This is a genomic window from Actinomadura mexicana (assembly GCF_900188105.1).
In the GTDB taxonomy this organism is placed as follows: Bacteria; Actinomycetota; Actinomycetes; order Streptosporangiales; family Streptosporangiaceae; genus Spirillospora; species Spirillospora mexicana.
Genome location: NZ_FZNP01000009.1, coordinates 224182 through 281852, shown reverse-complemented (window position 1 = coordinate 281852; position 57671 = coordinate 224182). Strand labels below are relative to the sequence as shown.

Here is a 57671-nt window from a genome sequence, read left to right as displayed (position 1 = left end):
CGGTCCCCCACGCGTTCACCCGTCCGCCTCCTCGGCGATCGAGTCGATGGTGCGCGCGGCACTGATCAACGCCAGGTGGCTCAGTCCCTGGGGCAGGTTCCCCAGGAAGGCGCCGGTGGCCGGGTCGATTTCCTCGCCGTACAGGCCGACGTCGTTGGCCAGCCCGACCAGGTCGTCCATCAGCGCCGTGGCCTGGTCGAGGCGCCCGGTACGGGCGAGGCACTCGGCCAGCCAGAAGGAGCAGGCCAGGAACGCGCCTTCGGTGCCGCTCACCCCGTCCTCGCCCGAGTACCGGTCGACGAAGGGGCCGTGCCGCAGCTCCCGTGCCACCGCATCGACCGTGGCGCGCATGCGGGGATCACCGGGAGGCGCGTAGCCGTGCAGAAGGCCGAGCAGTACGGCGGCGTCCAGCTCCGAGCTGTCGGCGGAGCGCGTGTAGCAGTGGTGGAGTGAGGAGAAGCAGCGCGTCTCCACGAAGTCGCGCACCTGCGCGCGAGCCAGCCGCCAGCGGGCCGAACCGCGGCTTCGGATCAGGCCGCGCTCGCAGAGGTCGATGGCCCGGTCGAGCGCGACCCAGCACATCATCTTCGACTGCGTGAAGTGCAGGGGAGCGCTGCGCACCTCCCAGATTCCCGAGTCCGGTTCCTGCCAGGCGGCGCAGACGAAGTCGGCCAGTTCCGCCAGGCGCCGGGCGATGTCGGTGTCCAGCCGTCCGGCGGCGCCCGCGTACAGCCAGCCGGTCTGCAGCAGCTCGCCATAGGTGTCCAGCTGGGTCTGCGCGCCCGCCGCGTTGCCGATCCGCACCGGTCTGGACCCGCGGTATCCGTCGAGGGGGAGCGTCCGTTCCGGGGCGCGGCCGCCGCCGTTCAGCCGGTAGAGCACCCGCAGCCGGGGATGGGTGAGCTGGGAGGCGTGCATGAGCCACCAGAAGTAGGCGTCCGCCTCGGCGGGGCATCCCAGCCTCAGGAACGCGTCGAGGGTGAAAGCCGAGTCGCGAACCCAGGAGAAGCGGTAGTCCCAGTTCCGTTCGCCTCCGACCTGCTCCGGCAGCGAGGAGGTCACCGCGGCGGCGATCGCACCCGAGGGCGCGAAGATCAGGAGCTTGAGCGCCAGCGCGCTGCGCAGCACGGCGTCCCGCCACCTGCCCTCGGTCGAGCGTTCACGAGCCCAGCCGCGCCAGGCCGCGACGGTGTGGTCCATGCGGGCATCGCATTCGGAACGGGTCGGCAGGACGAGCGGTTCCTGGTGGGCGAGCGGAACCGCCAGCAGGGCCCGCCCTCCCCGTCCCAGATCGAGACGGCCATCGATCGCCTGGTCGGTGCACTGCGGTTCACCCGCGTCCCAGGCGCAGACGGCGAGCGCGTCCGCTCCGGCCACCGCCACCGGTGTACCGGCGCGCATGGTGATCCGCGGACGGTGGGCGCCGTAACCGAACCGCGGCTGCACGCTCCAGCGCAGCGGCACCGTCCCGGCGACGCCGTCGAGGCGCCGCTGCAGTTCCCGCGTCGGCCCCAGAGCCCCACCGGCCTCCAGGGTCAGCGCATCGGTGACCCGCAGGCTGCCGCGGTCGGTGGTGAACGTGGTCTCCAGCACGTTCGTGCCGGGGAGATACCGGCGCGCGACCGTGTAGGGCTCCTCCGGCTCCAGCAGGAAGCGGCCGCCTCGGGCCGGGTCCAGGACGGCGGCGAACACCGTGGGGGAGTCCAGATCCGGCATGCCCAGCCAGTCCACGGACCCGTCGGCGGCGATCAGCGCCGCCGTCCGTCCGTCTCCGATCACCGCGTAGTCGCGCAGCCGGGCGTAGCCGTCGCTCCGGAGGGCCGCGGGGCGCCCGGGGCCGGACGGGGGGTCAACGGGAGGACCGCTGACTCTCATGGCCCCATGCTCTCATCCGGTTTCGGCCTGTTCAGTCCTTGCTGTCCCTATGCGTCGCCAAGGATTCCCCCAGTTCGCGTGCCGGGCCAGGGCGGTGCCGGGCGATCGGCGTTGAAGGGCGTCCCTGTGCGCCGCCGGCTCCGCGGTTCGGACGGGGCGTCCGAGACGGATTGGCGTGACGGTCACCTATCGCGGACGGTTCGTCCAGGAGGCGGGCGGTTCCGGGACGATGCGTTCAGGCGCGATTGCGCGAGCCGCGGAACCCGGCACGATGGCAGCGTGAACGAGAATGATCTTTTCAATCTGGACGGTCGGCGGTTCGCGATGGTCAGCTCCACCGCGAGCCGCGTGGACCCCGCCGCGCCCACACGGTTCGCCTACACGGAGGCCGACGGCGTGATCTGGGGCAGTTACGAAGGCGACACCGTGGTCCACGGCCGGTTCGTGGGGGCCAGGCGCGGGGCCGAGGTCCGGCTGAACTACGTGCATCTGACCAGGCGGGGAGCGGATCCGGTCGCCGGGTCCAGCACGAACCGGATCGAACTGCTGCAGGACGGCCGGATCCGGCTGGTGGAGGAGTTCCGGTTCGACGGGGACGACACCCCCCAGGTCAGCATCTGCGAGGAGATCGTCAGGTGAGGTCCTTGAGCTCGGCCCGCCCCGCGTCCGCGCGGATGAAGCGCATCCGCCCCAGGGCGACCGGGCCGGGGCCGGGCTCGGCCTCCACCTTCGCCGGGGCGCAGTCGGACGTCAGCACGAACGGACGGCGGATCACCTCGTCGAGGATGAGCACCGTCTCGGTGGCCTTCACGGCCGGGATGCCGGCCAGGCGTTCGGAGACCAGTCGGTGCACGGCGGCGACGTCGGTGGCCCGGACCTGGATCATCGCGTCGTGCTGGCCGGTGGTGATCGCGCAGTACTCGACCTCGGGCATCAGCGACAGCTGGGCACGGAACTGCGGCCACATCTGCTGCCGGACGGTGACGAAGATCAGCGCGCAGATGCCGAGGCCGGTGCGGACGGGGTCGACCTGCACGGTGAACCGGCTGATCACGCCGCTGGTGCGGAGTGCCTCGAAGCGCAGGTAGGCGTTGGCCCGGGAGATCCCGACCCGCTCGGCGAGGGCCGCGATGGAGATCCGGCCGTCCTGGCGCAGGACCTCCAGCATCTTGAGGTTGATCGAGTCCAGCTCGGTGCGGATCTGTCCAGCTTCGGGCCCCCTATTGGGCGGCCCGTGCGACGGTCTGGCCATAGATCCGTGTCCTTCTTCCGCTTTATCTTGACTTTCGCTGGTTGCGTAGACGTTCAGCCGGAAGTCTCGCACTATCGGACTTCGTCGTCCAGATGCAGAGAACCGACCCGACGGAGCCCCGGAGGCCGCGATGCCGATCACGAGCGCAACCACACGGCGGGCGGCGTTGCCCGTCCTCGTGGCCGCAGCACTCAGCCTGACCGCCTGCTCGGGCGGGGGCGAGACGTCGTCGTCGTCCGGGGGCGGCAAGGCCCTGGTCATCGACACCTCGTTCAACCTCAAGACCGTCGACCCCGGACGGATGTACGAGCAGACCGGCCTGCTCATCGACCGGGCCCTCTACGACACGCTGCTCGGCTTCAAGGGCTCCGACGTCAGCAAGCCGGTGCCGGCGCTGGCGGAATCGTACGAGCTGTCCAAGGACGGCAAGAAGCTCACCCTCAAGCTGCGCCAGGACGCGGTCTTCTCCGACGGCAGCCCCGTCACCGCCGACGACGTGGTGTTCTCGCTCGACCGGGTCCGCGACCTCAAGGGCAACCCGTCGTTCCTGCTCGAAGGCGTGACGGTCGAGAAGACCGACGACAAGACCGTCACCCTGGTGTCGGCCAAGCCCAACCCGTCGCTGCCCTTCATCCTGCCGAACCCGGCGCTCGGCATCGTCAACTCCAAGGTCGTCAAGGCTAACGGCGGCGCCGCGAGCCCCGCCGACAAGGCGGAGAAGTACCTGAACGGCCAGTCGGCCGGATCCGGCCCGTACTTGCTGGAATCCTTCAACGCCGCCACCCAGGTCGTGCTCAAGGCCAACCCCAAGTACTGGGGCGCCACCAAGCCGGTCTACAAGCGGGTCGTGCTGCGCAACGTCCAGTCGCAGACCCAGAAGCTGAACGTGCAGCGCGGGGACAGCCAGATCGCGGTGGACATGACGGCCGACCAGGCCCAGGGCATCGGCGGCGGCACGCAGGTCGTCAAGGGCGCGTCCGCCAACGTGTTCTTCCTGCTGACCAACCGGGACGCGTCCGTCAGCAAGATCACGTCCAACCCCCGGTTCGCCGAGGCCGTCAGCAAGGGCGTGGACTACGCGGGGCTGCTGGAACTCGCCGGCGAGGGCTCGGTGCAGGCGGCCGGCATCGTGCCGTCCATGATCAACGGCTCGCTGCCCGCGGCGCAGGCACCCAAGCGCGACGTCGCCGGCGCCAAGGCGGCGCTCGCCGCCGGCGGGATCACCAACCCCAGGATCAAGCTGGAGTTCCCCAGCGACTTCACGCTCAACGGCCTGTCCTTCCAGCCGCTGGCCGAGCGCATCCAGGCCAACCTGAAGGAGGTCGGCATCACCGTCGACCTCGCCCCCGCGCCGATCGCGACCGCGCTGGAGAACTACCGCGACGGCAAGGAGGAGATGGGCCTGTGGTGGTGGAGCCCGGACTACCCGGACGCCGGCAACTACCTCGCCTTCCTGCCCGGCGGGCTGATCGGCGAGCGCGCGGGCTGGAAGAAGGGCGCGGACAAGGCACTGGAGGACGCCGGCGCGAAGGCCGCGAGCACCATCGGCGATGACCGGTTCGACCAGTACCACCAGATCCAGGCCCAGCTGAACGCGCGCGGCCCGATCGTGCCGCTCATCCAGCCGAGCCAGCGCCTGGTCACCGCCGGATCGCTGACCGGCCTGGAGGTCAACCCGGTGTGGACCTTCGAGATCGCGGCGCTCGGCAGCAAATGAAGGCCCGTCACCCGTCGGACGAGCGGACGCTCAAGGGCCGCCGGCGACCCGGCGCCCGGTGGTGGTCGCGGCATCCGCTGATGCGATTCCTGGCCCGGCGGCTGGCGGTCTCCGTGCTGCTCGCCGTCGGAGTCACCCTGGTCACCTTCATCCTGACCAACATGGTGCCCGGTGACCCGGCGACCGCGAACCTCGGCCAGCAGGCGCTCGCCAACCCGGCGATCGTCCAGCAGTTCCGGGAGGAGCACGGCCTCGACAAGCCGTTGCCCGTGCAGTACGCGACCTACATGGGGGACCTCGTCCGCGGGGACCTCGGCGAGTCGCAGCAGAGCCACCGGCCGGTCGCCGACGACCTGCGGGAGTTCGTCCCCGCGACGTTCGAGCTGGCCGGCACGGCGCTGCTGGTGTCGCTGCTGGTCGGCGTCGCCTTCGGAGTGATCGCGGCGTTGCGCCGGGACCGGTTCGTGGACCAGTTCCTGCGGGTGACCAGCCTGGCCGGCGTCTCGGTGCCGACGTTCTGGCTGGCGCTGCTGGCCTTCTACCTCTTCTTCTACAAGTTCGGGCTGGCGCCGGGCTCCGGCCGGCTCTCCCCGGCCATGTCGCCTCCCCCGCACACCACCGGCCTGTACACGGTGGACGCGGCGCTCGCCGGCCAGTGGGACGTCTTCGCCAGCGCCGCGGGCCACCTCGTGCTGCCCGCGCTGGTGCTCGCCGCGTACACGATCGGCCTGCTCACCAGGTTCACGCGGTCGGCCGTGCTGGAGGTGCTCGGCCAGGACTACGTGCGGGCGGCCAGGGCCAAGGGGCTGCCCGGCCGCACCGTCCTCCTCCGGTACACGCTGCGCGCCGCGCTGGTGCCGGTCATCACGGTGGCGGGGCTGGCCTTCGGCAGCCTGCTGTCCGGCACCGTGCTCGTCGAGGCGATCTACGCCTGGCCCGGCATCGGCGAGTACGCGTACAAGAGCGCGACCACCCTCGACCTGCCCGCGGTGATGGGCGTCGGTCTCGTCGTGGGCGTGATCTACGTGGTGGTCAACCTGGTGGTGGACCTGCTGTACGGCGTCATCGACCCAAGAGTGAGGCACACGTGAGCCGCAGGGTGCCGGAGGCATGGCGCAAGCCGCTCGCCGTCGTCGGCCTCGTCATCGCGGCGGGATGGCTGGTCGTGGTGCTCGCCGCGCCGCTGCTCGCGCCGCACGACCCGCTGAGCCAGGCGTTCCCGCGGCTCCAGGCGCCGAGCGGAGCGCACTGGTTCGGCACCGACGAACTCGGCCGCGACGTCCTCAGCCGGGTGCTGTACGGCGCCCGCCTGTCCATCCCGCTCACCCTGCTGCTGGTCGTGATGTCCGTCGTCATCGGCGGGCTGCTCGGCGCGTGCGCCGGCTACTTCGGCCGCTGGCTGGACGAGACGATCATGCGGGTGGCGGACCTGGTGTTCGCGTTCCCCACCGTCATCCTCGCGATGGCCGTGGCCGCCTCGCTCGGCGCCAGTCTGCGCAACGCGGTGCTGGCCGTGCTCGTCGTGTCCTGGCCCGCGTACGCCCGGGTCACCCGCGGCCTGGTGCTCGGCGTCCGGTCCCGCGAATTCGTGATCAGCGGGCGGCTGCTCGGGTTCTCCTCGTGGCGCTCGCTGCGCACCGACGTGCTGCCGAACGTGACCGGCCCGGTCCTGGTGCTGGCCACCCTCGACATCGGCACCCAGCTCCTGCTGCTGTCGGGACTGTCGTTCCTGGGGCTCGGCGCCAAGCCGCCCACCGCCGAATGGGGCTCCATGGTGGCGTCGGCCACGCATGTGTTCGACAAGTGGTGGGTCGGCGTGTTCCCCGGCCTGGCCATCCTGACGGTGGTGCTGGCCTTCAACTTCCTCGGTGACACGATGCGCGACGCGCTCGACCCGCGGACCGCACGGGCGATCAAGGAGCGGGCGCTGTGACCCTGCTGAACATCGAGGGGCTCACCGTCGAGCTGGGGGGCCGGCAGATCATCCGGGGGATCGACCTCGCGCTGGAACCGGGCCGGATCCACGGGCTGGCGGGCGAGAGCGGCTCCGGGAAGACCATGACCGGGCTGGGCGTCATGGGACTGCTTCCCCACGGCGCGCGCACCGGCGGGCGGATCCTGTTCGACGGAACCGACCTGCTGACCCTCCCGCCCAAGAAGATGAACGCGCGGCGCGGCAGCGAGATCGGCATGGTCTTCCAGGACCAGTCGACGAGCCTGCACCCCATGCTCTCGATCGGCCGCCAGCTGACCGACCACATGCGTCACCATCTGGAGTTGGACAAGGCCGAGGCGCGCCGCCGCGCGGTCGAACTGCTGACGAGGGTGCGCATCCCGGACGCCGGCGGCGCGCTCCGGCGCTACCCCCACCAGTTCTCCGGCGGCATGCGCCAGCGCATCGCGATCGCGGCCGCGCTGGCCTGCGACCCCAGGGTCCTGATCGCGGACGAGCCGACCACCGCGCTCGACGTGACCGTCCAGGCCGGCGTGCTGCGCCTCCTGCGCGGCCTGTGCGACGAACTCGGACTCGCCGTCCTGCTGGTCACCCACGACCTGGGCGTCATGTCCGCGGTGGCCGACACGATCAGCGTGATGCGGGCGGGCCTGCTGGTCGAGACCGGCGAACGCGCCCAGGTCATGCGTGAGCCCGCCGACGAGTACACCCGAATGCTGCTGGACGCGCTGCCGGAGCGGAGCACCTCATGAAACTGCTGGACGGCGTCGAGCCGGCGCCCGCCGCATCGCTGCTGGCCGTCGAGGACCTGGTGGTCGACCACCGCAGCCCGGACCGGCCCCCGGTGCGGGCGGTGGCGGGCGTCGACCTGACCGTCGCGCCCGGAGAGGTCGTCGGCCTGGTCGGCGAGTCGGGCTGCGGAAAGTCCACGCTGGCCCGCGCCATCTGCGGGATCATCCGCCCGTCCGGCGGTTCCATCGGGTTCGAGGGCCGCCCGGTGACGCCGCTCGGCCTGCGCCGCCGCGATCCCGCGCTGACCCGGATCCAGATGGTGTTCCAGGACCCGTTCGCGTCGCTGAACCCGCGCCGCAGGGTCGGCGGCCAGATCGCCGACGGCCGGCGCGGCGGCCCGACCCCGGGCGAGTTGCTGGAACGGGTCGGGCTGTCGGCCGACATGGCCTCGCGCTACCCGCACGAGTTCTCCGGCGGGCAGCGGCAGCGCATCGCCATCGCCCGCGCCCTGGCCGCCCGGCCCTCCCTCCTGATCGGCGACGAGCCGATCTCCGCCCTGGACGCCTCCGCCCAGGCGCAGGTCGCGGCACTGATGCGGGCACTGACCGTGGAGTCGGGGGCGGGGCTGCTCTTCATCAGCCACGACCTGTCGGTCGTCCGGATGATCGCGGACCGGATCGCGGTCATGTACCTGGGCAAGATCGTCGAGATCGGCCGTACGGCCGAGGTCTGGGCCGACCCGAAACACCCCTACACCCGGGCCCTGCTCGCCGCCATCCCCGCGCCGGACGGGGCGGGGACGCTTCCCGCCGAGTTGCCCGGCGACGTGCCGGACCCGGTGTCGCCGCCGTCCGGCTGCCGGTTCCACCCGCGCTGCCCCCACGCCATGGAGATCTGCTCGAAGCGTGAGCCGGTGCAGGAGCACGGGGTGGCCTGCTGGCTCTACGATTCGGCGCCGGAATGAGCGACGATCGCATGGAGCGGGTGCGGGCCCGCCTGGTCGAGCACGAAGTGGACGTCCTCGTCCTGCGCCCTTCCTCGAACCTGCGGTACCTGGCCGGCTCGGCGCGGCACGGCTTCCTCGTCATCACGCCGGACGGCCCGCCCGCTCACGTTCCCGACGCCTCGCCCCTCATCCCGGTGGGCGCGCGCGTCGCCATCGACCCCCAGATGCCCGCGCACGAACTGCTGTCCATCCAGGAGCGGCTCGGCCCCCAGACCCTGTTCGCCTCGGCCGAGCCGCTTCTCGCACCACTCCGGATGCGCAAGTCCGAAGCGGAGATCGCGGCCATGGAGCGCGCGGCCATCGCCGCCGACCGGGCCGTGGCGATGGCCGCCGAACTGCGCTGGTCCGGCGCCACCGAACGGCAGATGGCGCGGCTGCTGCGGCTGCTGCTGCTGGAGACCGGCCACGACGAGGTCACGCTCGTCACCGTCGCGGCGGGGGAGCACTCCGCGGCCCCCTACCACCGGCCCACCGAACGGGTGATCAACCCGGGCGACGCGGTCCTGGTCAACATCGGCGGACGGCACGAGGGCTACTGCTCCGACATCACCCGGATGTTCGTCGTGGCCGAGCCGCCCGAGGACTTCGAGGCCATGTACTCCGTCGTGCTCGCCGTCCACAGCGCCGCCTGCGAGGCGGTACGCCCCGGCGTCACCGCCGCCGAGATCGACGAGGTCTGCCGCGCCGCCATCGCGGCCAGCGGGTACGGGGTGTTCTTCGTCCATCGGACGGGCCACGGGGTCGGCCTCGACCAGTTCGAACCGCCCTACCTCACCTCGGAGGACCAGACGGTCATCGAGCCCGGCATGACCATGTCCGTCCAGCCCGCCATCTACCTTCCGGGACTGTACGGTGCGCGGATCGAGGACGTCGTCGTCTGCACCGACCTCGGAGCCCGCCGCCTGAACCAGAGCCCGCGCCTGCTCATCGTCACCGACCGCTGAACGAGCGTCCACGGATGCCCGGAGAGCCGGGGCGTGCGAGCCCGCCGGCCGGACGGTCGCTCAGGCAAAGGGCGGCGGACCACTTCCGACCAGCGTGATGACGTCGGACCAGACCGCCGAACCGCCGAGGGTGACCTGTCCCTCGCGGCCGTCTGGAAACCTCAGCGTCCGGTCGGGAGGGCCACTGGCGTCGAAGTCGCCGATGGTCGCGGTCCCGGACCACTCCCGCTGCTTGGCGCGCAGATCGACGTAGACCTCGACCTCGGCTCCGCCGCTGCTGATCAGGGTGGCGGGACCCCGGTAGCGGCTCACGCCTGGATCTTCTCATCAGGGCTGGCGTTGAGTGTGTTCATGAAGACGCACCATAGCCTCCGGCTCGGACGTTCCCGTCCCGTACCGCTCCAAGGCGGGTGAGCTGCGAGCCCGGTGGGCTTCAGGCCGAGGACCTGGGAAGCCGTGAGGTCGAGGCCGCCGAGTGAGCCGAAATACCGGTTCCCAAGGGGTTTTCCCGCGACGGGTGTGGCCACACCTGCGTAGAGTGGCCGCCAAGGGTGTGGCCACACCCCTTGCAGCGAGAGGCACCGGCCCCATGAGGCTCGAACTCACCAACCACGAAGCCCTGCACGGTTGGGGCGTCGTCAACAACAATGCCGATTGGCATGCTCAGCGCAACCGCAAGCCCTCGGCGGCCGAACAGGCGGTCGGAGACATCCTCTTCACGGCCTACCACTGCCGGACCAACACCACGACCACGGTCGATCTCAGCGACGACGAGCGTGCGAGCCTCGCCGAGCTGATCAGCGAGCACATCGCGGCATGGGGGAAGCGCGGCCAGGAGAACGCCGCGACACCTCACCTGCGCTCGCTGGTCGTGAAGCTGGGCGGCTGACATCCCTACACCGGGCAGTCCGCAACGCAAGTTCCGCCTTGCCGACGATGCCCTGTGGGCCGAGTACGACCAGGCGTGCCGTGACGTCAACGGCAGCGCGGACCGCAGTGACGACATCCGCAAGCACGTCGAGGCCGTCGTCGCCGAATGGAAGAAGCGACGCGAGGCAAGCTGATGGGCCGAAGGTCCAGAGCTATGTCATCTCCGCCAGGCGTGCTCGGGTGCGGGCCGGCGCCGACGGCGGGAGGGTGTCAAGGACATCGGCCAGGGTGACGCCGGAGAGGCTGTCCCGCCATGCCTGGTGCGCGTCGGCCATCTTCGCGGCAAGGACACAGGTGTTCCGGCACTCGCCGGGCGGCAGTGCCCCCCGGCCCTGCTGGCGGATCTCGCGGCACTCATACGGTGAGGACGTGCCGTCGACGGCCTCCACGATCTGCAGGAGCGTGATCTCGGAGCCGGGTCGTGCGAGCCGGAATCCTCCTCGCGGGCCCGCGGTCGCGGCGAGCAGGCCGGCCTTGACGAGGGCCTTCAGCTGCTTGGCGAGATAGGGCGCCGGCAGGTCGTAGTACTGCGCCAACTGCGCCGTCGACGCGCTGACTCCTCGATCCAGCTGAGCCAGTGTGGTCGCGCAGTGCAGAACCCATTCGGTGCTTGCGGGAAGCTTCACAGCCGAAGTTTATCGCAGATACCATGGATCTATTTAGTCCGTGATAAGCTCCGGCCCGATCACGAGGACAAGGGAGACCACCATGCGGATCGCCGTTGCCGGTGCGACCGGGAACATCGGAACCCTCACCGTCGCCGCTCTCCGGCGGGACGGCCACGAAGTCGTGCGCATCAGCCGCTCGCTCGGCGTGGACCTGACGACCGGCGAGGGGCTCGACGAGGCGTTGGCCGGCGTAGGGGCGGTCGTCGACGTCACCAACAGCACCGCCGCCGACGCGGCCGAGACGGTGGCCTTCTTCGGTGCCGTCACGCGGAACCTGCTCGCCGCCGAGGAGCGGGCCGGCGTCGGCCACCACGTGCTGCTGTCGATCGCGGGGGTCGACCGCATCGAAGGCAACGCGCACTACGTCGGCAAGCGAGAGCAGGAGCGCCTGGTCTCCGCCGGTCCGGTGCCGTGGACGATCGTCCCGGCCACGCAGTTCCACGACTTCGCCGCGATGGTGACGAGCTGGACCGAGCGGGACGGCGTCGCCACGATCGCGCCGCTGCTGGTGCAGCCGGTCGCGCCCGCGGACGTGGCCGACGTCCTCGCCGAGATCGCGACGGGCCGGCCGCAGGGACGTTACAGCGACGTCGCCGGGCCCGACCCGCAGGACCTGGTCGACATGGCCCGGCGCACCAACGAAGCCCGTGGCCGCACGGTGAAGCTCGTGCCGACGTGGTCGACGATGTTCGGCCTGGAGACGGCCGGCAACGTACTGCTCCCCGGCCCGGACGCCCGCATCACGCCGACCACCTTCGACCAGTGGCTCGCCGACCAGCAGAAGTAAGCCGCACCGGGTGGGGTCGCACACCGCGCCGCCGCGGCGGCGTCTCATCGGCCCTGGTGTGTGAAGGCCGCCCAGGAGTACACGTCGTCCAGCGGGGGTTCCGGGTCGTCCTCGTCCTCTTCCATCGCGCGGCGCAGCTCAGGTCCCATCCCCTCCGGTGCTTCGCGCGTCGGGTCGAGCATCCATAGCTGCGCTGCCCGGAGCGCGTCCCGCGGGGACAGTCCCCGGTGGAGATGGTGGTAGTAGGTGAACATGAGCAGGGACGCCGCCCTGTCCGGGATCTCCCATCGGGAACCCACAGCGGTGACCGGGCCCGCGGTGAGGATGGCCGTCGACAGGGTGAGCGACTCGTCGTAGTCGCTCACGGCGAGGTCGCTGACGCAGGCGACCGCGCTGACCCGGCCGCCCGGGGCGGCTGGGTCACGCCCGTGCGCGGTGCGCAGGATCCGCTCGATCGTCAGTGGCTGCCCGCCCGCCAGGTGGAAGAACGACTTCGCGGGCTCGTCCCCGGCGAAGGCGTGGCAGGCCAGGTGGACGTCCGACGCGCCGGGACGGCCCGGTGCGGGGAAGCCCTCCAGCACCTCGTCCGGAGTGCCGGAACCCGTGGCCCCGGTGAGGCTCCCAGGCCCGAGAAGGCGCGCGCCGGGGAAGAAGCGGAGACGTATCTCCTGACATTCGATGGGCGCGTAGTAGAGGGTTTCGGAGCAGTCGCTCACGATCAGCGGATCGTCTCCCAGCGGCCGGACGTCGCGCTGGGCGACGTCCACCAGCTGGCGCCCGGACACGGCGTAGGAGATGACCGCGTCGGCGCAGGCGTAGCGCGACGGCCCCGCCTCTCTGGGGCGGTGGCGGGCGGCATGCCACGGCACCACGCTGAGCCTTCCCACCGGGACCAGCACCAGCCGCGGCTCCCGGCCGGGCCAGTGCTCCGCGCAAAGCCGGAGCAGCGGCCGCAGCACGGCCATATGGGCCCAGTTGCACAGGGAATCCAGAGCCCGCCGCCAGCGGTTCAACGCGCTGGCATCGCGGGCGCCATCGCGTGCCCCGGTCGCCTCCGTGATGTCCAGCAGCGCCTTGCCCGCGTCGATGTAGTCGTCCAGGATCCCGCTGTACTCGGCCGTGAGCAGCGGCATCGAGAGCGCAAGGAGCCGTCCCGCCGCGGTGACGACGACGCCGGTGCCCGCCTTGCCCGGCGTCGGGGGCAGTAGATAGACCAGCGCGTCGGCGCCGGTGGTCGCCAGCGCCTGCGCGATGTCCGCCACGGACGGCGGGCTGAGCAGGTGGGTCTCCGCGGCGCTGCCGTCCAGCGCGGCCAGCGCCCGGCGTCCCAGTTCGCTCGGCGCGATCAGCCCGCCCTGCGCCGTGAGCAGCTCCGTGAGCAGCTCCGCCGGGTCCCCGCCGCGCTCCCACGGCCGCGTGCCGTACGCGTCGGGAACGGCGCGCCATTCGGCGGCCAGCGGACCGTGTCCCGCGTCCTCCAGCAGGGACGGCAGGTCGGCGGCGGAGGTCGCGGCGTGCAGGACGAGCCCGCGCCCGAGTTCCAGGGCGGACACCGCCCCCTCGAGGTCGCCGTCCCCCACATGCCAGTCGATGATCCGCTCCGCCTCCGGATAGACCGACCGGGCACGGGCGAGCGCCTGGCCGGTGCCGGTCTGCAGCAGGACGGCCTTGCCGTGCGCCCGCAGTGCGCCGAGGCCGGCCTCGCGTGCGGCCTCGTGGTGCCCCTCCTCCCGGCGTGTCACGGCCAGCATCATCCGTATCCCGGCCTCGACGTCGGGGTTGGGCTGCGCGTCCGGGTCCGCCAGCAGCGCTTCCAGCCGGGACGCGGCCTCGGCGTACCAGGCGGGGTCGCGAGTGATCTGCCCGAGCGCGTACCGTGCGGCCGCGGCGAAGAATCTCAGCCGGATCCGGACACCCGGGTCGCCCGCCTCCTCGGCCAGGCCGAGATCGGCGATCCGCATGCCCTCCTCCGCCGCCGCGCGGCCCTGCGTGCCGATCGCGATCAGCAGGTGACCGCCGGCGGCGCGCAGCAGCGTGTGCGGCCTGGCCGGGTGGCCGGGCGGCTGTTCGTCCAGGCCGGCGCTCAGATGGTCGGCCGCCTCCAGGAACGCGGCCGCGCCGCCGCGGCCCGCGATCCCGTGCACGACCAGACCAGTGCCGAGTTCGGTCCGCATGCGCGCGCGGTGCGGATGCGACTCGGGCAGCGAGTCCAGCACGGAACGCATGTCCGCCACACCCCGGTCGACGAGATCGTCCCCCGCGCCGAGGATGCCGCGAACGATGTCGAGGCCGGCCCGGCCGGCCCGGAGCAGCGCGGGCATGTCGGGCGAGAAGTACCCGTCGTCCACGTCGCGCCGGACGTACTCCTCGACGATCGCGCGGTAGTGCAGGGCGGCCTTGGTGTCCTCCCGGTCACGGCTCTCGTTGAAGCGCCGCGTCAGCGCACCCGCGAGGGCATCGGCGACGGTGATCCGGTCCGGACCGTCCGGCGGAAGCTCCGCGTACGCCGCCTCCAGGTGCCAGATCCCTTCCGCCAGGCTCTCGTCACGCTGGCAGAGCACGATGCCGAGCGCGGCGCGGGTCCATCCCCGTTGCTCGCCGTCCGGGACGTCGAGGATCGAGCGCAGCAGGGTGATCGCGGTGGTGGTGTCGGCCGCCGACATGTCGTACGCCGACCGGGTCACCAGCCCCATCGCCGCGTTGCGGACGATCACGTCGTCGGGCGGGGTGCCCGCCGGCAGCTTCCCCAGCGCCCGGACCAGCCATGGCCCGGCGGCCTCCAGATCGGCCCGGTCCGAGGTGAGCTGGCCCCGTGCCGCGAGCAGGAGCCCGATCATGACCGCGATGGGCGAGCACAGCTCCGCGTCGTCCCGGAAGGCGGGCTCCACCTCGGTGAGGACGGCCGTGGCCCTTCTGATGTCGGCGAGGTCGGCGGCGTGCCCGCGGCGTGTGCGGGGCAGCCGGTCGTGCAGGGCGGTCCCGAGCAGGAGGCCGACCAGCGTCCGGCCCTCCTCCGGTTCGAGTAGCTCCCAGGCGGGGCCGGCGTGCTCGATGATTCGGTCGAGGTCGTCGTCGGTCGGCGCACCGCCGGTTCGCTGCCAGAGCGCGTAGGCGAGGAGGCCGGCGAGCGGCCCGCGGGCGTCGTCGCGTGCCGCAGCCTGCGGGCCACGTAGCGCTTCTTCCGCCAGCACAGTTGAGAATGGAGCCGGATGAATCCGGCCTGCATGGTGTAGTGCGACACCCAGATGTGCACGATGGCTCCGACGTCCTCGGCCGGCGCGTAGTTGGTCGAAATGGTCGGACTGTGCAGGCGCATCCGAGGTCGGAAGTTGTCCATTCCGAGCCCATCGGTGCGACTCCAGGCCACGCCGAATGACTCCAGCACGACCTGCCTGGCCTCTTCGAGGGGCAGCGCGGTGGGGACGTCCAGTTGCTGCCGACCCGCCACCTGGGTGAAGACCGCCCAGATGACCAGCAGCATGAAGCCTGTGATGATCAGGAAGCCCGTCATCGGCTCACTTCTTCCAGTGGCCCTCGTGCTCCGGGCAGACCTGGCCGGTGTTCCGGCACTTATTGCAGGTCAGCCGGTCGCCCAAGGGGCTGACGCCGGCGCGGCCGCCATTGCATCCCGGGCAGTCCTGGAGCGTGCGGTAACACTTCTGGCACTGGCTCATTGTGACCTCTCTTTCTTTGGCGGCGGCGAGCTTTGGCTGGGCTCGACAGCAGTCCGAAAACGGACTTGCCATTACTTGTATCAAGGAGGCCAAGGAAAAACCGCAGCACGCCGGCGATCGCCCAGGACGCGGCCGGATAACGACCGGTGGAGTCGTGCGGGCGCCCGAGGGGGCGGTGAGCTGAGGGAGACGGAACACGACCCGTTGGCCGCGAAGGGTGAGACTCGATCTTGTAGTGCGCAGGCACCAGGCCACGTGAGGGGCTGGTCCGGGTGCACCAGAGGAAGGCGGTGACGGGGGACGATGCCCGGCGGGGCGCCGGAGGGAAGTGTGGGAGGCGCGTGAATCCCGCGCATCCCCCTTCCCTAGCGGTGTCTGGAGTGATCAGCAGGTGGCGACTTTTCTCTACCGGATCGGACGGTGGGCCTTCCGGCGGCGCCGGCTCGTGACCGGTCTGTGGCTGGGGGCACTGGTGCTGGCCGTGGCCGCAGCCGCCATGGCGCCGGCCGGGCAGGAGGAGGACCTCTCCATGCCCGGCACCGAGTCGCAGAAGGCGTTCGACCTGCTGGACGAGCGCTTTCCCCAGAGCAACTCCCAAGGGGCCGAGGCCCGCCTGGTGTTCCAGGCCCCGGACGGGCAGCGGGTGACGGCCGGGGAGTACAAGGCGGCCGTCGAGGACACGCTCGGCTCGCTGCACGGCGGCGGTCAGGTCGCGTCGGCCACCGACCCTTTCGAGACCGGCGCTGTCAGCGGGGACGGCACCATCGCCTACTCCACGGTCACCTACACCGCGGACGCCGTCGACCTGACCGGGCCGACGAAGAGCGCCCTGGAGGGCGCCGCGAGCCAGGCCCGGGACGCGGGGCTGACCGTGGAGATCGGCGGCTCGGCCCTGGACTCGGAGGAGGAACCGGGCGGTACGACGGAGATCGTCGGCGTGGCGGTGGCGGCGGTGGTGCTGATCCTCGCCCTCGGGTCGCTGGTCGCGGCCGGGTTGCCGCTGCTGACCGCCTTCGTGGGCGTGGCCATCGCCTTCGGCCTGGTCTCGGCGCTGGCCGTTCCGCTGGGCCTGACGTCCACCGTCGCCATCCTGGCGCTGATGCTGGGGCTGGCGGTCGGCATCGACTACGCCCTCTTCATCACCTCCCGCTTCCGCGACGAGCGCGCCCAGGGCAGCGAGCCGGAGGAGGCCGCCGGCCGTGCGGTGGGCACGGCCGGATCCGCCGTCGTCTTCGCCGGCGCGACCGTCTTCATCGCTCTGGTCGGGCTGGGGGTCGTCGGAATTCCGGAACTCACCAAGATGGGCTTGGGCGGCGCGGGCGCCGTGGCCCTTGCCGTACTCGTCGCACTGACCCTGGTCCCCGCGCTGTTCGGCTTCTTCGGCCGGCGGATACTGTCCCGTGCCGTCCGCAAGGCCACCCGGCCGGGAAACGAGGGCCCGCACCGGGTGCCCACCGCGGACGGCCGGCCTGGGCTCGGGACCCGCTGGGCGCGGTTCGTGCTGCGCCGGCCGGTCACCGTGCTGATGATCGCCGGACTCGGTCTCGGGGCCGTCGCCCTACCGGCGCTGAGCCTCGAACTCGGGCTGCCCGGGGACGAGTCCAAGTCGGTGGAGACCACCCAGCGCCGTGCCTACGACCTGCTGTCAGAAGGCTTCGGACCCGGCTTCAACGGCCCGTTGACCGTGGTCGTGGACACGTCGGAGTCCGGGGACGCCGGAGCCGCCGCGGACCTGGTCGCCAAGACCGTCCGGGGAGTGGACGGGGTCGCGTCGGTCGGTGATCCGGTTCTCAGCCGGAGCAAGGACACGGCCGTCCTCACCGCCGTCCCGCGGACCGCGCCGAACAGCGGCGAGACCAAGGACCTGGTGCACGCGATCCGGGGCGCGGTCTCCGGAGTCGAGGCCGACACGGGCGCCGACATCGCGGTGACCGGCACCACCGCGATGAACATCGACATCTCCGAAGCCATGTCCGACGCCCTCATCCCCTACCTGACCGTGGTCATCGGCCTGGCGGTGCTCCTGCTGACGGTGGTCTTCCGGTCGGTCCTGGTCCCGGTCAAGGCCGCGCTCGGCTTCCTGCTGTCGGTGGCCGCCGCCTTCGGCGTCCTCGTCGCCGTCTTCCAGTGGGGCTGGGCGGCGGACCTGATCGGCATCGAGCAGACCGGACCGGTCATGTCGCTGATGCCGATCCTCATCATCGGAATAGTGTTCGGCCTCGCCATGGACTACGAGGTCTTCCTCTTCACCCGGATGCGGGAGGCCCACGTCCATGGCGCGTCCCCCGGCGAGGCGATCGTCGACGGATTCCGGCACAGCGGACGTGTGGTGGCCGCGGCCGCGATCATCATGATCAGCGTGTTCGCCGGATTCATCGGCATGAGCAGCCCGACCATCCAGACGATGGGCGTCGGCCTGGCCGCCGCCGTCGCCTTCGACGCCTTCGTGGTCCGGATGGCGATCGCACCCGCGGTCCTGGCACTGCTCGGCCGCCGGGCCTGGTGGCTGCCTCGTATCCTGAACCGCGTGCTGCCGAACGTGGACATCGAGGGTGAGAGACTCGGCAGGCAGGTCCCTGCCTCGGTGACCGTGCCGGACGCGGCGGTGCCGCGGTTCGCCGTCGGCCGGGACTGAGCCGGCCATGACGAACACGGGTGGCGGTGCCCCGCGACCACGCGGCGGGTGGTGGCGCCAGGGAGCGATCACGGCGACGGCGTTCGCGCTCTGCCTGCTCGGCGGCATGCTGCAGGACGACGGCAGCACGCTGTCACCGCCGCCCGCCGCCGCCTGCCTCATCGCGGTGGTGTCCTGCGCCGTGCTGCCGCTGCGGCATCGGGCGCCCCTGGCCGCCATGGCGGTCACGACCGCGTGCGGCGTGCTGGTGCCGTTCTCGGGCCTCCTGCTGAGCCCGCTCATCGTGGCCCCGGCAGTGATCGCCGCCTACTCGCTCACCGTGCGCACCGACCAACACGCGGCGAGCGCGGTGTCGCTCACCTCCGTCGCGCTGCTGGTCGCCTCGGCCCCCCTGTTCGGTGCCCTCTCGTGGAAGGACGCGAGCAGGGTGGCAGCGGTGGCGGCGTTCCCGCTGGTGGCCGGCGTACTCGGTCACTCGGCGCGGAACCGGCGGGCCTACCTGGCGGCCATGGAGGAGCGGGCCCGGCGGGCCGAGGAGAGCCGGGACAGCGAGGCGCGCCGGAGAGTGGCCGAGGAACGGGTGCGCATCGCCCGGGAACTGCACGACCTCGTGGCCCATCAGATCACCCTGGCCAACGCGCAGGCCACGGTCGCCGCCCACCTCTTCGACGTCCGACCGGAGCAGACCCGCAAGAGCCTGAAGGAGCTCGTCGAGACCACCGGCGACGCGCTCGACGACCTGCGGGCCACGGTGGGTCTGCTGCGTCAGACCGGGGACGCGGCCGCGCCCGCCGAACCGGCGCCCGGCCTGTCCCGGCTTCCCACGCTTCTCGAGTCCTTCCGCCGCGCGGGTCTGGAGGTGTCGGTGCACCAGGAGGGCACGGCCAGGCCGCTGGCGCCGGGAGTGGACCTGACCGCCTACCGCATCGTCCAGGAGGCGTTGACCAACGTGACCAAGCACGCCGGTACCGGTAGCGCCCGGGTGCGCCTCGCCTGGAACCGCGATCGCGTGACCATCACCGTCGCCGACGACGGAGGGGGCGCCCGGACGGCGCCGACCGCGTCCACGGGAGCGGACCGTCCGCCCGGTTACGGTCTGATCGGGATGCGTGAACGCGCCACCGCAGTCGGGGGACACCTCTCCGCGGGCCGGCGCCCGGAGGGCGGTTTTCTCGTCTCCACCCAGCTGCCCCTCCCTCCCGCCAAGGACAAGACGCGGAGGACTGACGGAGCAGCGACCGTCGAGGGGCGGACGGCCGAGGGAGCGACAGGCGACGGACGGACGGGCGACGGAGCGGCCGGGGATGCGCCGTGACGCTCCGGGTGCTGCTCGCCGACGATCAGGCTCTGCTGCGCGGTGCCTTCCGGACGCTTCTCGAGACCGCCGAAGACATCACCGTGGTCGGCGAGGCCGCCGACGGCGGGGAGGCGGTGAGACTCACCCGGGAGCTGCGCCCGGACGTGGTGATCATGGACATCCGGATGCCCGAGGTGGACGGTCTCACCGCCACGTCGGAGATCTGCGCGGACCCGGAACTGCGGGCCTGCCGCATCCTGATCCTCACCACGTACGAGACCGACGAGTACGTCGCCCAGGCGCTGCGCGCGGGGGCCGGCGGCTTCATCGGCAAGGGCATCGGGGCCGAGGACCTGCTGGACGCCGTGCGTACGATCGCCGGCGGGGACACTCTGCTGTCCCCGGCCGCGACCCGCTCCCTGGTCGCCCGCTTCCTGGCCACACCGGACGACGCCCCGCCGCACCACTCCGAACGGCTCGCCGTGCTCACCCCGCGCGAACGCGAGATGGTGGCGCTGGTCGCGACCGGCCTGTCCAACCAGGAGATCGCCGACCGGATGTTCCTCAGCCCCTTCACCGTCCGCGCCCACGTGCAGCGCGCCATGACGAAGCTGGACGCCCGCGACCGGGCGCAACTCGTCGTCATCGCCTACCGGACGGGCCTGGCCCGCGCCGCCCCCGACGGCGGCCCCGACCGACTGGCGTAGTCCGGTACCGGGCCCTTCGGCCGCTCCACCCGGCTGCGGGCGGCACCGCAGGTCGTGCAGCCGGATCGGCGGCACATCGCCCGGGGCGCTCGACCCGCTGGACGTGGCGGTGGCCGGCCCCTCGTCTCCTGCCGGCCTGCCGGCTTCCTCCGGCGGCGGCGTCACCCGTCGTCCGATTCCGGGTGACTTTTCAGAAGGTCGGCGGCGGGAGTCCGGTAGGGGGCGAGGGTCTGCAGGATGTCCCGGGTGCTCTCGATCCTGTCCTCGTTGATGGTGAAATGGCCCGCGTCGACCATGGCGTCGTCCGCGTCATTTCCGGGAATGACCACACCGACGATGCCGCCCTTGTCGGTGACCAGGGCACGGTCACCGGTCAGGCATTTCTGGTCCAGCGGCGACACCTCCTCCCGGATGACCACGTCCAGCACGATTCCCGCGTCCAGCTGCTCCCGTAGCACCCCGAGCATGACGCCGTCGATCTCGGCATTCGACAGGACCAGGATCCGGTGCAGCGTCAGGCCGCCATCCGTGACCGCGGACCGCTCCGCCGCGAGATAGGTGGTATCGCGGCCGGTCCACCAGTAATCGTTGCCGGTCGCGCTGAGGGCGGTCATCTTCGTCAGCTCGGGCAGGATTCCGGGACGGAACTCCTGGCGGCGCCCGAGCGGCGACTGGCCGTTGGCGAGGTCGCGCATGTCCTCGGTGAACGCTCGCTGCCGTGCCTCGCGCAGTTTCAGCAGGATCGCGCTGTTGCGGTGGTCGATCCGGATCCACTGCTCCGCGATCTCGCGGACGAACGCCTGGCACTCGGAGGGGGCGTCGGCGAGCGATTTGGTGATCGCCAGCGCGGCGGAGATCTCCGCGAGCTGGTTCTGGTCGTGCTGGATGCTCTCCTCGCGACGGAAGAAGGCATCGATGACCAGGGTGAGGATGACCCCGGCGAGAGTGACGAGCAGGGCGAGCCGCCCGGTGGTGCCTCCCGATCCGGCCACAATGGTCAGGGTTCCGAGCCCGACCGAAAGGAGCCCGCCGAAGACGAGTCGCCCGCGCTGCCACGGAACCGCCGGCTTCCGTTCCGCCACGACATCGACTCCTCGCTGCTCAGGCGCTCATGGAAGGCCCGAGTGATCATTTCGGGTGCGTCCATTGCAGAGTGTGAACTGCGCCAACGGGTCGCATGGCAGCATTTCAGGACCTGTGTTCCTGAGTCTGTGCCCTCTGCCACATTGGTCCCGTCGACCGTCACCTCGGTCGCCGGCGGCCGTTGCGCAGCGCCGCGCCAGTGACCGCGGAAGGGCTCACAGAATCCACCAGCTGGAGCACCGGGTGATCTCCGGCGGTCGTTCCCTCGCCACAGGCGAGCGGCCTTTGAGAAGATCTCACCTGTTCGTTCAGACACGAGTGTTCCTGTGAGAGGTATCGCCGTTGGAACCGCTGGGGCAGGACGGCTCGCGACAGGTGGCGGACGCGGACGGGCAGGTGCTGGCGGGACGGTACCGGCTGGTGTCGCTGCTCGGTCAGGGCGGCATGGGAGCGGTCTGGCGGGCCCACGACGAGCAACTGGACCGTGAGGTGGCGGTCAAGGAGCTGCGCCTGCCCGAGCACCTGCACGACGCCGCACGGCAGACCTGGATCGCCCGGCTGGACCGAGAGGCGCGCGCCGCGGCCGGGCTCAGGCATCCCGGGATCGTCACCGTGCACGACCGCGTGACCGGTGATGACGGCCGGCCCTGGATCGTCATGGAACTCGTCAGGGGGCGTTCCCTGGGCGACCTGCTGAGGGCCGAGGGACGGCTGCCGCCCGTCCGGGTCGCGCAGATAGGGTTGCGACTGCTGGACGCTCTGCGCGCGGCTCACCAGGCGGGCATCACCCACCGTGACATCAAGCCCGCCAACGTCCTGCTGGAGAACGACCGCGTCGTCCTGACCGACTTCGGCATCGCGGCCGTCGAAGGCGATGCGACCCTGACCGGAACGGGCGCCGTTCTGGGCACTCCCGCGTACATGTCCCCCGAGCAGGTCCGCGGCCAAGAGGCCACGGCCGCCGCCGACCTGTGGTCACTCGGCGCCACGCTCTACACCGCCGTGGAGGGACGCCCCCCGTTCGAGGGCGCCAGCACCGGGGCCGTCTTCATCGCCATCGCCACTCAGGACCCCACCCCACCCGCGCACGCCGGCCCCCTCGAACCCATCCTCAGGACGCTGCTGCACCGAGACCCCTCCCAACGCCCGACCCTAGATCGCCTGCACGCCCAGCTCACCTGGCTCGTCCAGGGCCGCCCGCCCGCACAACCGACCCTGCTCCAGCCGTCGGCACAACCGCCTGCTCCGCAACTTCCTCAACGCCCCGCCCGCACCCGCAGGAAAAAGGTTGTGCTCATCGCTCTCGTGGCGGCCGCCACCGCCCTGACGCTCGTCCCCACGGCGGGGTGGGCGGTGACGGCGTTCCGGGAGAGGCAGGGAAACCAGCGCTACGAGGCGAACATGAACACCATCGCGGGGATGGGGACGATCCCGGGTGATTCAAGCGAGCTCACCAGGACTCACGAGAACACAGTGGAGGTCGACTCGATCCTGTGCGAGGACACATCCGCCGTCGGGTGCAACCTGGAGGGCCAGGTCACCATCGTCATCAACTGGCTCCGGTCGCGGACCGGCGTGCGGTCCGTGATCCTCAAGCCCCCCACGGAGGAACCCAACACCTACCCCAGCCGTTCGCTGCTGGTTCTCACTCAGAATTCACTGAAGATAACTGAGGTCCTCATCTACGACGATGAGCACAACAACAAAATCATGCTCAGTTTCACCGTGGGCTGACGGCCGGCAGTTATGTCTTTGACGGGATCTGGTGCTCGGGCGTTCTGCACATGTGCTCCACCGGCCTGCCACGGTGACCAGGCCCTCGTGGAAGCCTCGATCCGCCGCGCGATCGTTGCGGGAGAGCGCTGTGCTTGCCGGGAACTACGTCCGCGCAGGTGAGAAGCGTGAGGGCGGCGGGCTCCGACGCGAGGCTTGATCAGTCTCAGTGCCAGAGCCGCCACCGGCGAGCGGAGCGCAGGAATCTCGGGTGGCCGGTCAGGCGGCCGTCCGGGGGGCGAGATGCCGGAGGAAGAACTCGGTCATGAGGGCGAGCGTGTTCTTGAACTCCTGGTCGTAGACGACGAAGTGGCCGCCGGACAGGGTGACGAGCCGCTTGGGGTGCAGGGCCCGTTCGTAGGCGGCGAAGGCCAGGTCGCTGTGAGTGAGGATGTCGTGCTGGGCGACGACGAGCATGAGCGGTGTAGGGGAGATGCGGGCGATGTAGTCGCCCGGCTCGTAGCCGGCGATCGCCTCCACCGACCGGAGCGTGACCTCGTTACGCCACGTCGCCAGGCGCTCCGGCTCGATCGTCTGGTACCACTCGTAGGTTTCCCGGTCGGCCATCGCGGCGGGCTCCCCGGGGGTCGCGGTGACGAGGGGGATCATCGCCGGCGCCTCGCCGTTGAACCGGGCGAGCCGGTCGGCGTCGAAGCTCCTGCGCACCTCGGCGAGCGCCTCGCTGGGGATGAACCGCGACAGGGTCGTCCCGCCGCTGACGACCGGCACCTGCGAGTAGACGGCCTTGACCCGCCGGTCGACGGCCCCGACGACGAGCACGTGCCCGCCCGAGAAGCTCGACCCGAACACCCCGATGCGCTCGGCGTCCACCTCGGGCCGCGTGCACAGGAAGGTGATGGCGTCCCGGTATCCCTGGATCTGTGTCCAGGGGTCGACCTCCTGGCGCGGCTCGCCGTCGCTCGCGCCGAACGAGGCGTGGTCGTAGAGGACGACCGCCAGCCCGGCCGCGGCGAGCGCTTCGGCGATGTCGTCGGTGTACTGCTCCTTGACCGCCCCGAGTCCGTGGGTGACGACCACGGCCGGGTGCGGGCCAGAGGTGCCGTCGGGGGTGTAGAGCCATCCGCGGAGGGTCGTCCCGGCCGAGACGAACTCGATGTCCTGACGCATTTGCGGGTCCTTTCGCTGGTGCGGCGGGTCTACACCGCGGCCTAGGGAGGGCCGGGGGAGTCGCCGGGGGTGAAGACGCCGCCGAGGGCGGCGGCGTGCGCGGCCGCGGCGGCGCTCTCGGCGATCTCGTCGTCCACCGGTCCGCGGGCGACGAGCAGGCGGTAGTAGACGGGGGCGCCGACGGCGCTGATGATCGCGATTCCGTCGGTCCCCGGCGGCAGTTCGCCGCGTCCTACGGCCCGTTCGACGATCCGGGACGCGAGGCGGTTGCGTTCGGCGATCACCGTCGCCCAGGCGGTGGACGCCTCGGGGGACCGGACGGCGGCGGCCACGACGCCCTCGACGAGCGCCCGGGCCCTGGGCTGCCGGTACAGGGCGGCGATCTCCAGCGCGAGCGCCCGGAGGTCGTCCTTCAACGAGCCGGTGTCCGGTATCGGGATCTCGCTCCTGCCCAGTTCGCCCAGCAGGTCGACGACGAGTCCCTCGACCGTCCGCCATCGCCGGTACAGCGTGGCCAGATGCACGCCCGAACGCTCGGCCACCTTCTCCAGGGTGAGGCCGGCGTATCCGCCGGCCTCCAGTTCGTCCCGGACCGCGGCCAACACCGCTGCCCGGGTGCGCGCCGTTCGGCCGCCGGGCCGCACGGCCCCCGTCGCGCGCGGCTTCACGTCCATACGGCGCCCCTCTCCGTGGGTCACGTCACATGGTAACGCGAAATTCTTTGCATTAACAGCCGGGCGGCAGGTGCACTGCGGGGGTGTCCGCCTGGTGGCCCTGCTCGGCCGTGTTCCACAAGGTCGAAGACCGAGTTGACGGCCCAACGCGTGGTTCGGGTTCAACGGCGGCCCCGCCGGCACTCTCATTTGGTGGATCACCGGGGCGACCGGGCCGGGTCTCGCCAGGGAAACGACAGGGTGGTCGAGACGTCTGGGACGGCGTCGTCGGTCTGCATGCAAGAAGGCGAGCTCGTTGACGGGCCGATCTAGGCCGTGTTTAGGAAGTCTGGTCCCAGGTCGGCATGTCGTGTCTGGGGATGAGTGAGGTCTCCGGTAGATGGATCAACGACCAAGAAGACCATCTGCACGGAGACCTCGGTGGCCAGGGTATCGATTGGAGCGCGTAAGGATCTGACCGACCGGCAGTGGCGGGTGCTGGAGCCGCTGCTTCCCCGGCCCAAGCGGCCGGGCCGGCCTCGCAAATGGACGCGCAGGCAGCTGGTGGACGGTGTGCGGTGGCGGGTGCGGGTCGGTGCGCCGTGGCGGGATGTGCCCGAGCGGTACGGCCACTGGCAGTCGGTCTACGGGCTGTTTCGCTGCTGGCAGCGAGCCGGGGTGTGGGCGCTGATCTGGGCGAAGCTGATGGCCTTTGCCGACGCGGCGGGGCTGGTCGGCTGGTGGGTGTCGGTGGACTCCACCATTTGCCGGGCGCACCAGCATGCCGCCGGTGCCCGCCGCGATGGCACCGCCCAGGCCGAGCCACCCGGCGGAACCGGCGGTCTCGAGCCGCCCGATCATGGGCTGGGCCGCTCACGCGGCGGGCTGACCACCAAGATCCACCTTGCCGCAGAGCAAGGCCGCAAGCCGATGGCGGTGCTGCTGACGGGCGGGCAGCGCGGCGACAGCCCGCAGTTCACCGCGGTGCTGGAGCGGGTGCGGGTCGCCAGGCTCGGGCCGGGACGCCCGCGGAACCGGCCAGACCGCGTCCTGGCCGACAAGGCCTACAGCTCCCGAGCCAACCGGGCCTACCTGCGCCATCGCGGCATCCGGGCGACCATCCCGGTCAAGGACGACCAGCAGGCCCACCGCAAGGCCAAGGGCTCGGCCGGAGGACGACCACCGGCATTCGACACCGACGCCTACCGGCAGCGCCACGCCGTGGAATGCGGCATCAACCTGCTCAAGCAACACCGGGCGGTGGCCACCCGCTACGACAAGCTCGCCGTCCGCTACCAAGCCACCATCCAAGTCGCCATGATCGACATCTGGCTGCGAGCCCTGGCCAACACCACTTTTTAAACACGGCCTAGTCCCGGAAAGCCCGCGCAGGACCGTGCGGGTGCTGCCGGGCCCCGATCGCACGAGACGCCGTGCTCCTGACGAGTCGGATGGTGCGCCAGAACTTCGTCAGGTCACCACTGGGTGATGAACGGCGTGTCCGGTTCGTGGTGCCGCCAGGCATGGTTGAGGCGGGCGAGGCTGGTGGGGGCGGCGATGCCGCGCACGGTTGCGATCTTGCCGCCGGTGATGTCGAACGCCACGGCGCCGACGACACGGTCGCCGACCACGAAGAGGGCGGCGGGGCCGCCGTTGACGAGCGCGTAGTGGATGGCGGGCGTGCCGCCGGCGAGCCGTCGTTTCGCGGGTGTGGGGTTGAAGCCGGCCCGTGCGATGGCGGCGATGCGCTGCGCGGTGTCGTACCGCAGCGGTGCCCCGGTGAGGCCGGCGCCGTCGGAGATCGCGGTCGCGTCGTCGGTGAGCAGCGCCACCAGCCGTTCGGTACGGCCCGAGGAGGCGGCGGCGAAGAATTCCTCGACGATCCTGCGGGCGGACGCGGGGTCGGCTTCGCCGCCGGGGCGGCGCGCGGCGGTGATGCGGCGCCGGGCCCGGTGCAGGTGCTGCTGGCTTGCGGACTCGGTGATGTCGAGGATCTCGGCGATCTCGGCGTGGCTGTAGGAGAACGCTTCGCGCAGGAGGTAGACGGCCCGCTCAAGGGGTGAGAGGCGCTCCATGAGAGTCAGCACGGCCAGGGAGACCGATTCGCGCTGCACGAAGGTGTCGGCGGGGCCGAGCATCGGGTCGCCGTCGAGGAGCGGTTCGGGCAGCCGGGCACCCACAGTGCGTTCGCGGCGAACCTGTGCCGATCGGAGCCGGTCGAGGCACAGGTTGCTGACGACCTTCGTCAGCCATGCTTCCGGCACCTTGATGCGCTGCCGGTCGGCGGCCTGCCATTGCAGGAACGCGTCCTGCACGGTGTCTTCGGCGTCGGCGGCCGAGCCCAGCAGCCGGTAGGCCAGCGAGGCCAGCCGGTTCCGGCTGGCCTCGAACCGATCGGTGGCGGTGCTGTCCATCCGGGCGACTCTATGCGGCGGCCGTCTCGGCGGACCGGTCGGACGCCGTGGCCAGGCGGCGCTTGCGCTTGGGCATGCAGAAGGTCGGGTGCGAGGTGGCCCAGAGCGACATCCGGACGATGCTCGCCTTGATCCTCGCGGCCTTCCAGCCGCCGACGTACCTCGGCTTCGCCATCCCTTCGTCGTCGACCATCTGCACGATCGCGTCCCGCCGCCCGAGACTGATGTGGTTGCCGTAGAAGAGCAGCTTGGTGTGGGGGACCTTGCGGCCGGTCAGGCGTCCGACGATCGCTTCGATCGCCTGATTGCTGGTGTAGCCGGCCGAAGCGCAGGACATCGGCAACGGCCGGCCGTTGTCGCCGACGGCGTGGGCGCAGTCGCCGACCGCGTAGACGTTCGGGTGCGAGACCGACCGCATGGTGCGATCGACGACGATCTGACCGTTCCCGGTGACCTCCAGCCCGCCGGCGGCGGCGAGGGGGCTGAGTGCGAACCCGGCCGCCCACACGGTCGCGTCGGACGCCAGGACGGTGCCGCCGGCGCACAGGACCCGCGTCGCTTCGACCGCTTCGACGCTGGTGTGCTCCAGGACGGTGATGCCCAGCCGGTCGCAGGCCCGGCGGAGGTGGTCGCGGGCTCCGACGGAGAGCCGGGCGCCCAGCTCGCCGCGGGCGATCAGCGTCACCGACAGGCCGGGCCGGCGTTCGGCGATCTCGGCGGCGGTCTCGATGCCGGTCCACCCGTCGCCGACGACCAGCACACTCCCGCCTTCGCCCCGCCTGTCCAGGTCGTCCAGGCGCTCGCGCAGGCGGACGGCCGAAGGCCGGCCGGCGACGTCGAAGGCGTGCTCGACCACGCCGGGGACGCCGTGGTCGGCGACGCGGCTGCCGAGCGCGTAGAAAAGCGTGTCGTAGCCGAGTTCGCCGCCACCGTCGGCGTCGGCCACGGCGACGACTCGGCGCTCGGGGTCGACGGCGGTGACACGGGCCACGCGCAGCCGTATTCCCGTGCCCGCGAAGACGTCGGTGAGCTTGGGGGTCTGGATCTCCCGGCCGGCCGCGAACTGGTGCAGCCGCAGCCGCTGGATGAACTCCGGCACAGCGTTGACCACGGTGATCTCGGTGTCCGCTCGGGACAGACGGCGGGCCAGGACCCCGGCCGCGTAGGCCCCGGCATAGCCGGCGCCGAGGACGACGATGCGGTGCTTCATGGGTTGCTCCCGTCGGTTCGCTTGCTCTCGGTGAGTTGAGCGGAACAGCGCCCCGTTTGCTGACAGGAACTGCTTATGGCCTGGGTCACAGAGCGGCGGACGCGCCGCCCGACGATGCCCGCGGCCCCGAGACGCAGCCGCAGACCGAAATGAACAGGGTGATCGATGTCGACCACCGTCGACATCGACATCAAGCTCGCCAAGCGGAAGGTGGCCGTGGGCGAATTTGTCGCGTTCCCGGTTCGTTCGGAGACCGGACGATCCGGACCTGTCGCCACGCATCTGCTGACGGTCCGCCAAGCCACCGCCTGATACCTGAGCAGCCTTGCCTGCTGAGATGCACACCTTCGTCCTGGGGCAGGAGCCGTAGCACCCACGTCTCGCCACGATGCTCTGGTCTACACCCGCCAATTCATCTGGAAATCAACTGATCAGAGCATGCTGTTCTTGTGGCCTTGGTGCCATCGATACCAGCGGCCTGCCGTCCAGTAGAGGTGAACCAGGACGCCTGCGACCGCCAGCATGGCGGCTAGGCCGCTGGTCAGAACGGTCGTAGAGACGAGCACCCACATGATCGTTACGGCTGCCACAGCGAGGCAACAACACCCGCCGGAGGTGTCGCTGATCATCTCGGCGGTGAAATCCAGGGTGGGTCTCAGCCGCCTGGTAATCCCGCGGAGCGCCCACCAGTCCTTGTCATAGTCCGCGCCCAACCGGACGCACAACGCGCCCTCAACCAGGACCTGGATTGACCAGGCGGTGTCGAACATCTCGCTTATGGGTTCAGGAGCGACCGATCGCGAGCCGAAGTGCAGGCCTACGAGAAGGCTGCCGGTCGCACTCCATGCGGCGTGAAGCAACCCGGCTCCGAGGGCCAGCCACAACAACGCAGGCAGCGTTGCGAAACCACGGATGGTGTGCCGTTTCACTTGCCAGGGGTCATCGCCTTGGGCGGTCGGTTTCGAAGGTGGTACTCGCCCGTGCCGCTCAGCATCCTTGCTCGCGACCGGGAACAATTCGCAGAGGATCAGCACACGGACCGGATCGTCGCGGTTCTCCGAGGCAAGACTCTCGAACCAGTCGACGCGTTCAGGTAGCGAAGCGCGACAGGCTTCGCTAACGCGCGTGAGGTGTTCGATGAGCTCGCCATGGTCTGTGGCGAGTTGCAATAGTGCTGCGTTCACCGGCAGCGCGGAGATGGCGGTCTGAGCGGCGGATGGAAGCGTCGCCGTCGCGCTCAACCGATTGAAGGAGGCGTGCAACTCGCTCCACCGGTCATGAATTTGCTGCAATTCACTGCCGTTCGGAAACCGCTCGAACTCGGGCAGCAATCGCTCTCGCCATAGAGCGTCGATCAGGCCGCGCCCGGGGTCACCTTGCGCGCGTGCGGACGTGGCCAGGTCGTGAAGGCGCCTTGGCTTGAGCTCCTCGCCACGGTAGGTCGCAGGTATCCCTGGATCCAGCCAATTGAGCAGGTGGATCAGCTTGGCGTCAACGGAGAACCTGTCCGTCGCCAGACACCGCGCAAGGAGATCGTCCGGTTCTTCCCGATCGCGATCACTCGGAAATTGCCGTAACCAGTCCCAGGCGATCCCGTGGCTGAGAAGATCGGCTGCCTTGTCCCAGTTGCCCGCCAGTGCGGCGGCGAGGCTCGTCCGTTCGGTGTAGGGCTCGCCCAGAAACCACAGTGGCTCGATCGGCTCGGCTGGATGCGACATGTCATCTCCGCCCGCCTGATCCTGTGGTTGCACAGCGACCTATATATCAGGTGACAAGCCGGCCAGGGAGGCGTTCCGACGCCCGCCCTGGCCGGTCAGTAGTGATCAATAGTTCACTGCTGACAGTGCTAATAGAATTCGATTCTATTTCGAAATGATTAAGTTTGAGGCTCTTGTCGGGCTTGTGTCCGCTCCGGGTGGATATCTTCGCGCAGTGGCGGCATTTGATGAGCAAGTTGATCGAATGAAAAGGATCTTTCGCGGCCTGGAGACCTACGGTGACGGATCCCCATCCGAGCAGGCGACGCGTTTTCGCCTCACCGAACTGTTCCCCGAGGTCATAGAGCGTGCGCGCAAGAACTCCAAGGCTTGGGAGAGCCCGCAGGTCGACCTGCTGGTGAGCCTGTCCGGCTTCTCACCGGCCACCACGATCCTGGCCTTCGAGCTGCTACAGCCCAAACGTTTGTTCGTCATCTCCTCGGCGACCACCGAGAAGAGCATCGACGTGATAGCCGACAATCTGCTCGGTGAGCGGCTCCCCATGCGCCACTTCCGTCATAAGCCCTGTGATGGGACCGACCCTCTGGCCATCTACCGGTTGGTCAAGGAAGAGGTCGGAAACCTTGCAGAGGACGGGCGGCGGCTGTCCGCGATGATCGACATCACCGGCGGGAAGAAGGTGATGAGCGCCGCGGCGGCCCTGGTGGCATGGCAGCTCGACCTGCGGCTCTGCTACATCGACAGCAGTTACGACAGCGAGATGCGCCAGCCTATTCCCGGTACCGAGAGGCTGCTCATCTTGGAGAACCCGACAACGATCTTTGGCGACCAGGAGATGGACTCCGCCCTGGAAACCTTCCGCAGCGGTGCCTTCGCCGTCGCTCAGGAGAAGTTCGCCGTCCTCGCCGAGTCGATGACCGAGCCCAGTCGCGCCAGGCTTTTGCGTGACCTGTCCGCGCTGTACCAGGCCTGGACCGATCTCGACCTGCCGCGGCTGCCTGTGCTGAGCGACCAGGTGGCGAAGGGATTGGCCGACCCCCTCACTCGCGTCAGCAGCGCCGCCGCCACCCAGCTGTCGGAGCAGCTCGCCTACATCGCCCAGCTGACCGAGGCGGGCGACTTGCGCGGGATGCCGAATTTCTATGTGCTGGGCGAGCATTATCGTGGTCTGGGACGCACCGACTTCGCTGCTCTGCTTTATTACCGGACCGTGGAGGGATGTTTTCAGCAGCGCCTCGACTGTGCGCTCAAGGGATTCGACACCGGCGATGCCGACTACGAGCTGATCGACGTTCCACGCGATGAACTTCTCAGGAGGTTCAACGAAATTCTGCGCCGGATGAAGAGACCGCCGGTGACGGCCCTCCCCACCAGGATCGGGTTCATGGATTCGGCCGTCCTGCTGCACGTCCTCGGTGACTCGATGCTGGAACGCATCAACGTCCGCGACGTCAAGGGCATTAGCTATCTCTCCCGACTCACCGAGGCGCGCAACAAATCCGTCCTCGCTCATGGGAACCGCACTGTGTCCGCGCGTGACTGCGACCAGCTGCGCGATCTTGCGCTTCGGTGCCTGCGGGCTCTGTGGTCCCTGCACCAACCGGGTGAGGACATCGACGCGCTCTGCAGAACCCTGCGGTTCGTCCGGGATGTTTGATGGCCAAGTGGGATCGCGTCGAGCCGCGGCTCGCCCCTCCCCGGCATTGGGTCGACGAACTTGAGGAACTGCGCCGCGGCCGACTGACGGCCTCGTTGGGCGAGATCAGGCTGAGCTTCGACCCGAGCCAGTTCACCGGCGTGGATCTCGACGCAGTGGCCGCCGACCTCAGTGCCGCCGCGGTGCTGGCCCGGGCCCCCGGTGAGCGCCGGTACTACGACTTCTTCGGGGAGAAGTACCTGCTCCGGCTGCTCGACCGGAAGGCCAAGGAAGGGCAACACCGGTTGGCGGTCGTGGCTTCCGTCCGGCAATCCGACAGGATGCTCCCGCGGACGGGTTGGTTCACCTGCAAGGTGACCTTCGACCGGCTCTGGGACGAGCGCCCGTGCGATCTGCCCGCCCTGCTGGACGCCGTCGGCCAGGAGCGGCAGGCCGCGCGGCGTAAGGCAGCCGAACGCGCCCTCACGTCCAGGCACCAGCAGCGAACTCCGGCACGGTCCGCCGACCTCAGTGCTCTGGCCGGACGCCGCTATGGAGCACTACGCGCGCTCCTCGAGTTGCTCAAGCTACGGGCCGAAAACGAATGCATCGAGGCACCCTGCACGATCGTGGATTCCGATCGACGATCCGGCGCTGACGACGAGTCACCGTTGCTGGCGCTGCAACTGGAGGGGAACACACGCGACTTCGACGACGCCCGCGTGACGCTCACCGCGGGGCCGTTCTCGGTTAACACCAAGGTCGTCGACAGCGGGCAGGGCCTGCTCTTCGTCGAGCGCCCTGCGGTTCCCCTGCCCGATGCCCCGTTACGGATCAGCAGAAACTCCCGCTTCGGGATGCGGCAGCACCAGTCCGCGCTCGATGCGTTCATGAGGGGCGATGTCTCCGGTGACTGGGCGGATCTGGTGAACCTGCTCTGTGACACCAAGGCTCTGGAACTCGCCGCTTCCCAGATCGTCCGCCCAGACCGGTTCTTCTGCGATCTCGATCCCGGCACCCCCGCCCTCAACGACGAGCAGCGCAAGGCCGTGACAGGGGCGATGAGCACACCCCACGCCTTCATGATCCAGGGACCTCCGGGGACCGGTAAGACCTCGGTGATCTCCGAGCTGGTGCGCCAGCTCGTCGCCCGCGGCGAGCGGGTGCTGCTGCTGGCCCCCACACACGCGGCCATCGACGAGGCCCTGCGCAGGGTGGGCGACAAACCGGGGATCCGCGCCCTCAGACTGACCTGGAACGAGCTCAAGGTCGACGAGGACCTGCGGCGGTTCCTGCCCGACCAGATGGCCTTGACGCCCAACCTGCGGGTGCGACGACCCGAGTTCTCGCGGGCAGCCGGGTGGGACACCGAGTATCACCGCCTGGAGTCCGAGCTGAAGGCGGCCGAGCGACTCCAAGCGCTGCTCCCCGACGTGAACGTCGTCCGCGAAGCCGCCCAACGAGCGCAGACAGAGATGCGGGACGGGCATGACCTCCTCGCCCAGGCCCAGAGTCAGTACGACGAGCGTGCCGGCGCCCTGGCCCGGCAACTGGCCGATACTCGGGCCCGGCTGAACGAAGCGGCAGCCGAAGAGGATGCGTGGACCCAACGGCGGCAGCGGGCCCAGAGCCGTATCTCCCGGTACGTCGAAGGGTTGCAGCGGTTGGCGAGAGCCGCGGAGGAACTGGAGCACGCGCGTCACGAGTCTAAGTCCGCCCGTTCCGAACTGGCCAGGCAAGAAGGCGTTCTCCGCGATCTCGCGCAAGCCGATATCGTGGCGCTCACTCCGCTGGACGAACAGATCCGTGCCACCGCCGAACGCATTGCCAGGGCTCAGCGGAAGACCGCCGAGCAAGGGCAACGGGTGCACCACGCGCTGCAAATGATCAAAACGATCCGGCTGCAGCGCGGAAGCTTCGGCAGCTTCATCGACACGCTCTTCGGGCGGCAGGATCCCAATCTTGCCGAGTGGTATCGGCACCGTGCCGCCGCGTGGGAAGCCTCGGCCCGGGCGCGCTCAGAGTGGTCGCGCGCGGAGGAGTGGCGTAAGGAACTGCTGCGCAGGCGAGAGACGCTGCTGGCCGAGTGGCGGGAGGAAACCCACCGACGACGCGAACATGCCCTGAGACAGGTCGATGCGGCGAGCCAGGTGCATCGGAGGAGCGTCCACGCATGGCAGAGCTCGCTGCGGGCGGTGGGGCTGGCCGTCTTCCCCGTCGAATCACAGGTCGATGACCTGGCCCGGCGCCTCGACGCCTTTCTGCGTGACCCCGTCCGTACGTCCGACCTCCCGGAGTGGCTCAACCTGCCAGACCTCGCGGCGGCGAGTCGCGAACTGGCGGCCATCACTAGGCGGGAACGAGATCTCGGGCTGCTGCGCCGGCGGGAGGAGCGAACGCACGAAGAGATCGTGCGACTGGACACGGCGGCCGCGTCCGACCGCGTGCGGAACGAACAGTTGGTCGCCGAGGCGCAAGAACGCCTTGCAGAGGCGGAAAGTCGCCTTGAGTTGATGACGGATTCGATCGGCCCTGCCCTCGAGAGCCTGGGCTTCGATGGTCTACCTATGGCGGAGGACCTGGCCACCCGGATTGACGCGATCCGGAATCGCCACACCCTCATCCCGCATCTCATCAAGTTCGAGCGACGATGGTTCGAGCTCAATGCATCCCTCTCGGACGAGCAGATCGCCGCCGAGATCGACATCGCCTACGGCCGGACCGCCAACCTGGTGTGCGCCACGACCACCGGAATCGTCGGCCGTGGCAGCGACCTCGTCCGCCATGCCGATTTCGACACGCTCATCGTGGACGAGGCCAGCCGCGTCACGGACAGCGAATTCCTTATCGGTGCCGTCCGTGCTCGCAGATGGGTGCTCGTAGGAGACGAGAAGCAGCTTCCTCCGCACGTGGACAATCTCGACGAGAGACACCTGCACGCCCTGGCGGCCATCGCGCGGGCCGAGCGCGGGGACGCACCGTCGATCGAGGACGCGGTACGGAAACTGGCCAACCTGTGGGAGAAGGATGAGGACCTGCGCGCATATCGGGTTCCAGAAGTCACCCAGTACGCCGAGAACCTGGTTGGGTCCGGCGGGTGGGATGAGATCTACAGAAAGGACTTCAAGAAGGCTCGCGAGGCGACCCGCAGATCGACATCCTGCGGAGATTCCGACACCGACCGGCGCGTCCTGCTCACCATGCGGGATTATCTGGTGAGGAGCCTGTTTCAACGCGCCGTCGAGAGTTGCCGCAAGCCCCTGCGGCAACCCCTCATCATGCAACGGCGGATGATCGAGCCGATCGCCGACATCGTGCGCGGCCCGGTCTATGGAGGCGACCTCCTCACCCCTGCCCCGGAGGACCTCGCCGCACACGGCGTCGTACCCCTGGTAGCCGGAAAATTCACCGCACCGGTCATCCTGCTCGACACCAGTGCTTACGGTCAGCGGGCAATGGAGCAGAGGAAGAACACCGGTTTCGTCAACGACCTTGAGTGCCAGTGGGTCGTGGACGTCTGCGAACAATACGAGCGCCGACTCGACCGCAACGAACAGGTGTCAGTGAGTGTCCTTTCTTTCTATGCCGCTCAGGCCGCATTGATCAAAAACAGGCTGGGTTTTCCGCGTTACACAAGCTTTCGCAAGCTGAAATTCCGGGTGGTAGGCCCGGTCGATCGCAGCCAGGGCCAGGAAAGCGACCTAGTGATAATCAGCTTCACTCGGGCAAGCAAGCACGTGGGGCCGAACTACGGTCTGTGGCTCCAGGACCTGCGACGGCTCAATGTCGCCTGCACCCGGGCCCATCGTGCTCTGGTGCTGGTTGGTCATCGCGACACCCTGAGTCGGCTCGGGACCGGCGTGATCACGAATCCGGGACGAGCGGAGTCCGACGGCCGCGGCAAGGCGGCTGCCTTCTACCAGGCCCTGCTCAGCCGATTCGACTCCGCTTCGAACGACTACAAAGTCATTAAGGATTTCGGGTGACCCAGGAGCATCTCGCGGTCGAGATCCTCTGGAACGACGGCATCGCGACACGCGACGAGAAGGCGCTCGCCGTCGTGGCCGAAGCCTATCTGCCGGTGCTGTCGTGGCAGAAGATTCCCATACGGCGGCATCTCGACGAGGAGATCACCGCAGTTGAGCGGCTCGTGCTCGAGCTCGCCCAGGAGCTCGGCTGGATCACCGTCGAGACCGTTCAGGAGGTCACCGACCTTCCTGAGGAATCGACGCGCGCGATCATCGAGCGACTCGCCGAATATGGCGCGCTGCGCCAGGAGCAGCACTGGTACGCAGCCGTCCCTTCGGCGATCGCCGAAATGATGAGCCTCTCTGCGCTCCGTCGCCGCGAGGATGCGACCTGCGACGTTGTCCTGCTCCCGTACACAGGTGACGCCTTCGCCTTTGGCGTTCCCCTGCCGGGAAAGAAACGCAGAAGTCCCCACAGACCCTATTTCGAGCATATCCGAGAATCCCAGCGTTTTCCCGTTCCCGACTGGCTCTTCGGGAGGCGGCCCAATGAGGTCCTCGCCGAAATGGCGGCGGAAGGCCGCCTTGTTGGTCTACCCTCCGACGTCGAGAAGATCCTTGACGCGCCGGCCATGGCACCGATCGGTGAAATGTGCCCTGCGTACCGGGTACACGGCCTTGTCCGCGCCGATCGGCTCGAGTTGCACGCCTTCGTCCATGACTTCAAGGACGCCGACCGCATCCGGATCGACCTCCCCGGAGGAACGGCGGTCGCGGCAACCTGGTGCGAGCGAGCGGGCGTTCTGGAAACGGCGGCGGGCGTCCAGGCCGCGTCCGTCTCCCTCGGAGCGTCGCATTCCGAAGACATCGAAGCGGTGCGGACCGGCTTCTGTGCATGGACATTCCACCTCAATGAACGTGCCGCCACAGAGATCACCGCGGCCGGGCGGAACCTGGACGGCGGCGGATTCACCCTTCAAGACGACGAGTCCATCTTCGAGATCACCGTTGGGTTCGAACCTTCGACACCGGCGGCCCGCAGAGTCTTCGCGCTCGACCGGGCAGTGCGTCTGCTGCTGCGCCGGCGCCGCGACCTGATGCATGCCCGCATCCTTGCCTCCTTGGAGCCTGCGGATGTGGACAAGGTCCTGCGTACCGCCGAGCAGCGCTTCGGCCTCGTCGGGGGCTCGCTGCGGCGGACCGAACTCATGCGGCACCTGTGGACGCTCCGCGAGTACAGCACCGTATACATGCTGCGAGAGGATGACTTCTCCTATGACCGATGAGATCGACGTGGGAGCCAAAACGGTGGAGGGCGATTACTTCCTGAATCGGCCGGGCTGGAAGAGTCGCCCGTTCACCGCGGGTGGGAACGTGGACGGCAACCGCCACTGTGTCACCTACCGCAACTCCGACCAGTCGATCCGGCACGCGCTGATATCCCTGGTCAAGAGCGCGAGAAGAAAGATCTTCATCGCCAGCTTCTTTCTCGGCGACGCTGAACTCGCGCAGGAGCTGGTGGCGGCTGCGCAACGGTTGGTCGGCGGGGTGTACGTCATCTCCGCCATCGACGACAGAAGCCTGCGCAGAGGGCTCGACGAACTCGAAGACGGGGACATCGGTGTGGGCGTCGGAGGGGAGCGCAGAGACCCGGCCGAACACAAGCGCTTCGACAAGCTGGTGGGCAGTGGGGTCTACGTTCGCGGCCATGAGAACTGCCATGCCAAGTTCGCGGTGGCTGACGACGAGACAGCGCTTGTCACCAGCGCGAACTTCACCACTCGGGCGCTGGAGAAAACGGGAGAGAGCGGCGTCCTCGTCCACGACGCCATTGAAGCCCGTCGCCTCGCCCGGCTGTTCGCCCGCTTGTGGCATGAAGGCTGCACCTGGGAGATCCCGCCAATGTCCCACCATGAGAAGTACACCGCTGAACGGCGCTCCCCCGCCGCATGGGCCGGCACCGTGCCCCAGCCGGGATTCGATTCCTCATACGGGGTGATCTGGACGGACGGCCAGGACCAGCATATTCTGCGGCACCTGCAGCGCATTGTCACCGGCGCCCGGGAGGAACTCCTGCTGGCGACTTGGTCCCTGAACGGAATGAGTCGGCACCCCGAATTGCTGCTGGAGCCGGTCAAACAGGCGACCAGGAGAGGTGTCCGAGTTCGGATGCTGGTACGGGTCTTCAACGATCGCCTTCATCACCGGGCGGATGCCGGAACTTTTGCGGACGCCGGAGTGGAAATCGTCCCTGACACCCTTACCCACGCCAAAGGGGCGATTGCCGACAGCCGCCGCGGAGCCCTATTCTCCGCCAACTTCGACCGGGAACATGGACTCACCAGCGGAGTCGAGGCCGGCTGGAGACTGGACGGTACACCGCTACTCGATGAGGCCCGCGCATACTTCCAGCACGCTATGGACAACGCAGACGCCGAATTCGCCCGCACCCCGAGCCAGCGCGATCTGCACGATCGCCTCATCACCTGGAAATTGCAGCGATGGCCTTTGCCGCGTCGGATGGCGGTCGAGGCGACATCGCTGGCATGGAAATCGCTGGCCTCCGGCGTGGAGGCGGGGCCAGTGCTGTTCACGGTCGATGGCGACGGTGAGGTGGAACTTTTGGTCGATCGCCATCGGTTCGCGATCCGGCAGAATGGCATGGACGTGGTCCGCCTGGAGATCAGTCCACATGTGGAGCCGAAGCCCAGCGATCAGCGTCTTGAGGAATGGCTCCGGACGAGAGGCGTCCCAGCAACCGGGACCCGCGGAGTCTGCCCTGCGGTTTTCGAGCTTTCCGTGTGACAGGGGGCCGGGTTCCCCAGCTCCTGGGCAGGAACTCCCAGCGGATCCCGGTGTGGAGGAAGGTTGCTCACCCTTACGCACCCACCCACACCCCACCCGGCATCACGCGATGTGGCATCGCCTGCACATTATTATGATCTCTAAAGGAACGTCTCGGGAGTATCTCTCACAAGGGATACCCCGCGCCGACTTTTTCACAAGCACTCGTGGGTTGAATGCGGTGACAGGATCTCCGGCACCCACAATGGCTCTCTTCACGTCCGGCGGCGCTTCTGGTGGCGGTGTTTAGGGGTGGAGCGCTGGCGCGGCGGCTTCTTGCGGACGGGCTGTTGCCGGGCGTTGCGGCCGCGGGAGCTGTTGGGAGTGCGACCGCGGACGATGCCGATCAGTTCCTCCATGAGGTCGGTCGTCACGGCCTCAAGCCAGGCCAGGCCGATCTGGGACTGAGGAGCGTCGGTCACGGTGCGGTAGGTGAGGTCTCTGCGGTGGTGGAGGCGGGCGAGAGACTGCGGAAGCAGGAGGGTGCCGGCCCCCGACGCCACCAACTCGATCGCTTCGGCGGTGTCCTCAGGACGGGTGAAGGCAGGCTGCCCGGGGCGGTCGCCCCAGGTCAAGACCTCGTCGAGCGGCTCGAACACGTCCTCGTCGGCGAGATCGGCGAGCTCCACCTCCTCCACCGCGGCCACCGCGTGATCCTTGGGCACCACCACGACGGTCGTTTCCAGGTACAGCGGGATCACATGGAGGGCCTCGCGGTCGACGGGCAGGCGTACGAACGCCGCGTCCACATCACCGTTCCGCAGCAGGGGGACAACATCGGCGGCGGGGAGCTGCACCAGCCGGAGCGGTACATCCCGCACCCGCTCGGCCCACACCCCAGCCCACTTCTCGGGCGTCACCCCCGGCACGTAGGCCAGGCGGAACTCACCTTTGGTCACTCCCTCAGCCTAGTCACGTCCGGGCAGCCCCCTTCCGCTGGCTACCCTTGAGGTCATGAGCACGTCCAGGGCGAAGACCCCGCAGACCATGAAGTCCGCGACCGCGGCCAAGAAGCTGGGGATCCTGCTGTCGGCAGCGCCCACCGAGTTCCAGGAAGGCCCTGTCTCCCGGGACGAACTGAACGCGCTCCAGGCCGACCCGCCGTCGTGGCTCGCCGACCTCCGCCGCGAGGGCCCCCACCCCCGCCAGGTCGTCGCCGCCAAGCTCCGTGTCTCCGCCTCAGGTCTGGCCCGCGCCGGCATCACGGGCTCCCTCACCACGGCCGAGATCGAGAATTTGAAGGCCGAGAACCCCGACTGGCTGGAGCGCGAGCAAGCCATCCGAGTCAAAGTCCGCGAAGAGGAACTCCGCCTCAAGCAGCAGCGCGCCAAAACCTGACTCACCGGTGGCGCCGCCATCGGGATGCGAGCTTGTGGCTTCACTCCCGCGGGAGGGCGCTGCCGACATGGGGAGGATCGGGGCGAGCCGGGCGGAGGGCAACCGGTCGCCCCATCAAGGCGTCCCCGGCGATCCTGCCGCACCTCACCGAAGCCGAGGCCACCGCATACGACACCATCGCGACCGCAGGCCCCACCCCGTTCCGCCGGCTCGAACAGGAGGCCATTCCCCTCGCCGACGCCGCGACCCGGCTGCCGGACGTCTCCGCGACCGGCTGATCGGAACCAGCAGTACCGCGGCGACCAGGAACACGCCGGCCAGCGCGACCCAGCCGAGCAGGCTCTCGGCGTCCACCAGCCAGGCGAACAACGTCGGCGCCGCCACCATGCTCACATCGGTGCCCAACCTGAACACGCCCTGGTACTGACCGAGTGAACTCTCTGGGGCGAGACCGTAGACGAGCCCCCAGGTACCGGCCGCCGAAAAGATCTCCCCGGCCACAAGCACGAGCGCCATCGTGATCATGATGGCGACCACATCACCCCTTCGACGGCGAAGCCGACCTCGAAGGCCCGTCTCGACCCGTCCGAGACGAGGAGCGCGCCGAGCCCCAGACCGGCGAGCATCGCCGAATGGCTCAGCGTCTTGACGACCGCGCGGTAGCGTACCCGGCGGTCCACCGCGATCGTCCGGCCGACCAGGACGGACATCACCGTCGGTTTGGTCGGGGAACTCCACCCCCGTCTCGGTCTCCAGCCGCACCGCCAGGGAGAGCCAGTCCAGGGAGCCCGAACCGAGCAAGGCGAAATCCATGCGCCTCAGTTCGGGATCCGACACCAGTCGCTCCGCGCTCGGACCGCGGCCGCCGCGCTCGGCCAGCATGCGCGCCATGGGCACCGCGACGAGCAGGTCACATGGGGCGGACATGTGAGCCCGTCCCGCGTACGATCCCCCCACTGTCGATCTTACGGGCCGGCGGGACGACTCCCGCGAAGGTCTCCGCGTCCACGTCGCAGCCGGTGAGGAGCGCGCTCATGGCGATTCCCCAGCCGAGCGAGTGGACGAGCGGGATGGGAACGGCGACCCGGTCGCGCTCGCCCTGGTCACGGGTGGGTGGGGCGCGTGGGACTCGAACCCACAACCTACGGATTGGAAGTCCGAAATTGTCATGTCAGGGCAGGCCCGATCTCGGTGTCGGCCTGTCCCGCGCGGTACTGCTCAACCGCCGAGCAGGAAATGAGCGAACATGACGGGCCACGAGTGGTCGTCATCGCCAACGCGGGTACCGGCCGAACCGGCCGGCGGCGGTGGTCGCGCTGCGGCCGACGGTGGGTCGTACGCCCCCGGCGGCGACTGCTGGACAGGCACGCCCCCATCTGGGGGAGGGGGCGTGCCTGTAGTGAGTGCGTAAAGATCGCGCGGTTGGGCGTAGGGATGGCGTCAAGATAAGCCTTTTGCCCTGCTGAGGGGTGTTTTCTGCGTGGTGTGCCGTGGACCGCCCGGCGCCGGACGGACGGCAGGGAAGGCCTTCTTGCCTGCTTGGGAGTTCCGCGTTGACCGGCTGAGGGAACGCGCACTGCGGAGCCGGGACGGCTGGGAGCCGGGTCGGGCCCGGCGGGCGGCGGCCCTCGGCGGGACGGAAACGGCAACGCTCGGACGCACGTCCAGAGCCGATCGAGGAACTCGGAGTCATGGCAGACGTGGTGCTCGTGGCGCTGACCATCGCGGTGTTCGCGGTGCTCGCGCTGGTGGTGAAGGCGGTGGGGCGCCTGTGAGCGTCGAGAACGCGGCGGGGTTGGTGCTCGCCGCCGGGCTGGCGGTCTTCCTTGTGGTCGCGTTGCTCTTCCCCGAGAGGTTCTGAATGGGTTCCGCGACCGCGGGGATCGTGTTCATCGCGTCTCTGCTCCTGGCGCTCGCCGCGGTGCACGTGCCGCTCGGCGACTACATGTACCGGGTGTACTCCTCGCCCCGGCATCTGCGGGTGGAACGGGCCCTCTACAAGGTCATGGGAGTGGATCCGGAGGGCGAGCAGACGTGGGGCGTGCACGCCCGCAGCGTCCTGGCGTTCTCGCTGGTGTCGGTGCTCGTGCTGTACGGGTTGCAGCGGCTGCAGGGCCTGCTGCCGTACGACCTCGGTTTCGGTGGGGTGCGGGACCAGGTCGCCTGGAACACCGCCGTCAGTTTCGTCACCAACACCAACTGGCAGGCGTACTCCGGCGAGTCCACGATGGGCTATCTGACGCAGATGGCCGGTCTCGCGGTGCAGAACTTCGTGTCGGCGGCGGTCGGGATGTCCGTGGCGGTCGCGCTGGTCCGGGGGTTCGCCCGGACGCGGACCGGCGAGCTCGGCAACTTCTGGGTGGACCTCACCCGCGGCGCTCTCCGCGTCCTGCTGCCCATCGCCGTCGTCGGCGCGGTCGCGCTGTTGGCCGGCGGCGTCGCGCAGAACTTCGCGGACACGCACAGCGTCACCACGATCGCCGGACAGCGGCAGGCGATCCCGGGCGGGCCGGTGGCCTCACAGGAGGCGATCAAGGAACTGGGGACGAACGGCGGCGGCTTCTACAACGCCAACTCCGCCCATCCGTACGAGAACCCCGCGGCCTGGACGAACTGGATTGAGATCTTCCTACTGCTGCTGGTGGCGTCCGCGCTGCCGCGCACGTTCGGCCGGCTCGTCGGGCAGAAGCGGCAGGGGTACGCGATCGCCGCGGTGATGGCCGTGCTGGCGACGATCGCCGTCTGCGCGACGACGGCGGCGCAGGTCGTCCACCACGGCACCGTCCCGCAGGCGGCGGGCGCGGCGGCCGAGGGCACCGAGACCCGCTTCGGGATCGCCGGCTCGGCGGTGTTCGCCGCCGCGACGACGCTCACCTCGACCGGCGCCGTCGACTCGGCGCACGACTCCTATACGAGCCTCGGCGGCGGGATGCTGCTGGTGAACATGATGCTCGGTGAGGTCGCGCCGGGCGGCGTCGGCTCCGGCCTGTACGGGATGCTGGTCCTCGCGGTGATCGCTGTGTTCGTCGCCGGGCTCATGGTCGGCCGGACGCCCGAGTACCTCGGCAAGCGGATCGGCGCGCGAGAGATCAAGTTCGCGTCGCTGTACTTCCTGGTCACGCCCGCGCTGGTGCTGGTCGGTGCCGGGGTCGCGACGGCGTTCCCCGGGCCGCGCGCGTCGATGCTGAACAGCGGGCCGCACGGGTTCTCCGAGGTGCTGTACGCGTTCACCTCGGCGGCCGGCAACAACGGGTCGGCGTTCGCCGGGCTGTCGGCCGCGACCTGGTTCTACGACGTCGCGCTCGGCCTGGTGATGCTGCTCGGGCGGTTCCTCCCGATCGTGCTCGTGCTCGCCCTGGCCGGTTCGCTGGCCCGGCAGACCCCGGTCCCCGCGTCCGCCGGGACGCTTCCGACGCACCGTCCGCAGTTCGTGGGCCTGGTCGTGGGTGTGGCGGTCGTCCTGGTCGCCCTGACGTTCTTCCCCGCGCTGGCTCTCGGGCCGCTCGCCGAAGGGATCCACTGATGCCCCCCCGAACCCTCAGGACGCGGTCGTCCGGAAGGCGTCCGGCGCCCGGGCGCCGGCCCGGCGGCCGTCCCGACACCGGCCTGGTGGGCGGCGGCCTGCTCGACCCCCGGCAACTGCTGGCGTCGCTGCCCGCCGCGCTCCGCAAGCTCGACCCGCGCGTCCTGTGGCGCAACCCCGTCATGCTGATCGTGGAGGTCGGCGCGGTGTGGACGACGGTCCTGGCGATCGCGGACCCGTCGTCGTTCTCGGTGCTGATCGCTGTGTGGCTGTGGCTGACGGTGATCTTTGCGAATCTGGCGGAGGCGGTCGCCGAGGGACGCGGCAAGGCCCAGGCCGACACGCTGCGCAAGGCCAAGAAGGACACGCTCGCGCGGCGGCTGCACGGCTGGACGCCCGGCGCGGCCGCCGCGGACGGGGAGGAGGTCCCGGCCGCCGAGCTGAGGCGCGGTGATGTGGTCGTGGTCGAGGCCGGGCAGATCATCCCGGGCGATGGCGACGTCGTCGAGGGCATCGCCAGCGTCGACGAGTCCGCGATCACGGGGGAGTCGGCCCCGGTGATCCGCGAGTCGGGCGGCGACCGCAGCGCGGTGACCGGCGGGACGAGGGCGCTGTCCGACCGGATCGTCGTGGTGATCACCCAGCGGCCGGGCGAGTCGTTCATCGACCGGATGATCGGGCTGGTGGAGGGCGCCGCCCGGCAGAAGACACCCAACGAGATAGCGCTGAACATCCTGCTGGCCGCGCTGACGATCACCTTTCTGGTCGCGACCGCCACCATGCAGCCGTTCGCGATCCTCGCCAAGGCCGGCAACCCCGGCGTCCCGGACAGCGCGGCGCTGGACGGGAACGGCGTCACCGGCGTCGTGCTCGTCTCCCTGCTCGTCTGCCTCATCCCGACGACGATCGGCGCGCTGCTCAGCGCCATCGGCATCGCGGGCATGGACCGGCTGGTGCAGCGGAACGTCCTGGCGATGTCCGGCCGGGCCGTCGAGGCCGCCGGCGACGTCAACACCCTGCTGCTGGACAAGACCGGCACCATCACCCTCGGCAACCGGCAGGCGGCGGAGTTCGTCCCGGTCGGCGGCGTCACCGAGGAGGCCCTCGCGGACGCGGCCCAGCTGTCGAGTCTGGCGGACGCGACGCCCGAGGGGCGCTCCATCGTCGTCTATGCGAAGGAGGCGTACGGGCTGCGGGAACGGCACCCGGGTGAGCTCGCGCACGCCGACTGGATCCCGTTCACCGCGCAGACCCGGATGTCCGGCGTCGACGTCGACGGCCGCCGGCTTCGCAAGGGCGCCGCTGCGGCGGTGGCCGCGTGGGTCCGCGAGCAGGGCGGGCGGGTGCCGCCCGCGCTGGGGGAGGTGGTGGACGGCATCGGGGCGGCGGGCGGTACCCCGCTGGTCGTCGGCGAGGTCGGCCCCGGCCCGGACGGGACGCCGCGCGCGGCGGTGCTCGGCGTCGTCCATCTCAAGGACGTCGTCAAGCAGGGCATGCGCGTCCGGTTCGACCGTATGCGCGCCATGGGCATCAAGACGATCATGGTGACCGGCGACAACCCGCTGACCGCGCGGGCGATCGCCGACGAGGCGGGCGTGGACGACTTCCTCGCCGAGGCCCGGCCGGAGGACAAGCTCGCCTTCATCAGGGCGGAGCAGGAGGGCGGCCGGCTCGTCGCGATGACCGGCGACGGGACCAACGACGCGCCGGCCCTCGCCCAGGCGGACGTCGGCGTCGCCATGAACACCGGCACCTCCGCCGCCAAGGAGGCCGGGAACATGGTCGATCTCGACTCCGATCCCACCAAGCTCATCGAGATCGTGGAGATCGGCAAGCAGCTCCTCATCACCCGGGGCGCGCTGACCACGTTCTCCCTCGCCAACGACATCGCCAAGTACTTCGCGATCATCCCGGCGCTGTTCGTGACGCTGTTCCCGGGTCTGGAGACGCTGAACGTCATGCGGCTGACCAGCGCGGAGTCGGCGATCCTCTCGGCCGTCGTGTTCAACGCGCTCGTCATCGTCGGGCTGATCCCGCTGGCGCTCCGGGGCGTCCGCTACCGGCCGAGCTCGGCGTCTCGGCTGCTGCGCCGCAACCTGTCCCTGTATGGGCTGAGCGGCGTCATCGCCCCGTTCGCCGGGATCAAGGTGATCGACCTCATCGTCCAGTTCATTCCGGGGATCTCATGAACACACTTCCCGCCTGGGCCCGCCGGCATCTGGCGGCCCTCCGCGCCCTGCTGGTCTTCACCGTCATCTGCGGCGTCCTGTATCCGCTGGCCGTCACCGCCGTCGCCCAGGTGCCCGGGCTCCGGCACAAGGCCGACGGCTCCCTGGCCAGCGCGGACGGCAGGGACGCCGGCAGTGCCCTGATCGGGCAGACGTTCACCGACGCGCACGGGAACCCGCTCGTGCGGTACTTCCAGAGCCGTCCGTCCGCCGCCGGAGACGGCTACGACCCCACGGCGTCCGGCGCGAGCAACCTCGGCCCCGAGGACGTCGTTGACACCCTCCCCGACCCCGCACTGGTCAAGGCGGGCAAACCGGACCCGAACGCCCGGCAGAGCCTCCTCACGCAGGTCTGCGCGCGCAGCAAGGCGATCGGTGCCCGGGAAGGCGTGGACGGGTCGCGCCTGTACTGCACCGGCGGCGGTTTGGGCGCGGTGCTGTCCGTGATCGGCCCGCGCGACGCGAGCGGCGCCGTCGTCCGCCCGACGCGGGTCGTCAGCGTCAACGAGGCGTGCCCCGCGACACCGTTCCTGGCGACGTACCGTGGAGTCAAGGTCGAGTGCCACGCCCCCGGTGAGGACGTCGGCGCGGGCCGCATCACCCCCGTCCGCGGCGGCGCCCCGGCGCGGCCCGTGGTCCCGGCCGACGCCGTAACCGCGAGCGGCAGCGGCCTCGACCCGCACATCTCACCCGCGTACGCGAGACTGCAGGCCGGACGGGTCGCCCGGGCGCGCGGAGTGAGCGCCGACCGGATCCGCGTGCTGATCGACAGGCACACGACCGGACGTGCACTGGGGTTCATGGGGGAGCCGGCGGTGAACGTCCTGCAGCTCAACATCGACCTCGACAGGACCGCCCCGTCCCGGGGCTGAAGGGGGCGAGACCGACCATGGCCAGAGGGCGGCTCCGCATCTACCTGGGGGCTGCCCCCGGCGTGGGCAAGACCTACGCCATGCTCGCCGAGGGCCGGCGGCGCGTCGCCCGCGGCACCGACCTCGTCGTCGGTTTCGTCGAGACGCACGGTCGCGTCCACACCGCCGAGCTCCTCGACGGCCTGGAGATCGTCGCGCGCCGTACCCTCGCCTACCGTGGCGCGGATTTCACCGAGTTGGACGCCGCGGCCGTCATCGCCCGCTCTCCTCAGGTCGCCCTGATCGACGAGCTCGCGCACACCAACGTCCCGGGCAGCCGCAACCCCAAGCGCTGGCAGGACGTCGAGGAGATCCTGGAGGCCGGGATCGACGTCGTCACCACCGTCAACATCCAGCACCTGGAGTCGGTGAACGACGTCGTCGAGCAGATCACCGGGATCGCGCAGCGCGAGACCCTCCCGGACGAGGTCGTGCGCCGCGCCGACCAGGTCGAGCTGGTCGACATGTCCGCCGAGGCCCTGCGCCGCCGGATGGCCCACGGCAACGTCTACCCGCCCGAGAAGGTCGACGCGGCGCTGTCCAACTACTTCCGCGTCGGCAACCTCACCGCCCTCCGCGAGCTGGCCCTGCTGTGGCTGGCCGGCAAGGTCGACGAGCAGCTCGACCGGTACCGCGCCGACCACGGCATCGCCCGCACATGGGAGGCCCGCGAGCGCGTCGTCGTCGCGCTCACCGGCGGGCCCGAGAGCGAGACCCTGATCCGCCGCGCGTCCCGCATCGCCGCCCGCACCAAGGGCGCCGACCTGCTCGCCGTGCACATCATCCGCGGCGACGGCCTCTCCGGCACCCGCCCCGACCGGCTCGCCCGCCAGCGCGACCTCGTCGAGAGCGTCGGCGGCACCTACCACCAGGTCGTCGGCGACGACGTGCCGAGGGCGCTGCTGGAGTTCGCGCGCGCCGTCAACGCCTCGCAGCTCGTCCTCGGCGTCTCCCGCCGCAACCGGTTCGCTCGGGCTCTCTTCCCCGGCGTCGGCGTCGCCGCCACCGCGCTGTCCGGCTCGATCGACGTCCACATGGTCACCCACGAGCACGCCCACCGCGGCCTGCGGCACCGCCGGTCCGCCGGGCCCGCCCTGCCGCCGCGCCGCCGGCTCGCCGGCTTCGTCCTCGCGATCCTCGGCCTTCCACTGCTCAGCTACACCCTCACCGAACTGCGCGGCGCGTTCTCCCTGCCCGTCGACATCATGTTCTTCCTCGCCGCCATCGTCGGGGTCGCGCTCGTCGGCGGCATGTGGCCGGCCCTGATCGCCGCGGTCACCGGCTCCGTCCTGCTGAACTACTTCTTCACCCCGCCCCTGCACACCCTCACCATCGCCCAGCACGAGAACCTGCTGGCCCTGGGCGTGTTCCTGCTGGTGGCCGCCGCCGTCAGCGGCGTCGTCGACCTCGCCGCCCGAAGGTCCCGCGAGGCCACCCGCCTCGGCGCGGACGCCGAGGTGCTGTTCACCCTCGCCGGCAACGTCCTGCGCGGCGAGCGGGCGCTCGACGCGCTGCTCGGCCGGCTGCGGGAGACCTTCGGGCTCGACTCGGTCACCCTCCTGGAACGCGTCCCCGGCGCCCTCCCCGCGCCGAGCGGCCACGGTGCCACCGCCGACTGGAAGGTCATCGCCGCGGTCGGCGGACGTCCCTGCACCGTCCCCGAGGAGGCCGACACCGATATCCCCGTCGACGACGGCCTCGCCCTCGCCCTGCGCGGCCGCCCCCCGACCGCCGGGGACCGCCGCATCCTGGAGGCGTTCGCCGTCCAGGCCGTCGCCGCGCTGGAGGCGCAGCGGCTGGAGGCCGAGGCCGAGCGGGCCCGGCCGCTGGAGGCAGTGGACCGGATGCGCACCGCCCTGCTCAGCGCCGTCAGCCACGACCTGCGCACCCCGCTCGCGTCCGCGAAGGCCGCCGTCGAGAGCCTCGGCAACACCGAGATCCGCTGGACCCACGAGGAACGCGCCGAGCTTCTCGACACCGCCGCTCAGTCCCTCGACCGGCTCGACCGCCTCGTCGCCGACCTCCTCGACATGAGTCGGCTGCAGGCCGGCGCCCTCGGCATGGCCGCCCGACCTCTCGCCCTGGACGAGGTCGTTCCCCGCGCGCTCGACGAGCTCGGACCCGACGGGCACGCCGTCAGCGTCCGGATCCCCGCCGACCTCCCCGAGGTCGAAGCCGACCCGGCGCTCCTGCAGCGCGTCCTGGTCAACCTGATCACCAATGCGCTGCGCTACAACCCGCCCGGCAAACCCGTCCTGGTCACCGCCGGCGCCATCCGGGACCGCGTCGAACTGCGCGTCGCCGACCGCGGCCCCGGCGTACCCGCCGCCGACCACGACCGGATCTTCCTGCCGTTCCAGCGGCTGTCCGACCGCGACAACCACACCGGCTCCGGTCTCGGCCTCGCCCTCGCCCGCGGGCTCACCGAGGCGATGAGCGGCGAACTCGTCCCCGAGGACACCCCCGGCGGCGGCCTCACGATGATCGTCTCGCTGCCCCGCACGGCCCGAACGGACCGCCCATGACCCGTGTCCTCGTCGTCGACGACGACCCCCAGATACTGCGGGCCCTGCGCATCAACCTGCGCGCCCGCGACTACGACGTCGAGACCGCCGCCGACGGCACCGCCGCCCTCCGCCTCGCCGGTACCGCGCGGCCCGACCTGGTCATCCTCGACCTCGGCCTGCCCGACATCGAGGGCCTCGACGTCATCCACGGCCTGCGCGGCTGGACCGACGTCCCGATCATCGTCCTGTCCGGCCGGGCGGGCAGCCGCGACAAGGTCGACGCCCTCGACGCCGGCGCCGACGACTATGTCACCAAGCCCTTCACCATCGAGGAGCTCATCGCCCGCATCCGCGCCGTCACCCGCCGCGCCAGACCCGGCGAGTCCCTGCCCACGGCCGCCATCGGTGACCACACCGTCGACCTGGCGAGCAAGACCGTCACCACGTCCGACGGCACGTCCGTCCGCCTGACGCCGACCGAGTGGCACCTGCTGGAGATCCTGCTGCGCAACCCCGGCAAGCTGATCGGCCACCGGCAGCTCCTCACGGAGGTCTGGGGGCCCGCGTACGCTCGGGAGAGCCACTATCTCCGCCAGTACATGGCCCAGCTCCGCCGCAAACTGGAACCAGACCCGACCCGGCCCCGCCATCTGCTGACCGAACCCGGCATGGGCTACCGTTACGCCCCCTGACGCCGCCGCGCCTGGTAATTTCCGTTGCCGATTCGCCTGCCCGGCACCCGGCTGCCAGCGCTTCGGAGCGCGTCCGGTGCGGTGAAGACCTTCGGTGCAGCGTGAGCTCGGCTGACCTCGCTGGCCCCCGACGGCACCAACAAGTAGCAGGCAAGGGGACGAAATGGGACGAACCGGGCGGCGGACAAGGCGACAATCTGTATTTGCCATGGTCGCAGGTGGTGGGTCGCCTGGACTCGAACCCACAACCGAAGGATTAAAGGTCGGCTGCTCTCGCATCAGACGCGTGCTCTCAAGGCCAGACCGTAACGTTCTGTCCGTATCCGGCGCCATTCCCGTGCCGCCACATCCCGCTCCGTGCCAGTCCATTGAGAAACCGCCGAGCAGGCAACGAGCCGACAGGGCCGTCGCAGCGCCCGCCGATACGGCGAGCGTCACTGCTCGGCGGCGGGCATGGGTTTGCGGGGCTTCGCCGGCGCACCCCGGACGGCCGCGTGGACGACCTCCGCGACGTTGTAGCCGAGGACGCTCGCCAGGTCGGTCAGCCCCGGAGTGCTGAGGACCGCGTTGACCTCACCGGTCTCCAAGCCGCGTCGCCAGCGGGTGTCCTCCCGGGGCTTCCCGTCGTTCCAGTACGCCCGGGCATGCCGCACGAAGTCCTCCGCCTCCGCACGCCCGGGACCGTCGAGCCGCCGGATGTAGTCCTCCAGCTGCTCCTTCCCCACGTACGGGACGAAGGAGCTCCAGTTGCCGCCGGTGTCGTGGATCCTCGCGTTGTCGGGCTCCGAGTCCAGCGGAAGGTGCAGGAAGCCGGCCAGCCGCTCCAGCGACCGTTCAGGGCGCGCTATGTAGTCCTCGTAGCGGACGACCGTGTGCGGCAGACCGTACGTGTTGACGGTGCGAAGGGCGTCCACGTACGTGTCCCGCCAGATGCCCGCGCCCCGCCACAGCGGCTCCCCCGTCCGGTTCCGGTAGCTGATCGCGAAAGCGATCGGGTTCCGCGCCGTGACGATCACGTTCATCAGTGCCCGGTTCGCCGGGTCGGCGAGCTGCTGCTCGATCGCCTGCCGGAGCCAGGTGACGTACTTGCTTCCGTCGACGATCACCGAAACGCCCAGTGACCGGGCGAAGCGCCGGTGCATGCCGAGGATGTCGTCGTACGACACCCGCTCCCGGAGCGCGTCCGTGAAGTGCCGGCACTCCTTGCCGAGCAGCGAGCAGGGCCCGCAGTATCGACCGGCGTCCTTGTGGCTGTACTCGGGCATCTGCGTGAAGTTGTTCAGCTCGCCGACGTAGTGGGCGCCCCGGATCCGAGTGGTCATGTCGCGCCCGAGCAGCGTCGAGCCCGAGAACAGCGTGCCGACGACGAACACCGAGGCCGGCGGGCGGTCCTGCCCGTCGCGGAGCCTGGACCGCAGGTTCGCGAGCCGGCCAGGCTGAAGTGGGGCCCCTTGCTTCTCAGCGTCCATGCTCACGCCCACGGGAAAGATGAGTACCAGCCGGCCGGAACGAGATGGCCGTGCAGAGCATTGTGCACGCTACCGCCGCCCACTTCGAGCGACCCGGCCACCGTCCTGCCCAGTATGAGCCCGGCGCCGCCGCGCGGTCGCCCGGCCCGTTGCCGTTGAGGAAGTAGAACAGCGCGAAGAAGAGCAGCACGGTGGCTCCGAACGCTCCGCATCCATACTGGAACGACTGCGGAAGTGAGCTGCCGTCGAGGCGCTGCAGGATGCCGCCGACCAGCGCGGCGATGACCCCGAGAAGGGCAGCGATCGTCGCGAGCAGGATACGGACGGTACGTGATCCCTGTGAGCGGGGCGCTGTCATGATTCTCCCTTCAAGGGGTGGACGGTCGCCAGGAGCCCGTTGACGAGGCCGTCGGCCAGAGCGGCGCGCATCATGATGCGCACATTCGCCTACCTCGCTCACCCGAGATCGCCGGTCGGCTCGGTACGGACCTGATGTTCGGCTCGCGTACGGCCGCACGCGGTGGCATCGTGGGCGGGTGGCGCGGAAGGAACGAGATGTGACGGGTTCGTTCAGCACCTGGCTGGCGGGGTTGAGCCGGGAGGAGCTCGCCGGCCTGCTGACCGAGCGGCCGGACGCGTTGGCCGACCCGGAGCCGTTGACGTTGGGTGAGCTCGCGGAACGGCTGTCCGGCCCGCGCGGGGTCATGGCGGCGTTCGCTACCTGCGATCTGCCGTTGGTGCAGTTCGCGGAGGTGCTCGCGGCCCTCGGCGGCACTGCGGCGAGGGCGGACGCCGAGGCGTTGCTGGGCGCCGCGCCGGACGACTTCGAGAGGGTGCTGGACGAACTCGTCCGGCGGGGCCTCGTATGGCCGGCGGATGGTCTGCTGCATCTCGTGGAGCCGTTGAGGGAATGGCCGATCGGGGGCGGACCGCTCGGTCTGGGGCCATCGGCCGCCGTTCTGCTGCCGCACCTGAGAGTCGAGGATCTCCGCCGGATCGTCCGGGGTCTGGGTGTCGAGTCACCAGGGAAGCGCAAGGCGGAGCTGCTGGACGCGGCTCTCGCAGGCCTGGGTGACGCGGAACGGGTGCGGCGAGTCGTGGCCGCCGCGCCGCAACGGGAACGGCGCCGGATCGAGAAGATCGCGCACGCCGGCTGCGTGGAGGACTACCAGGGCATTCACCTGTTCGGCCAGGAAAGCCCATATGCCTGGGCGCTGGCCCGGGGACTGCTCGTCCAGCCCGACTGGATGGAGCCGCTCATGCCCGCGGAGGTGGCACTGGCGCTGCGCGGCCCGTCTTATCAGGCGTCCTTCACACCGGCCGCGCCGTCCGTCGGCACGACCGCGGCGCCGGAGGGCACGGTGACGGCGGAGTTCGCCGCAGCGTCGGCCCGCGCCGTAGAGCAGATGGAAGCGGTTCTCCGGTCCTGCACCGCGGAGCCGCCGACCCGTCTGAAGTCCGGTGGCGTCGGTGTCCGAGAGTTGCGGCGGATGGCCAGGCGGACAGGAGGTTCCGAGGACGCCGTCCGGCTCTGGCTGGAACTGGCCGCGGCCGAAGGGTTGCTGGACTGGCGCGACGGCGCGCTCGTCCCGACGGCTGAAGGCGGTGACCCGATGCCGGCCGCCACGCGCTTGGCGTCCATGTTGCGTACCTGGGAGCGGATGCCGCGCCTTCCAACGCTGGACCACCCGGAGGAGGGCCGTCGCACTCCTCTGGACACTCGGGCGTACGATCCAGCGGCGCCCCGGCTTCGCGCCGCGGTGCTCGAAAGCCTCGCGGACCTCCCCGGAGGGCACGGCGCGGCCGGACCCGAACGACTGGTCGCGGCGGTGACATGGCGGTCCCCGCTTTTGTTCGAGGACGCCGAGCTGGCACCGCCTTACATCGCGGCAGTCTGGCGAGAAGCGGAACTGCTCGGTGTGCTCGCCCAAGGCGTGCTCACTCCGACCGGACGCGTGCTGGTGGGCGCCGACGCCCCGGCAACGCTGGATGAGGCCGTCGCGGACGCGCTGGAAGCGACTTGCGGACAGGTACTCCTGCAAAGTGACCTCACGGCCGTGGTCCCCGGGCCGCCCGCGCCGTGGCTGGCGGGACTCCTGGATCTGGTCGCCGATCGCGAATCCCGGGGCATCGCCTCGGTCTGGAGGTTCAGCATGGCCAGCGTGCGGCGCGCCCTGGACGAGGGCCGCTCCGCCGAAGGGATCCGCTCCGACCTGGAGGCGGCGGCGGGCACCGACCTGCCACAGCCGCTGGCATACCTGATCGACGATGTCGCCCGCAGGCACGGCGAGATCACTGTCACCGCATTCGCCTGCGCGATCTGCTGCTCCCGCCCCGCGCTGCTCGCCGAGATCCTGGCCCATCGAGGGCTGCGCCGGCTGAAGCTCCGAGAACTGGCGCCCACGGTGCTCGCCAGCGCCGAGCCGGTGAACCACACTCTGGTGGCTCTCCGGGCTGCCGGTTACGTACCGGTCGGCGCGGGCGACGGTAGCGCACCCTTCATCGAACGCGCGCCGGCACGCCCTTCCCACCGCAGGAAGCGTTCGGCCAGGAAGGACGAGGCCTCCCGGCCGCGCACGCCGATCGATCTGGCCGCCCGGCTGCACGGAACGCCACCGGACCCGCCCGCCGAAGCGGACGTCGTCGAGGCCCGCATGGGGGACCACGCTCCGCACCTGTCGGTTGCCGAACGGCGCATGCTGGTCCACGCCGTGCAGACGGGCACTGCCGTCGGCATCGACTACGTCAACGGCGAGGGCAATCCCACCACCCGTGTGATCGAGAAAATCCGTCTCGACGCCCCCTTCCTCACCGCCTGGTGCCGGCTGCGCGACGACGAGAGGGTCTTCCACATCGGCCGCGTCCAGGCCGTGACTCCGGCCGTTCTCATGACCTGAGGACCGGCCACCGGCGCATGCTTCTTGAGCAGGTGCTTGAGTTCGGCGCCGTTGATGAGGGTTAAGCGGTTGTGCTGTGCGAACTGCTCGCTGGCGCGGCCGAACGATGATGTCGTCACCAGGACCCCGGTGGTCGCGTTGTGGTCCGACATGACGCCGGTGAGTGCGTGCACGGCTTGTCGGTGCCAGTTTGATGAGGTTGGGCCGGGAATCCAGCCCCGAGACCACGTCCAGCCGTCGGGAGACTTCCGGTGGTGGGCAGAGCTTCGTCGAGAGCACAGCGGCCGCGCGAGACGTTGGTGACATGACACACCCGGCCCGACTTGCTTAACTATGGACGATCTTGTCGTTACTGTCGTACCCCAAGGTCGGCGAAGCGGTCACCGGAGGTAACGATGAGGTCCGGACGGTGGATGCTCGTCGCCTGGCTGATCATAGGAGCGCTCGCCGCGGGACAGCGCCACTACTACACCCAGTTTGACGGCAGTTGCGCCAGAATCGCCACGATCGGAATCACCTTGGCCTCCGGTCCGCTCAACTACATCGGCCTCAACCCCACCGCCAACTGCAGGGTTCCCCAGCCGAGCAAATGACATGCCGGGCTCTACGACCGCGTCATCGTGAGACCTTCTGACGACATCTCGGGCTGCCCGCCGTTGCGCGGACACCCTGACGTTCCCATGGTTCTGCGGGTCGTGCGTGAGCCTCGATCTCTCGTGAGGTCGGTCGCCGACGACCTCCCCGCGGTCGAGTGGATCGGCCGGCACGGGATGTGGGTGGCGCCGGCGGCGTGGGCGCTCGCGTTCGTCGCGATGGTCGTCCACCTGGCCCGGACGCTGGTCTGCCCCCGGCCGGTGGCCGCTGAGTCGTGGCCCCTGGGAAAGTCGTAGTGCCGCATCAACCGATCGGCTGATGGCTGGTAGAGCGGCCTGGGCGATGTGCGCGGGCACCGCCCGCCGGGATGCTCGAAGCATGCCGATCATCGAAGTCAGCGGCCTGCGCAAGGTCTACGGCGGCCGTCCGGTAGTGGACGACGTCACGTTCGCCGTCGAGGAGGGGGAGATCTTCGGGATCCTCGGCCCCAACGGCGCGGGGAAGACGACGACCGTCGAGTGCGTGGAGGGGCTGCGCGAGCCCGACACGGGCGCCGTCCGCGTCGCCGGGCTCGACCCGCGCACCGCGCGCGGGGAGCTGACCCGGATCCTCGGCGTCCAGCTCCAAGAGAGCGAACTCCAGGAGAAGCTCACCGTGCGGGAGGCGCTGGAGCTCTACAGCGCCCTCTACCCGGACCCGGCGGACTGGCGCGAACTCGCCGAGCGCCTCGGCATCACCGGCAAGCTCGCCACCCGCTTCGGCAAGCTGTCCGGCGGCCAGAAGCAGCGCCTGTTCATCGCCCTCTCCCTCATCGGCCGCCCCCGGATCGTCGTCCTGGACGAGCTGACCACCGGCCTCGACCCGCGCGCCCGCCGCGACACCTGGCAGCTGATCGAGGACGTCCGCCGCTCCGGCGTCACCGTCCTGCTCGTCACGCACTTCATGGAGGAGGCCCAGCGCCTCTGCGACCGGATCGCGGTGTTCAAGCAGGGCCGCGTCGCCGCGCTCGACGCCCCTGCCGGGCTGATCCGGCGCAGCGCCGGCGGCACCGTGCTCTCCTTCACCCCGTCCCGGCCCCTCGACGACGGTGAGCTGACCGGGCTGCCCGAGGCCACGACCTTCGAGCTGAGGGACGGCCGGGTCACCGTGCACGGCACCGACGCGACCGTCAACGCGGTCGTCTCGCTGCTCGCCCGCCGCCAGATCACCGCCCACCAACTGCGGATCACCGATTCCACGCTGGACGACGCCTTCCTCGAACTCACCGCAGAGCAGGAGAACTGACGTGTCCGCGTCCACCGCCGTCCTCAAAGCCGAATTCCGGCTCTTCTCCCGCGAGCCGTTCAGCCTGTTCTGGATCGTCGCCTTCCCGACCGTGCTGCTGACGATCCTCGGGCTGATCCCGTCGTTCCGGGAGCCGGACCCCTCCCTCGGCGGCAACCGGGTCATCGACCTGTACGTCCCGGTCAACGTGCTGCTCGCGCTGATCATGGCGGGGGTCCAGGCGCTGCCGCCCGTCCTGTCCGGCTACCGCGAGCGCGGCATCCTGCGCCGCATGTCGACCACGCCGGTGCGGCCCGGCTCGCTGCTGGCCGCGCAGATCGTCCTGCACTTCGCCGCCGCGCTGGGGTCGGCGCTGCTGGTCATCGCGGTCGGCCGGATCGCCTTCGGCGTGGCGCTGCCGGGCCAGGTGCCCGGCTACCTGCTGGCGCTGCTGCTCGGCGCCCTCAGCGCGCTCGCGCTGGGCGCGGCGGTCACGGCGGTCACGCCGACCACCAAGGCCACCACCGTGGTCGGCTCGGTCGTCTTCTTCCCGGCGATGTTCCTCGCGGGGGTGTGGGTGCCGGTCCAGGCCATGCCCGACCTGCTCCAGGACGTCGTAGAGTACTTCCCGTTCGGGGCCGCGTCCCAGGCCCTCAACCAGGCCGCCGAGGGCGGCTGGACCGACTGGGCGCACCTCGGCGTCACCGCTGGGTGGGCCGCCGTCCTGATCGCCGCCGCCGTGCGCTGGTTTCGCTGGGGATAGGAGAAACTGGGACAGTGGCGACAATCCAGGAGCAATGGGAACGGTTCCATCGGTGGGGACCGTTCGCCCTGCTGCCGCTCGCGACCTTCCTGGCACTGCTACTCCGGGAGCTCATGTCCGTGGCGGAGGAGCGGGCGGCGGCGGCCCTCTTGGCCACCGCGCTGGCCCTCCAGATCCTGCACGCCGGACGGAGGATCCCGGGGCCCGTCTACTTCTGGACGCGGACCGTCCTCGCCTTCGCCATGACCTGGCTGAACCCGTTCTTCTCCGTATACGCCGTGCTCGGGTACTTCGATGCCCAGCACTACCTGACCCGCCGCTGGGCCATGACCGGGGCGTTCGTCACGGCCGTCACCATGGCAGGCGCCCAGTCGGGCGGGCTGCCGCCGCAGGGCCTCGCCCAGGCCGGCGGGTTCGCCGGCCTCCTCGTCCTGAACACCGGGCTGGTCTTCGTCTTCGGCGCCCTCGCCGACCGGGAGGCCGAGCGCACCCGCGTTCAGGACGAGACGATAGCCGAACTCGAACGGACCAACGCCCGGCTGGAGCAGGCCCTCGCCGAGAACGCCGGCCTCCAGGCCCAGCTTCTCGTCCAGGCCCGCGAGGCCGGCGTCAGCGACGAGCGCCGCCGGCTGGCCGCCGAGATCCACGACACCATCGCGCAGGGGCTCGCGGGCATCATCACCCAGCTCCAGGCCGCCGAGGACAGCGAGCACGTCCGCCGCGCCACCGACCTCGCCCGCGCGAGCCTGCGCGAGGCCCGCCGCTCCGTGCAGGACCTCGCGCCGGTCGACCTGGAGCACGGCACGCTCCCCGAGGCGCTGAAGAAGGCCACCGAGGGCAGGGCCCGGCTCACCGTCACCGGGGCGGTGGAGCCGCTGCAC

General features: G+C 70.1%; 48 protein-coding genes and 1 pseudogene (2 of these 49 only partly in view). 32 read left to right on the top strand and 17 right to left on the bottom strand.

What is annotated here, in order from left to right:
• A protein-coding gene (locus CHC11_RS24275) for a hypothetical protein (protein WP_089314095.1) crosses the window boundary here: on the bottom strand, nucleotides 1-19 show its beginning. The gene continues 467 nt to the left of window position 1, outside the view; only the first 19 of its 486 coding nucleotides appear in the window; it begins with the start codon at nucleotides 17-19; the stop codon falls past the left edge of the window.
• A complete protein-coding gene (locus CHC11_RS24270) occupies nucleotides 16-1875 on the bottom strand; it encodes a glycoside hydrolase family 15 protein (protein WP_089314094.1) in 1860 nt (619 codons plus the stop codon). Before CHC11_RS24270 ends, CHC11_RS24275 begins: the two co-directional genes overlap by 4 nt.
• A gap of 279 nt (nucleotides 1876-2154) precedes the next feature.
• Here CHC11_RS24270 and CHC11_RS24265 point away from each other — a divergent pair, with 279 nt between their 5' ends.
• Nucleotides 2155-2514 carry an avidin-fold protein gene (locus tag CHC11_RS24265; protein WP_245919680.1) on the top strand — a complete coding sequence of 120 codons (360 nt, stop codon included), beginning with the start codon at nucleotides 2155-2157 and terminating at the stop codon, nucleotides 2512-2514.
• On the opposite strand, the gene CHC11_RS24260 is transcribed toward CHC11_RS24265, so the two are convergent.
• The gene (locus tag CHC11_RS24260; RefSeq protein WP_089314093.1) at nucleotides 2507-3127 is read right to left on the bottom strand and encodes an Lrp/AsnC family transcriptional regulator; all 621 of its coding nucleotides are present in this window, start codon (nucleotides 3125-3127) and stop codon (nucleotides 2507-2509) included. The genes CHC11_RS24265 and CHC11_RS24260 overlap by 8 nt on opposite strands.
• 130 nt (nucleotides 3128-3257) lie before the next feature.
• Between CHC11_RS24260 and CHC11_RS24255 the strand changes: the two genes are divergently transcribed.
• From CHC11_RS24255 to CHC11_RS24230, 6 genes are all read left to right on the top strand, one after another.
• Entirely contained in the window at nucleotides 3258-4844 is a 1587-nt protein-coding gene (locus tag CHC11_RS24255; RefSeq protein ID WP_089314092.1) for an ABC transporter substrate-binding protein, read from the top strand.
• An 80-nt stretch (nucleotides 4845-4924) separates the two neighbouring features.
• Entirely contained in the window at nucleotides 4925-5935 is a 1011-nt protein-coding gene (locus tag CHC11_RS24250; protein ID WP_245919678.1) for an ABC transporter permease, read from the top strand.
• On the top strand, nucleotides 5932-6777 hold the full coding sequence (locus CHC11_RS24245) for an ABC transporter permease (RefSeq protein ID WP_089314090.1): 846 nt from the start codon (nucleotides 5932-5934) through the stop codon (nucleotides 6775-6777). Before CHC11_RS24250 ends, CHC11_RS24245 begins: the two co-directional genes overlap by 4 nt.
• Entirely contained in the window at nucleotides 6774-7550 is a 777-nt protein-coding gene (locus CHC11_RS24240; protein ID WP_089314089.1) for an ABC transporter ATP-binding protein, read from the top strand. Before CHC11_RS24245 ends, CHC11_RS24240 begins: the two co-directional genes overlap by 4 nt.
• A complete protein-coding gene (locus tag CHC11_RS24235; RefSeq protein ID WP_089314088.1) occupies nucleotides 7547-8494 on the top strand; it encodes an ABC transporter ATP-binding protein in 948 nt (315 codons plus the stop codon). The genes CHC11_RS24240 and CHC11_RS24235 overlap by 4 nt, the downstream gene beginning before the upstream one ends.
• Nucleotides 8491-9480, top strand: a complete 990-nt coding sequence (locus CHC11_RS24230) for a M24 family metallopeptidase (RefSeq protein ID WP_245919676.1) — start codon at nucleotides 8491-8493, stop codon at nucleotides 9478-9480. Before CHC11_RS24235 ends, CHC11_RS24230 begins: the two co-directional genes overlap by 4 nt.
• Nucleotides 9481-9540: 60 nt before the next feature.
• Here the strand turns inward: CHC11_RS24230 and CHC11_RS24225 are convergent, their stop codons facing one another.
• Nucleotides 9541-9792, bottom strand: coding sequence for a hypothetical protein (locus CHC11_RS24225; RefSeq protein WP_089314086.1), 252 nt, complete (start codon nucleotides 9790-9792; stop codon nucleotides 9541-9543).
• A gap of 277 nt (nucleotides 9793-10069) precedes the next feature.
• On the opposite strand from CHC11_RS24225, the gene CHC11_RS24220 reads away from it, so the two are divergent.
• Nucleotides 10070-10369 (top strand): hypothetical protein, encoded by a 300-nt coding sequence (locus CHC11_RS24220; RefSeq protein WP_089314085.1) that lies wholly within the window; start codon nucleotides 10070-10072, stop codon nucleotides 10367-10369.
• A 193-nt stretch (nucleotides 10370-10562) separates the two neighbouring features.
• Here CHC11_RS24220 and CHC11_RS24215 read toward each other — a convergent pair whose 3' ends face one another.
• The gene (locus tag CHC11_RS24215; protein ID WP_089314084.1) at nucleotides 10563-11036 is read right to left on the bottom strand and encodes an RrF2 family transcriptional regulator; all 474 of its coding nucleotides are present in this window, start codon (nucleotides 11034-11036) and stop codon (nucleotides 10563-10565) included.
• Nucleotides 11037-11118: 82 nt separating this feature from the next.
• On the opposite strand from CHC11_RS24215, the gene CHC11_RS24210 reads away from it, so the two are divergent.
• Entirely contained in the window at nucleotides 11119-11865 is a 747-nt protein-coding gene (locus tag CHC11_RS24210) for an SDR family oxidoreductase (protein ID WP_089314083.1), read from the top strand.
• A 44-nt stretch (nucleotides 11866-11909) separates the two neighbouring features.
• Here the strand turns inward: CHC11_RS24210 and CHC11_RS24205 are convergent, their stop codons facing one another.
• A complete protein-coding gene (locus CHC11_RS24205; protein ID WP_089314082.1) occupies nucleotides 11910-15056 on the bottom strand; it encodes a CHAT domain-containing protein in 3147 nt (1048 codons plus the stop codon).
• A gap of 874 nt (nucleotides 15057-15930) precedes the next feature.
• On the opposite strand from CHC11_RS24205, the gene CHC11_RS24200 reads away from it, so the two are divergent.
• Genes CHC11_RS24200 through CHC11_RS24190 form a run of 3 tightly spaced genes read left to right on the top strand, consistent with a single transcriptional unit; the run spans nucleotide 15931 to nucleotide 20178 of the window.
• Nucleotides 15931-18174, top strand: coding sequence for an MMPL family transporter (locus CHC11_RS24200; RefSeq protein WP_089314081.1), 2244 nt, complete (start codon nucleotides 15931-15933; stop codon nucleotides 18172-18174).
• Between the two features lie 7 nt (nucleotides 18175-18181).
• The gene (locus CHC11_RS24195; RefSeq protein ID WP_089314080.1) at nucleotides 18182-19489 is read left to right on the top strand and encodes a sensor histidine kinase; all 1308 of its coding nucleotides are present in this window, start codon (nucleotides 18182-18184) and stop codon (nucleotides 19487-19489) included.
• Nucleotides 19486-20178 carry a response regulator transcription factor gene (locus CHC11_RS24190; RefSeq protein ID WP_089314079.1) on the top strand — a complete coding sequence of 231 codons (693 nt, stop codon included), beginning with the start codon at nucleotides 19486-19488 and terminating at the stop codon, nucleotides 20176-20178. Before CHC11_RS24195 ends, CHC11_RS24190 begins: the two co-directional genes overlap by 4 nt.
• A 161-nt stretch (nucleotides 20179-20339) precedes the next feature.
• Here the strand turns inward: CHC11_RS24190 and CHC11_RS24185 are convergent, their stop codons facing one another.
• On the bottom strand, nucleotides 20340-21260 hold the full coding sequence (locus tag CHC11_RS24185; protein ID WP_089314078.1) for a hypothetical protein: 921 nt from the start codon (nucleotides 21258-21260) through the stop codon (nucleotides 20340-20342).
• Between the two features lie 343 nt (nucleotides 21261-21603).
• Here CHC11_RS24185 and CHC11_RS24180 point away from each other — a divergent pair, with 343 nt between their 5' ends.
• Nucleotides 21604-22995, top strand: coding sequence for a serine/threonine-protein kinase (locus CHC11_RS24180; RefSeq protein ID WP_143227247.1), 1392 nt, complete (start codon nucleotides 21604-21606; stop codon nucleotides 22993-22995).
• Nucleotides 22996-23253: 258 nt separating this feature from the next.
• Here CHC11_RS24180 and CHC11_RS24175 read toward each other — a convergent pair whose 3' ends face one another.
• On the bottom strand, nucleotides 23254-24162 hold the full coding sequence (locus CHC11_RS24175; RefSeq protein WP_089314076.1) for an alpha/beta hydrolase: 909 nt from the start codon (nucleotides 24160-24162) through the stop codon (nucleotides 23254-23256).
• Between the two features lie 41 nt (nucleotides 24163-24203).
• Nucleotides 24204-24836, bottom strand: coding sequence for a TetR/AcrR family transcriptional regulator (locus CHC11_RS24170; protein WP_089314075.1), 633 nt, complete (start codon nucleotides 24834-24836; stop codon nucleotides 24204-24206).
• A gap of 420 nt (nucleotides 24837-25256) precedes the next feature.
• On the opposite strand from CHC11_RS24170, the gene CHC11_RS24165 reads away from it, so the two are divergent.
• The gene (locus tag CHC11_RS24165) at nucleotides 25257-26177 is read left to right on the top strand and encodes an IS5 family transposase (RefSeq protein WP_089314074.1); all 921 of its coding nucleotides are present in this window, start codon (nucleotides 25257-25259) and stop codon (nucleotides 26175-26177) included.
• 113 nt (nucleotides 26178-26290) lie between these two features.
• On the opposite strand, the gene CHC11_RS24160 is transcribed toward CHC11_RS24165, so the two are convergent.
• A complete protein-coding gene (locus tag CHC11_RS24160) occupies nucleotides 26291-27229 on the bottom strand; it encodes a sigma-70 family RNA polymerase sigma factor (RefSeq protein WP_089314073.1) in 939 nt (312 codons plus the stop codon).
• 10 nt (nucleotides 27230-27239) lie between these two features.
• Entirely contained in the window at nucleotides 27240-28439 is a 1200-nt protein-coding gene (locus tag CHC11_RS24155) for an NAD(P)/FAD-dependent oxidoreductase (protein WP_089314072.1), read from the bottom strand.
• A 165-nt stretch (nucleotides 28440-28604) separates the two neighbouring features.
• On the opposite strand from CHC11_RS24155, the gene CHC11_RS41565 reads away from it, so the two are divergent.
• Nucleotides 28605-28751, top strand: coding sequence for a hypothetical protein (locus tag CHC11_RS41565; RefSeq protein WP_179278975.1), 147 nt, complete (start codon nucleotides 28605-28607; stop codon nucleotides 28749-28751).
• Between the two features lie 119 nt (nucleotides 28752-28870).
• Here the strand turns inward: CHC11_RS41565 and CHC11_RS24150 are convergent, their stop codons facing one another.
• Nucleotides 28871-30157 carry a hypothetical protein gene (locus CHC11_RS24150; RefSeq protein WP_089314071.1) on the bottom strand — a complete coding sequence of 429 codons (1287 nt, stop codon included), beginning with the start codon at nucleotides 30155-30157 and terminating at the stop codon, nucleotides 28871-28873.
• A gap of 214 nt (nucleotides 30158-30371) precedes the next feature.
• On the opposite strand from CHC11_RS24150, the gene CHC11_RS24145 reads away from it, so the two are divergent.
• From CHC11_RS24145 to CHC11_RS24135, 4 genes are read left to right on the top strand one after another with little or no spacing between them, the layout of a single operon-like run.
• Nucleotides 30372-31814: a hypothetical protein gene (locus tag CHC11_RS24145; protein ID WP_179278974.1), complete on the top strand. Its 1443-nt coding sequence runs from the start codon at nucleotides 30372-30374 to the stop codon at nucleotides 31812-31814.
• Entirely contained in the window at nucleotides 31814-35779 is a 3966-nt protein-coding gene (locus tag CHC11_RS24140) for a DEAD/DEAH box helicase (protein ID WP_089314069.1), read from the top strand. Before CHC11_RS24145 ends, CHC11_RS24140 begins: the two co-directional genes overlap by 1 nt.
• Nucleotides 35776-37047: a hypothetical protein gene (locus CHC11_RS41560; RefSeq protein WP_179278973.1), complete on the top strand. Its 1272-nt coding sequence runs from the start codon at nucleotides 35776-35778 to the stop codon at nucleotides 37045-37047. Before CHC11_RS24140 ends, CHC11_RS41560 begins: the two co-directional genes overlap by 4 nt.
• Nucleotides 37037-38566 carry a phospholipase D-like domain-containing protein gene (locus CHC11_RS24135; RefSeq protein ID WP_179278972.1) on the top strand — a complete coding sequence of 510 codons (1530 nt, stop codon included), beginning with the start codon at nucleotides 37037-37039 and terminating at the stop codon, nucleotides 38564-38566. The genes CHC11_RS41560 and CHC11_RS24135 overlap by 11 nt, the downstream gene beginning before the upstream one ends.
• A 254-nt stretch (nucleotides 38567-38820) precedes the next feature.
• On the opposite strand, the gene CHC11_RS24130 is transcribed toward CHC11_RS24135, so the two are convergent.
• Nucleotides 38821-39504, bottom strand: coding sequence for a LysR family transcriptional regulator substrate-binding protein (locus tag CHC11_RS24130; protein ID WP_245919674.1), 684 nt, complete (start codon nucleotides 39502-39504; stop codon nucleotides 38821-38823).
• Nucleotides 39505-39559: 55 nt separating this feature from the next.
• Here CHC11_RS24130 and CHC11_RS24125 point away from each other — a divergent pair, with 55 nt between their 5' ends.
• Together CHC11_RS24125 and CHC11_RS24120 are read left to right on the top strand one after the other, a co-directional pair.
• The gene (locus tag CHC11_RS24125; RefSeq protein WP_218826221.1) at nucleotides 39560-39943 is read left to right on the top strand and encodes a DUF5997 family protein; all 384 of its coding nucleotides are present in this window, start codon (nucleotides 39560-39562) and stop codon (nucleotides 39941-39943) included.
• Nucleotides 39944-39975: 32 nt separating this feature from the next.
• Nucleotides 39976-40221 (top strand): Wadjet anti-phage system protein JetD domain-containing protein, encoded by a 246-nt coding sequence (locus tag CHC11_RS24120; protein ID WP_089314067.1) that lies wholly within the window; start codon nucleotides 39976-39978, stop codon nucleotides 40219-40221.
• 243 nt (nucleotides 40222-40464) lie between these two features.
• On the opposite strand, the gene CHC11_RS24115 is transcribed toward CHC11_RS24120, so the two are convergent.
• Nucleotides 40465-40653 (bottom strand): hypothetical protein, encoded by a 189-nt coding sequence (locus CHC11_RS24115; RefSeq protein WP_089314066.1) that lies wholly within the window; start codon nucleotides 40651-40653, stop codon nucleotides 40465-40467.
• Between the two features lie 1061 nt (nucleotides 40654-41714).
• On the opposite strand from CHC11_RS24115, the gene kdpF reads away from it, so the two are divergent.
• Genes kdpF through CHC11_RS24085 form a run of 6 tightly spaced genes read left to right on the top strand, consistent with a single transcriptional unit; the run spans nucleotide 41715 to nucleotide 49804 of the window.
• Nucleotides 41715-41804 (top strand): K(+)-transporting ATPase subunit F, encoded by a 90-nt coding sequence (gene kdpF / locus CHC11_RS40520; RefSeq protein ID WP_143227241.1) that lies wholly within the window; start codon nucleotides 41715-41717, stop codon nucleotides 41802-41804.
• A complete protein-coding gene (kdpA, locus tag CHC11_RS24105) occupies nucleotides 41805-43466 on the top strand; it encodes a potassium-transporting ATPase subunit KdpA (RefSeq protein ID WP_089314064.1) in 1662 nt (553 codons plus the stop codon).
• Nucleotides 43466-45655 carry a potassium-transporting ATPase subunit KdpB gene (gene kdpB / locus CHC11_RS24100; protein ID WP_089314063.1) on the top strand — a complete coding sequence of 730 codons (2190 nt, stop codon included), beginning with the start codon at nucleotides 43466-43468 and terminating at the stop codon, nucleotides 45653-45655. Before kdpA ends, kdpB begins: the two co-directional genes overlap by 1 nt.
• Nucleotides 45652-46566: a potassium-transporting ATPase subunit C gene (locus CHC11_RS24095; protein ID WP_089314062.1), complete on the top strand. Its 915-nt coding sequence runs from the start codon at nucleotides 45652-45654 to the stop codon at nucleotides 46564-46566. Before kdpB ends, CHC11_RS24095 begins: the two co-directional genes overlap by 4 nt.
• Before the next feature lie 17 nt (nucleotides 46567-46583).
• The gene (locus tag CHC11_RS24090; protein ID WP_089314061.1) at nucleotides 46584-49130 is read left to right on the top strand and encodes a sensor histidine kinase; all 2547 of its coding nucleotides are present in this window, start codon (nucleotides 46584-46586) and stop codon (nucleotides 49128-49130) included.
• A complete protein-coding gene (locus CHC11_RS24085) occupies nucleotides 49127-49804 on the top strand; it encodes a response regulator (protein WP_089314060.1) in 678 nt (225 codons plus the stop codon). The genes CHC11_RS24090 and CHC11_RS24085 overlap by 4 nt, the downstream gene beginning before the upstream one ends.
• A gap of 434 nt (nucleotides 49805-50238) precedes the next feature.
• Here the strand turns inward: CHC11_RS24085 and CHC11_RS24080 are convergent, their stop codons facing one another.
• Nucleotides 50239-51273, bottom strand: a complete 1035-nt coding sequence (locus tag CHC11_RS24080; RefSeq protein ID WP_143227235.1) for a sulfotransferase family protein — start codon at nucleotides 51271-51273, stop codon at nucleotides 50239-50241.
• Complete coding sequence (locus CHC11_RS40515) at nucleotides 51263-51631, bottom strand: hypothetical protein (RefSeq protein WP_143227224.1); 369 nt, start codon at nucleotides 51629-51631, stop codon at nucleotides 51263-51265. Before CHC11_RS40515 ends, CHC11_RS24080 begins: the two co-directional genes overlap by 11 nt.
• Nucleotides 51632-51830: 199 nt before the next feature.
• Between CHC11_RS40515 and CHC11_RS42165 the strand changes: the two genes are divergently transcribed.
• Complete coding sequence (locus CHC11_RS42165) at nucleotides 51831-54170, top strand: helicase-associated domain-containing protein (protein ID WP_089314058.1); 2340 nt, start codon at nucleotides 51831-51833, stop codon at nucleotides 54168-54170.
• A gap of 38 nt (nucleotides 54171-54208) precedes the next feature.
• Here the strand turns inward: CHC11_RS42165 and CHC11_RS43935 are convergent.
• A pseudogene (locus CHC11_RS43935) lies at nucleotides 54209-54481 on the bottom strand (restriction endonuclease); the annotation flags it as partial.
• A gap of 405 nt (nucleotides 54482-54886) precedes the next feature.
• On the opposite strand from CHC11_RS43935, the gene CHC11_RS41555 reads away from it, so the two are divergent.
• The 4 genes from CHC11_RS41555 to CHC11_RS24050 all read left to right on the top strand — a co-directional run.
• The gene (locus CHC11_RS41555; protein ID WP_179278971.1) at nucleotides 54887-55060 is read left to right on the top strand and encodes a hypothetical protein; all 174 of its coding nucleotides are present in this window, start codon (nucleotides 54887-54889) and stop codon (nucleotides 55058-55060) included.
• A gap of 82 nt (nucleotides 55061-55142) precedes the next feature.
• Nucleotides 55143-56048, top strand: coding sequence for an ABC transporter ATP-binding protein (locus CHC11_RS24060; RefSeq protein WP_179278970.1), 906 nt, complete (start codon nucleotides 55143-55145; stop codon nucleotides 56046-56048).
• Between the two features lies 1 nt (nucleotide 56049).
• Entirely contained in the window at nucleotides 56050-56790 is a 741-nt protein-coding gene (locus CHC11_RS24055) for an ABC transporter permease (RefSeq protein WP_089314055.1), read from the top strand.
• Nucleotides 56791-56804: 14 nt separating this feature from the next.
• Nucleotides 56805-57671 carry the 5' portion of a sensor histidine kinase gene (locus CHC11_RS24050; protein WP_089314054.1) on the top strand. The gene runs 294 nt beyond the window's last position, so only the first 867 of its 1161 coding nucleotides appear in the window; it begins with the start codon at nucleotides 56805-56807; its stop codon lies beyond the right edge, outside the window.

Coding starts and splice junctions, on each gene's coding strand:
- CHC11_RS24235 (WP_089314088.1), top strand. CDS start 7,547: ATGAAACTGCTGGACGGCGTCGAGCCGGCGCCCGCCGCATCGCTGCTG.
- CHC11_RS24080 (WP_143227235.1), bottom strand. CDS start 51,273: ATGGACGCTGAGAAGCAAGGGGCCCCACTTCAGCCTGGCCGGCTCGCG.
- CHC11_RS24115 (WP_089314066.1), bottom strand. CDS start 40,653: ATGTCCGTCCTGGTCGGCCGGACGATCGCGGTGGACCGCCGGGTACGC.
- CHC11_RS24260 (WP_089314093.1), bottom strand. CDS start 3,127: ATGGCCAGACCGTCGCACGGGCCGCCCAATAGGGGGCCCGAAGCTGGA.
- CHC11_RS24210 (WP_089314083.1), top strand. CDS start 11,119: ATGCGGATCGCCGTTGCCGGTGCGACCGGGAACATCGGAACCCTCACC.
- CHC11_RS24140 (WP_089314069.1), top strand. CDS start 31,814: ATGGCCAAGTGGGATCGCGTCGAGCCGCGGCTCGCCCCTCCCCGGCAT.
- CHC11_RS24170 (WP_089314075.1), bottom strand. CDS start 24,836: ATGGACGTGAAGCCGCGCGCGACGGGGGCCGTGCGGCCCGGCGGCCGA.
- CHC11_RS24060 (WP_179278970.1), top strand. CDS start 55,143: ATGCCGATCATCGAAGTCAGCGGCCTGCGCAAGGTCTACGGCGGCCGT.
- CHC11_RS24250 (WP_245919678.1), top strand. CDS start 4,925: ATGCGATTCCTGGCCCGGCGGCTGGCGGTCTCCGTGCTGCTCGCCGTC.
- CHC11_RS40515 (WP_143227224.1), bottom strand. CDS start 51,631: ATGACAGCGCCCCGCTCACAGGGATCACGTACCGTCCGTATCCTGCTC.
- CHC11_RS24085 (WP_089314060.1), top strand. CDS start 49,127: ATGACCCGTGTCCTCGTCGTCGACGACGACCCCCAGATACTGCGGGCC.
- CHC11_RS24090 (WP_089314061.1), top strand. CDS start 46,584: ATGGCCAGAGGGCGGCTCCGCATCTACCTGGGGGCTGCCCCCGGCGTG.
- CHC11_RS24125 (WP_218826221.1), top strand. CDS start 39,560: ATGAGCACGTCCAGGGCGAAGACCCCGCAGACCATGAAGTCCGCGACC.
- kdpB (WP_089314063.1), top strand. CDS start 43,466: ATGCCCCCCCGAACCCTCAGGACGCGGTCGTCCGGAAGGCGTCCGGCG.
- CHC11_RS24270 (WP_089314094.1), bottom strand. CDS start 1,875: ATGAGAGTCAGCGGTCCTCCCGTTGACCCCCCGTCCGGCCCCGGGCGC.
- CHC11_RS24175 (WP_089314076.1), bottom strand. CDS start 24,162: ATGCGTCAGGACATCGAGTTCGTCTCGGCCGGGACGACCCTCCGCGGA.
- CHC11_RS24255 (WP_089314092.1), top strand. CDS start 3,258: ATGCCGATCACGAGCGCAACCACACGGCGGGCGGCGTTGCCCGTCCTC.
- CHC11_RS24230 (WP_245919676.1), top strand. CDS start 8,491: ATGAGCGACGATCGCATGGAGCGGGTGCGGGCCCGCCTGGTCGAGCAC.
- kdpA (WP_089314064.1), top strand. CDS start 41,805: ATGGGTTCCGCGACCGCGGGGATCGTGTTCATCGCGTCTCTGCTCCTG.
- CHC11_RS24220 (WP_089314085.1), top strand. CDS start 10,070: ATGAGGCTCGAACTCACCAACCACGAAGCCCTGCACGGTTGGGGCGTC.
- CHC11_RS24195 (WP_089314080.1), top strand. CDS start 18,182: ATGACGAACACGGGTGGCGGTGCCCCGCGACCACGCGGCGGGTGGTGG.
- CHC11_RS24155 (WP_089314072.1), bottom strand. CDS start 28,439: ATGAAGCACCGCATCGTCGTCCTCGGCGCCGGCTATGCCGGGGCCTAC.
- CHC11_RS24150 (WP_089314071.1), bottom strand. CDS start 30,157: ATGTCGCATCCAGCCGAGCCGATCGAGCCACTGTGGTTTCTGGGCGAG.
- CHC11_RS24095 (WP_089314062.1), top strand. CDS start 45,652: ATGAACACACTTCCCGCCTGGGCCCGCCGGCATCTGGCGGCCCTCCGC.
- CHC11_RS24135 (WP_179278972.1), top strand. CDS start 37,037: ATGACCGATGAGATCGACGTGGGAGCCAAAACGGTGGAGGGCGATTAC.
- CHC11_RS24160 (WP_089314073.1), bottom strand. CDS start 27,229: ATGGACAGCACCGCCACCGATCGGTTCGAGGCCAGCCGGAACCGGCTG.
- CHC11_RS41565 (WP_179278975.1), top strand. CDS start 28,605: ATGTCGACCACCGTCGACATCGACATCAAGCTCGCCAAGCGGAAGGTG.